46 protein-coding genes (2 of these 46 cut by a window edge) are annotated in these 57,671 nt (G+C 71.3%); 28 read left to right on the top strand and 18 right to left on the bottom strand.

Annotated features, from left to right (window positions below; translation table 11 throughout):
* The 3 genes from AA0Y20_RS05765 to AA0Y20_RS05755 form a co-directional block, all read right to left on the bottom strand.
* Positions 1 to 903, bottom strand: partial view of a hypothetical protein gene (locus AA0Y20_RS05765; RefSeq protein ID WP_412938005.1) — the 5' portion only. Its footprint begins 78 nt before the window's first position; 903 of the gene's 981 nt are visible here — the first part of the coding sequence; it begins with the start codon at positions 901 to 903; its stop codon lies beyond the left edge, outside the window.
* 128 nt (positions 904 to 1,031) lie between these two features.
* Positions 1,032 to 2,798 (bottom strand): ABC transporter ATP-binding protein, encoded by a 1,767-nt coding sequence (locus tag AA0Y20_RS05760; RefSeq protein WP_412938004.1) that lies wholly within the window; start codon positions 2,796 to 2,798, stop codon positions 1,032 to 1,034.
* 49 nt (positions 2,799 to 2,847) lie between these two features.
* Positions 2,848 to 3,594, bottom strand: a complete 747-nt coding sequence (locus tag AA0Y20_RS05755; protein ID WP_412938002.1) for a hypothetical protein — start codon at positions 3,592 to 3,594, stop codon at positions 2,848 to 2,850.
* A 226-nt stretch (positions 3,595 to 3,820) separates the two neighbouring features.
* Between AA0Y20_RS05755 and AA0Y20_RS05750 the strand changes: the two genes are divergently transcribed.
* Entirely contained in the window at positions 3,821 to 5,779 is a 1,959-nt protein-coding gene (locus tag AA0Y20_RS05750) for a DUF6807 family protein (RefSeq protein ID WP_412938000.1), read from the top strand.
* 37 nt (positions 5,780 to 5,816) lie between these two features.
* On the opposite strand, the gene AA0Y20_RS05745 is transcribed toward AA0Y20_RS05750, so the two are convergent.
* Together AA0Y20_RS05745 and AA0Y20_RS05740 are read right to left on the bottom strand one after the other, a co-directional pair.
* Positions 5,817 to 6,734: a carbohydrate ABC transporter permease gene (locus AA0Y20_RS05745; RefSeq protein WP_023952489.1), complete on the bottom strand. Its 918-nt coding sequence runs from the start codon at positions 6,732 to 6,734 to the stop codon at positions 5,817 to 5,819.
* On the bottom strand, positions 6,724 to 7,656 hold the full coding sequence (locus AA0Y20_RS05740; RefSeq protein WP_412937999.1) for a carbohydrate ABC transporter permease: 933 nt from the start codon (positions 7,654 to 7,656) through the stop codon (positions 6,724 to 6,726). Before AA0Y20_RS05740 ends, AA0Y20_RS05745 begins: the two co-directional genes overlap by 11 nt.
* Positions 7,657 to 7,777: 121 nt before the next feature.
* On the opposite strand from AA0Y20_RS05740, the gene AA0Y20_RS05735 reads away from it, so the two are divergent.
* Together AA0Y20_RS05735 and AA0Y20_RS05730 are read left to right on the top strand one after the other, a co-directional pair.
* Positions 7,778 to 8,935 carry an acetylxylan esterase gene (locus AA0Y20_RS05735; RefSeq protein WP_412937998.1) on the top strand — a complete coding sequence of 386 codons (1,158 nt, stop codon included), beginning with the start codon at positions 7,778 to 7,780 and terminating at the stop codon, positions 8,933 to 8,935.
* A gap of 161 nt (positions 8,936 to 9,096) precedes the next feature.
* On the top strand, positions 9,097 to 10,377 hold the full coding sequence (locus tag AA0Y20_RS05730; RefSeq protein ID WP_412937996.1) for an ABC transporter substrate-binding protein: 1,281 nt from the start codon (positions 9,097 to 9,099) through the stop codon (positions 10,375 to 10,377).
* A gap of 139 nt (positions 10,378 to 10,516) precedes the next feature.
* Here the strand turns inward: AA0Y20_RS05730 and AA0Y20_RS05725 are convergent, their stop codons facing one another.
* Positions 10,517 to 10,786, bottom strand: a complete 270-nt coding sequence (locus AA0Y20_RS05725; RefSeq protein WP_412937994.1) for a hypothetical protein — start codon at positions 10,784 to 10,786, stop codon at positions 10,517 to 10,519.
* A 139-nt stretch (positions 10,787 to 10,925) separates the two neighbouring features.
* Here AA0Y20_RS05725 and AA0Y20_RS05720 point away from each other — a divergent pair, with 139 nt between their 5' ends.
* Positions 10,926 to 12,362: a DUF222 domain-containing protein gene (locus AA0Y20_RS05720; RefSeq protein ID WP_412937992.1), complete on the top strand. Its 1,437-nt coding sequence runs from the start codon at positions 10,926 to 10,928 to the stop codon at positions 12,360 to 12,362.
* Between the two features lie 181 nt (positions 12,363 to 12,543).
* On the opposite strand, the gene AA0Y20_RS05715 is transcribed toward AA0Y20_RS05720, so the two are convergent.
* The gene (locus AA0Y20_RS05715; protein WP_412937991.1) at positions 12,544 to 13,938 is read right to left on the bottom strand and encodes a glycoside hydrolase family 30 protein; all 1,395 of its coding nucleotides are present in this window, start codon (positions 13,936 to 13,938) and stop codon (positions 12,544 to 12,546) included.
* Positions 13,939 to 14,057: 119 nt separating this feature from the next.
* Positions 14,058 to 15,155 (bottom strand): M24 family metallopeptidase, encoded by a 1,098-nt coding sequence (locus AA0Y20_RS05710; protein ID WP_412937989.1) that lies wholly within the window; start codon positions 15,153 to 15,155, stop codon positions 14,058 to 14,060.
* A gap of 65 nt (positions 15,156 to 15,220) precedes the next feature.
* Between AA0Y20_RS05710 and AA0Y20_RS05705 the strand changes: the two genes are divergently transcribed.
* The 9 genes from AA0Y20_RS05705 (at position 15,221) to AA0Y20_RS05665 (ending at position 31,088) form a co-directional block, all read left to right on the top strand.
* Positions 15,221 to 16,213 carry a LacI family DNA-binding transcriptional regulator gene (locus tag AA0Y20_RS05705; RefSeq protein ID WP_412937986.1) on the top strand — a complete coding sequence of 331 codons (993 nt, stop codon included), beginning with the start codon at positions 15,221 to 15,223 and terminating at the stop codon, positions 16,211 to 16,213.
* A gap of 107 nt (positions 16,214 to 16,320) precedes the next feature.
* Positions 16,321 to 17,655, top strand: coding sequence for a Gfo/Idh/MocA family protein (locus tag AA0Y20_RS05700; RefSeq protein WP_412937985.1), 1,335 nt, complete (start codon positions 16,321 to 16,323; stop codon positions 17,653 to 17,655).
* Positions 17,652 to 18,587, top strand: coding sequence for an NAD-dependent epimerase/dehydratase family protein (locus AA0Y20_RS05695; protein ID WP_412937983.1), 936 nt, complete (start codon positions 17,652 to 17,654; stop codon positions 18,585 to 18,587). The genes AA0Y20_RS05700 and AA0Y20_RS05695 overlap by 4 nt, the downstream gene beginning before the upstream one ends.
* A complete protein-coding gene (locus AA0Y20_RS05690; protein ID WP_412937981.1) occupies positions 18,584 to 19,483 on the top strand; it encodes a 5-dehydro-4-deoxyglucarate dehydratase in 900 nt (299 codons plus the stop codon). Before AA0Y20_RS05695 ends, AA0Y20_RS05690 begins: the two co-directional genes overlap by 4 nt.
* Complete coding sequence (locus tag AA0Y20_RS05685) at positions 19,480 to 20,565, top strand: mandelate racemase/muconate lactonizing enzyme family protein (RefSeq protein ID WP_412937980.1); 1,086 nt, start codon at positions 19,480 to 19,482, stop codon at positions 20,563 to 20,565. The genes AA0Y20_RS05690 and AA0Y20_RS05685 overlap by 4 nt, the downstream gene beginning before the upstream one ends.
* A 77-nt stretch (positions 20,566 to 20,642) precedes the next feature.
* Positions 20,643 to 22,082: an aldehyde dehydrogenase (NADP(+)) gene (locus AA0Y20_RS05680; protein ID WP_412937979.1), complete on the top strand. Its 1,440-nt coding sequence runs from the start codon at positions 20,643 to 20,645 to the stop codon at positions 22,080 to 22,082.
* A 48-nt stretch (positions 22,083 to 22,130) separates the two neighbouring features.
* Positions 22,131 to 23,102, top strand: coding sequence for a serine hydrolase domain-containing protein (locus AA0Y20_RS05675; protein ID WP_412937978.1), 972 nt, complete (start codon positions 22,131 to 22,133; stop codon positions 23,100 to 23,102).
* On the top strand, positions 23,099 to 25,381 hold the full coding sequence (locus tag AA0Y20_RS05670) for a beta-galactosidase (RefSeq protein ID WP_412937977.1): 2,283 nt from the start codon (positions 23,099 to 23,101) through the stop codon (positions 25,379 to 25,381). The genes AA0Y20_RS05675 and AA0Y20_RS05670 overlap by 4 nt, the downstream gene beginning before the upstream one ends.
* Positions 25,382 to 25,823: 442 nt before the next feature.
* A complete protein-coding gene (locus AA0Y20_RS05665) occupies positions 25,824 to 31,088 on the top strand; it encodes a GDSL-type esterase/lipase family protein (protein WP_412937976.1) in 5,265 nt (1,754 codons plus the stop codon).
* A 123-nt stretch (positions 31,089 to 31,211) separates the two neighbouring features.
* Here AA0Y20_RS05665 and AA0Y20_RS05660 read toward each other — a convergent pair whose 3' ends face one another.
* Positions 31,212 to 35,117: a glycoside hydrolase gene (locus AA0Y20_RS05660; RefSeq protein WP_412937975.1), complete on the bottom strand. Its 3,906-nt coding sequence runs from the start codon at positions 35,115 to 35,117 to the stop codon at positions 31,212 to 31,214.
* A 222-nt stretch (positions 35,118 to 35,339) separates the two neighbouring features.
* Positions 35,340 to 36,383: a LacI family DNA-binding transcriptional regulator gene (locus AA0Y20_RS05655; protein WP_412937974.1), complete on the bottom strand. Its 1,044-nt coding sequence runs from the start codon at positions 36,381 to 36,383 to the stop codon at positions 35,340 to 35,342.
* A gap of 111 nt (positions 36,384 to 36,494) precedes the next feature.
* Here AA0Y20_RS05655 and AA0Y20_RS05650 point away from each other — a divergent pair, with 111 nt between their 5' ends.
* The 6 genes from AA0Y20_RS05650 (at position 36,495) to galE (ending at position 44,114) form a co-directional block, all read left to right on the top strand.
* Complete coding sequence (locus AA0Y20_RS05650) at positions 36,495 to 37,418, top strand: carbohydrate ABC transporter permease (RefSeq protein ID WP_412937972.1); 924 nt, start codon at positions 36,495 to 36,497, stop codon at positions 37,416 to 37,418.
* A complete protein-coding gene (locus AA0Y20_RS05645) occupies positions 37,415 to 38,293 on the top strand; it encodes a carbohydrate ABC transporter permease (RefSeq protein WP_412937971.1) in 879 nt (292 codons plus the stop codon). The genes AA0Y20_RS05650 and AA0Y20_RS05645 overlap by 4 nt, the downstream gene beginning before the upstream one ends.
* 80 nt (positions 38,294 to 38,373) lie before the next feature.
* Complete coding sequence (locus AA0Y20_RS05640; protein ID WP_412937969.1) at positions 38,374 to 39,720, top strand: ABC transporter substrate-binding protein; 1,347 nt, start codon at positions 38,374 to 38,376, stop codon at positions 39,718 to 39,720.
* Positions 39,721 to 39,794: 74 nt separating this feature from the next.
* Positions 39,795 to 41,333 (top strand): alpha-N-arabinofuranosidase, encoded by a 1,539-nt coding sequence (locus AA0Y20_RS05635; RefSeq protein WP_412937968.1) that lies wholly within the window; start codon positions 39,795 to 39,797, stop codon positions 41,331 to 41,333.
* The gene (locus tag AA0Y20_RS05630) at positions 41,330 to 43,093 is read left to right on the top strand and encodes a glycoside hydrolase family 35 protein (protein ID WP_412937965.1); all 1,764 of its coding nucleotides are present in this window, start codon (positions 41,330 to 41,332) and stop codon (positions 43,091 to 43,093) included. Before AA0Y20_RS05635 ends, AA0Y20_RS05630 begins: the two co-directional genes overlap by 4 nt.
* A 40-nt stretch (positions 43,094 to 43,133) precedes the next feature.
* Positions 43,134 to 44,114, top strand: coding sequence for a UDP-glucose 4-epimerase GalE (gene galE, locus AA0Y20_RS05625; RefSeq protein ID WP_412937963.1), 981 nt, complete (start codon positions 43,134 to 43,136; stop codon positions 44,112 to 44,114).
* A gap of 109 nt (positions 44,115 to 44,223) precedes the next feature.
* Here the strand turns inward: galE and AA0Y20_RS05620 are convergent, their stop codons facing one another.
* Positions 44,224 to 45,183: a LacI family DNA-binding transcriptional regulator gene (locus tag AA0Y20_RS05620; protein ID WP_412939712.1), complete on the bottom strand. Its 960-nt coding sequence runs from the start codon at positions 45,181 to 45,183 to the stop codon at positions 44,224 to 44,226.
* Positions 45,184 to 45,259: 76 nt separating this feature from the next.
* On the opposite strand from AA0Y20_RS05620, the gene galT reads away from it, so the two are divergent.
* Both galT and galK read left to right on the top strand, forming a co-directional pair.
* Positions 45,260 to 46,420, top strand: coding sequence for a galactose-1-phosphate uridylyltransferase (galT, locus tag AA0Y20_RS05615; protein ID WP_412939711.1), 1,161 nt, complete (start codon positions 45,260 to 45,262; stop codon positions 46,418 to 46,420).
* A complete protein-coding gene (galK, locus tag AA0Y20_RS05610; protein ID WP_412937961.1) occupies positions 46,417 to 47,607 on the top strand; it encodes a galactokinase in 1,191 nt (396 codons plus the stop codon). The genes galT and galK overlap by 4 nt, the downstream gene beginning before the upstream one ends.
* Before the next feature lie 65 nt (positions 47,608 to 47,672).
* Here the strand turns inward: galK and AA0Y20_RS05605 are convergent, their stop codons facing one another.
* The 6 genes from AA0Y20_RS05605 to AA0Y20_RS05580 are packed head-to-tail and all read right to left on the bottom strand — an operon-like array spanning position 47,673 to position 50,178.
* Positions 47,673 to 47,843, bottom strand: coding sequence for a CsbD family protein (locus AA0Y20_RS05605; protein ID WP_412937960.1), 171 nt, complete (start codon positions 47,841 to 47,843; stop codon positions 47,673 to 47,675).
* 59 nt (positions 47,844 to 47,902) lie between these two features.
* Positions 47,903 to 48,517, bottom strand: a complete 615-nt coding sequence (locus tag AA0Y20_RS05600; RefSeq protein ID WP_412937959.1) for a hypothetical protein — start codon at positions 48,515 to 48,517, stop codon at positions 47,903 to 47,905.
* Positions 48,514 to 49,098, bottom strand: coding sequence for a DNA/RNA endonuclease G (locus AA0Y20_RS05595; RefSeq protein ID WP_412937958.1), 585 nt, complete (start codon positions 49,096 to 49,098; stop codon positions 48,514 to 48,516). The genes AA0Y20_RS05600 and AA0Y20_RS05595 overlap by 4 nt, the downstream gene beginning before the upstream one ends.
* The gene (locus AA0Y20_RS05590; RefSeq protein ID WP_412937957.1) at positions 49,095 to 49,490 is read right to left on the bottom strand and encodes a hypothetical protein; all 396 of its coding nucleotides are present in this window, start codon (positions 49,488 to 49,490) and stop codon (positions 49,095 to 49,097) included. Before AA0Y20_RS05590 ends, AA0Y20_RS05595 begins: the two co-directional genes overlap by 4 nt.
* Positions 49,487 to 49,678 (bottom strand): DUF2273 domain-containing protein, encoded by a 192-nt coding sequence (locus AA0Y20_RS05585; RefSeq protein ID WP_023952539.1) that lies wholly within the window; start codon positions 49,676 to 49,678, stop codon positions 49,487 to 49,489. Before AA0Y20_RS05585 ends, AA0Y20_RS05590 begins: the two co-directional genes overlap by 4 nt.
* Positions 49,675 to 50,178 (bottom strand): Asp23/Gls24 family envelope stress response protein, encoded by a 504-nt coding sequence (locus tag AA0Y20_RS05580; protein WP_412937956.1) that lies wholly within the window; start codon positions 50,176 to 50,178, stop codon positions 49,675 to 49,677. The genes AA0Y20_RS05585 and AA0Y20_RS05580 overlap by 4 nt, the downstream gene beginning before the upstream one ends.
* Before the next feature lie 139 nt (positions 50,179 to 50,317).
* Here AA0Y20_RS05580 and AA0Y20_RS05575 point away from each other — a divergent pair, with 139 nt between their 5' ends.
* The 5 genes from AA0Y20_RS05575 to AA0Y20_RS05555 are packed head-to-tail and all read left to right on the top strand — an operon-like array spanning position 50,318 to position 54,583.
* The gene (locus AA0Y20_RS05575; RefSeq protein ID WP_412937955.1) at positions 50,318 to 50,890 is read left to right on the top strand and encodes an RNA polymerase sigma factor; all 573 of its coding nucleotides are present in this window, start codon (positions 50,318 to 50,320) and stop codon (positions 50,888 to 50,890) included.
* Positions 50,890 to 51,477, top strand: a complete 588-nt coding sequence (locus AA0Y20_RS05570) for an Asp23/Gls24 family envelope stress response protein (protein ID WP_412939710.1) — start codon at positions 50,890 to 50,892, stop codon at positions 51,475 to 51,477. Before AA0Y20_RS05575 ends, AA0Y20_RS05570 begins: the two co-directional genes overlap by 1 nt.
* Positions 51,474 to 51,794 (top strand): hypothetical protein, encoded by a 321-nt coding sequence (locus tag AA0Y20_RS05565; RefSeq protein WP_412937954.1) that lies wholly within the window; start codon positions 51,474 to 51,476, stop codon positions 51,792 to 51,794. Before AA0Y20_RS05570 ends, AA0Y20_RS05565 begins: the two co-directional genes overlap by 4 nt.
* A gap of 45 nt (positions 51,795 to 51,839) precedes the next feature.
* Complete coding sequence (locus AA0Y20_RS05560) at positions 51,840 to 53,087, top strand: GNAT family N-acetyltransferase (protein WP_412937953.1); 1,248 nt, start codon at positions 51,840 to 51,842, stop codon at positions 53,085 to 53,087.
* On the top strand, positions 53,084 to 54,583 hold the full coding sequence (locus AA0Y20_RS05555; RefSeq protein WP_412937952.1) for a carboxylesterase/lipase family protein: 1,500 nt from the start codon (positions 53,084 to 53,086) through the stop codon (positions 54,581 to 54,583). Before AA0Y20_RS05560 ends, AA0Y20_RS05555 begins: the two co-directional genes overlap by 4 nt.
* Before the next feature lie 23 nt (positions 54,584 to 54,606).
* Here the strand turns inward: AA0Y20_RS05555 and AA0Y20_RS05550 are convergent, their stop codons facing one another.
* Positions 54,607 to 55,656: a biotin/lipoate A/B protein ligase family protein gene (locus AA0Y20_RS05550; RefSeq protein ID WP_412937951.1), complete on the bottom strand. Its 1,050-nt coding sequence runs from the start codon at positions 55,654 to 55,656 to the stop codon at positions 54,607 to 54,609.
* 101 nt (positions 55,657 to 55,757) lie between these two features.
* On the opposite strand from AA0Y20_RS05550, the gene AA0Y20_RS05545 reads away from it, so the two are divergent.
* Positions 55,758 to 56,504 carry an ABC transporter ATP-binding protein gene (locus AA0Y20_RS05545; RefSeq protein ID WP_412937949.1) on the top strand — a complete coding sequence of 249 codons (747 nt, stop codon included), beginning with the start codon at positions 55,758 to 55,760 and terminating at the stop codon, positions 56,502 to 56,504.
* A protein-coding gene (locus AA0Y20_RS05540) for an FtsX-like permease family protein (RefSeq protein ID WP_412937948.1) crosses the window boundary here: on the top strand, positions 56,501 to 57,671 show its 5' portion. Its footprint extends 257 nt past the window's final position; 1,171 of the gene's 1,428 nt are visible here — the first part of the coding sequence; it begins with the start codon at positions 56,501 to 56,503; its stop codon lies off the right edge, out of view. Before AA0Y20_RS05545 ends, AA0Y20_RS05540 begins: the two co-directional genes overlap by 4 nt.

The raw sequence follows: 57,671 nt of genomic DNA, 5'->3' as shown, positions 1-57,671 counted from the left end.
AGCCTCGACGTCGTCGGCCGCAGCCCCGTCGCCGCCGGCCTCGGGGGTCGTGGCCGGCTGCGCGAAGAAGTAGTACCAGAGCGTGTCGGCGTCGCGGACCGGGGCGCCGTGGTGTCCGAAACCCCGGCCGGGCACGGTCCCGGCGCCGAGCACGACATCGTCGGGACCACCCTGACGCACCCACCGAACCGTGTCGTCCGAGACGAACACCCCCATGCCCCGCCATTCGTCGACGATCATCCACCACCGCCCGTCGAGCTCGAAGGCGCTGGGGCCCTCGTGCGGACGCCCGTCGATCGCGACGCCGCCGTCGGCCCACGCCTCCAGGTCGTCCGAGACGGCGACGCGCGTGATCGAGTCGGCCGCCTCGTCCTTGTACCAGAGCCGCCACGCGCCGTCGGGGCCGTGGGCGACGCCGGCGTCGATGACGCGGTCGCTCGCGAGCTCGAGCGGCCCGAGCCGCTGCCAGGAGACGAGGTCGGTCGAACGGTATTCGACGATCGTGCGGGCGTGGCCCGGCCAGCGGTCGGGAACGCCGTCGATCTCGGTCAGGTACATCCGCCAGCCGGTGCCGTCGAACACGACCTCCGGCGCCCAGTGGGTGCGGTCGACGTCGACCGGGGGCCGTCCGGCGATGAGCTGGAGCCCGGCGGCATCCGGTTCGAGCGTGCCGGCGTAAGCCCAGTCGACGCCGTCGCGCGAGCGGGCGACCCCGATGCGCGAGCCGTGCACCCAGGCGACGCCCGGGCCGGGGTCGGGGTGCGTCGCGCGGCGCTGCGTGTAGAACATCCACCAGGCGCCCGAGCCCCCGGCCCCGCCATGCGCTCCGTCGCCCCGCGCGACGACGACGACCGGATCGGTCGCCCCGTCGTACACCGGATCCCGGTAGATCTCCCTGAACATCGTTCTCCTGTCTCCTGTCTCCTGTTTCCTCCCGTCGAGTCGCCAGGAATTGCGGATGCGGGGGTGCCGGCATCCGCAATTCCTGGCGAGTCGACGGGAAGGGGGTGGGGGGGGGTGGGGGTGGGGGGTTAGGACTGGGTGGCGTGGAGGTGGGCGTAGCGGCCGGCGGCGGCCAGCAGGTCGTCGTGCGAACCCTGCTCGACGATGCGGCCGCGCTCGAGCACGACGATGCGGTCGGCCTGGCGGATGGTCGAGAGGCGATGGGCGACGACGAGGGTGGTGCGACCCCTCATCAGCCGGCCCAGCGCCTCCTTGACGAGCTCCTCCGACTCGGGATCGAGCGCCGAGGTCGCCTCGTCGAGCAACAGGATGCGGGGGTCGCGGACGAGCGCACGGGCGATCGCGAGCCGCTGGCGCTGACCTCCCGACAGACGCGCTCCCCGCTCGCCGACCACGGTGTCCCAGCCGTCGGGCTGACCGCTGACGAACTCCCACGCGTTGGCATCGCGCAGCGCCTGCTCGATGCGGTCGTCGGTGACGTCGGGCAGCCCGTAGGCGATGTTCTCGCGGATCGTGCCCTCGAACAGCACCGACTCCTGCGGCACGACCGAGACCGATCGCCGCACGGTGCGCAGGTCGAGCTCCTGCACGTCGGCCCCGTCGATCGTGAGCCGCCCGCTCGTCGCTCGCACGAACCCGAGGACGAGGTTGAGCAGCGTGGACTTTCCCGATCCCGATGAGCCGACGAACGCGTAGGTGCGACCCGCGGGGATGTGCAGGTCGATCTCGTGAAGCGCGTCATCGCTCGCCCCCGCGTAGCGGTGGCTGGCCCGCTCGAGGCGGATGTCGCCGACGACGCGGTCGACGCGGCGCTTGCCCTCGTTCTGCTCGAGGTCGGGCTCCTGCAGGACCTCGGCGATCGAGCGCACCGATTCGAGCCCGCGGGCTCCCACCGGGATGAGCATCAGCAGCTGCGTGAGCCCCTGCGTGAGCAGCGTGAAGTAGGTCGAGAGCAGCACGACCTCGCCGGGTGAGATCGGCAGGATGCCGGTGAGCGAGAAGATCGCCGCGAGCACGAGGCATCCGACGCCGAGCAGCTGCATCGCCACCCACGAGATCGACGCGACGTGGCCGTTGAGCATGTCGAGGTGAAGGCCCGCACGCCGCACCCCTTCGGCGCCGTGCGAGACGCGCGTGACCGCCGTCTCCTCCAGGCCGTGGGCGCGGGTGACCGGCATGAGCGACGCCATCTCGCCCACCCGCGCCGAGAGCACCTCGACCTCACGGCGGAAGACGGCGTTGCGCTCGCGCGAGCGGTTGCGCATGCCGTACCGGATGCCGATCGCGATCGGCACCGCAAGGGCGTAGACCGGCAGGAACTGCGGCACCGCGATCGCCGTCATCGTGAGCGCACCGATCATCACCATCGTCGCCGAGAGCAGCGGGTGGGTGACCTGCTGCAGCATGAGCTCGACGTTCTCGACGTCGCGCACGACCTTCGTCTGCACGATCGACGAGCTCACCCGGGAGTGGTAGCCGATCGACAGGCTCTGGAGCCGGGCGGCGAGCGCGTTGCGCAGGTCGGCGCCGGTGTCGCGCACGACGGTCATGAAGCTGCGCGTGTAGAGGATGTGGTTCGGGTAGTTCTGGAGCAGCAGCGCGGCCGCGACGAGGAACCAGCCGACGACCGCGGTCACCTCTCCCCCGCCCGCGACGATGTCGATGATCGCCGCGGTGATGACCGGCAGGAACCACATCGGGATCTCTTTCAGCGCGAAGGCGCCGATCGCGATGCTCATACGCGCGGGTCGACGAGCGAGCAGCCGCAGGACGGATCGGGCCGGACGAGCGCCGTCGATCAGGTCTGCGGGACGGGAAAGCGGTTTCCGGGCCACGTCACCATGCTAGGCGCACACCCGGCGCCCGCACACCCCCCGACGCGAATCAGCCCGCAGCCGCGCGCGAGATGCGGTCGACGAAGAGCTGAGTCGCCTGCGGCACGTAGTCCTCGCTCGTCGCGGGATCCCAGCCGACGAGGGCGAGCGCGTTCTGACCCGAGCGGACCGTCGCGCCGACGAGAGTGAACGGCGAGCCGCCGACGTCGCCCGTCACCCGCCAGCCCCGAACGTCGTCCGCCCCCGTCACGGCGAGCTCGAACGGCTCGACCGAGGTCGTCACCGGAACGCCCTGCATGGCGAAGAGCTCCTGGCCGTCGGCACAGCGCGCTATCGCCGCCTCGGCTTGTGCGACGAGCTCCTCGGCAGCCGAGTCATCGGCCGCCGAGGCGACGACCGCGGTCATCGAGCGATCGTTGCTCGTGCCCCACTCGACGGCGTCGCCGCTCGACTCCCACCCCGCCCCGAAGGGCGCGAGGCACGCGGCATCCGACACCGTCAGCCCAGGGTAGATCGACTCCAGCATGGCCGCGGTCGAGTCGTACTCGGCGGGACGGAACTGGATGCCGCTGAACAGGTCCGCGAGCTCACCCCGGTCGAGGGCGCCGGACGCGCCCGCCGACGGCGACGAGATCGACGGCGATGAGGGCGCGGTCGTCGCGGGGGCGGCGCTCGGAGCGTCCCCACCCTGATCGCCGGACGGCGAGCAACCCGTCAAGGCGGCGAGACCGACGGCAGCGACGACCAGGCCGGCGTGCAGTCGTGCGCGCGGGATGCGGGATGCGGGTGATGCCATGACGGTTCTCCTCGGATCGGTGTGCCCTCGACGCTAACGCGGGCCCGCCCGACGCGCGGTGGGCAGCACTCCCCATCGCCCGCCCTCGCCGACTGCCGTATGGTGTCGCCTCGCCGCCTCCGCCGGAAGCGCCGTAACACGCACCGGGAACCACGCCGTCACCGCGCGGGGGATGCGCACGGGAAAGCGCTTGCTGGCATGATGGGAGCGACGTCAGGAGAATCGGATGCCACGCACCACCACCATCGCCCTCGTCGGCGTCCACGGCTACGGAACCGTCCACCTCGAGAACCTCCGCCGCCTGGGCGATCGGGTGCGGCTCGTCGCTGCGGCTGACCCGCGTCCGCCGGCACCGGGCGCCCTGCCCGAGCACACCCGCGTCTTCCCCGACCTGCCGGCCCTGCTCTCGGCGACCGACGACATCGACGTCGTCATCGTCGCCACGCCGCTGCACACCCACCTCGAGCTCGCGCGCACCGTGGTGAGCCGCGGCATCGACCTGTACCTCGAGAAGCCCCCCGTCCTGACGCTCGCCGACCTGCGCGTGCTCGAGGACGCCGCCGCACAGTCGGGGGCGCGCATCCAGGTGGGCTTCCAGAGCCTCGGATCACGGGCGCTCCGAGCCTTCGCCGAAGACCGCTTCGACCTCGGTCCGGTCCGCGCCATCGGGGCCGTGGGCCTCTGGGCGCGCGACCGCGCGTACTGGGAGCGCAGCCGGTGGGCCGGACGCCGCGAGCTCGATGGCATCGCCGTCGTGGACGGCGTCACGACCAACCCTCTCGCCCACGCCACCGCGACGGCGCTCGCGATCGCCGGGACGACGGCCGTCGCCGACGTCACCCAGGTCACCGCCGATCTGTACCGCGCGAACGCCATCGAGGGCGACGACACGAGCCTGCTGCGCGTGTCGACGACGCGCGGCATCCGGGTCACCGCCGGGCTGACGCTGTGCGCGGACGAGCAGGTCGACCCCTACGTCGAGGTGCACGGGCGCCGCGGCTCCGCACGCTTCTTCTACACCGAGGACGTCGTCGAGGTCGACGGGCGGACCGAGCGCTTCGAGCGCGACGACCTCTTCGAGAACCTCCTCGACCACCGCGATGAAGGCGTCGCCCTGCTGTCGCCGCTGTCGGCGTCCGGCGCCTTCGTCGCCGTCATCGACGCCGTGGGACGCACGGCGCCACTCGAGATCGATCCCGCGTTCGTCACCCCCCGGGGCGAGGGCCCCGCGCGCCGGCTCGTCGTGGCCGGCATCGAGGACGCGATCGTCCGAGCCGTCGACGCCGAGGCGACCTTCGGCGAGCTGCACCTCCCCTGGGCGCGGCGCGCGACCCCCGAGGTCGTCCTCGCCCTGCCCCGTACCGGATCGCCGCTGGCCGAGCTCGTCGACGGCGCGGACACCGCACGCTCGTCGAGCCCGCGGCCCTACCTGCATCCGATCCGCACCCCGGGTGGCGTGGTCGTCACCGATCACCACCCCGCCGATCACGACTGGCACCTCGGCGTCAGCGTCGCGCTGCAGGATGTCGACGGCACCAACTTCTGGGGCGGCCGTACCTACACGCCGGGTGAGGACTACATCTGGCGAGACGACCACGGCCGCATCGAGATCGCTCGCGTCGAGCATCTCGCCGAGGGCGCAGCGCTCGACATGCGCTGGATCGGCCCGGACGGCGGAGTCATGGTGCGCGAGCGACGCGAGCTGCGGGTGACGCACCGAGACGACCGATCCGCCGTGATCGCACTGTCGTTCGAGCTCGCGCCGGCGGGCGATCGCACCGTGATGCTCGGCGGCCCCGGGAGCAATGGGCGCCTCGGAGGCGGCTACGGCGGGCTCGCCTGGCGGCTTCCCGCCTGTGCCGACATCGACGTGCGCACGCCGTCGGCTCGCGGCGAGGAAGCAGTGCACGGGACGGTCGCGCCGTGGCTCGCGTGGTCGGCGGCCTTCACCGATCCGACCGATGGCCGCCCCGCAGAGGCCACCGTCGCGCTGGCCCCCGCCGACGACGCCTCGGCCGCCGATCCGTGGTTCGTCCGGGTGGCGGGGTACCCCGGCATCGGCGCGGCCCTCGCCTGGGACCGCGCGGTCGCGGCATCCCCCGACGCCCCGGTCCGTCGGGCGTACCGGCTGCTCGTGGCCGACGGCCGCCTGACCGACGCGGAGGTTGGAGCGCTCCTGGCCTGAGCCGGAGCGCTCCTCGCCCGGCCTCTGCCGCCGCCGTCTACTTGATGCCGGTCGTGGCGATGCCGCGGATGAGGAAGCGCTGACCGAAGAGGAAGGCCAGGAAGACCGGCACGAGCGAGACCACCGACATCGCGAACATGCCGCCGAAGTTCGAGGCCCCCTGCGCCGACATGAACTGGCGGAGCGCGAGCGGCACGGTGAAGAGGTCGGGGTTGTTCAGGTAGATCAGCGCCCCGAAGAAGTCGTTCCACACCCAGACGAAGGTGAAGATCGCGGTCGTCGCGAGGGCCGGGGTCATCATCGGCAGCAGGATCTGCAGGAAGATTCGGGCGTGCCCGGCGCCGTCGATGCGCGCCGCCTCGTCGAGCTCGCGCGGGATGCCGCGGATGAACTGCACCATCAAGAAGATGAAGAACGCGTCGGTCGCGAGCGCTTTCGGCAGGATGAGCGGCCAGAAGGTGTTCACGAGTCCGAGCTGACTGAACATGATGTACTGCGGCACGATGACGATGTGCACGGGCAGCATGATCGTCACGAGCATGATCGCGAAGAGCGTGCGCTTGAAGTGGAAGTTCAGGCGAGCGAAGGCGTAGGCGGCCATCGTGCACGACACGAGATTGCCGATGATCGACCCCGCGACGACGACGAGCGAGTTCCACAGGTAGGTGCCGAACGAGGGCGAGAGGGCGTTCCACCCCTCGATGTAGTTGTCGACCTCGAAGGACAGCGGCCACAGGCCCGGCAGCCGGAAGATCTCATCGTTGGGCCGCAGCGAGCTGACGATCATCCACAGCAGCGGGTAGAGCATCAGAAGCGAGGTCGCGATGAGGAAGACGTGCCGCGCGAGTGCGCCCGCCCGGCTCCGCCGTCCGAGGCCCAGCTCCTCGCGCCGCCGCGCCCGCTGGCGCTCGCGGGCGTCCTTGCGGTCGGCGGTCGTGATCAGTTCAGTCGTCATAGAACACCCACAGCTTGGAGAGAGCGAAGTTCACGGCGGTGAAGCCCGCGATGATGGCCACCAGCAGCCAGGCCATGGCCGAGGCGTAGCCCATGTCGAACGCCGTGAACCCCTTCTGGTAGAGGTACAGCGTGTAGAAGAGCGTCGAGTCGGACGGTCCGCCCGAGCCGTTCGAGATGATGAACGCCTGGGTGAAGGCCTGGAACGCTCCGATCATCGACAGCACGAGGTTGAAGAAGACGATCGGGCTCAGCAGCGGCAGCGTGATCGAGAAGAACTGGCGGACGGATCCCGCGCCGTCCATCGCGGCGGCCTCGTAGTACATCACCGGGATCTGTCTCAGGCCGGCGAGGAAGATGACCATCGGCGCACCGAAGCCCCACACGCTCAGCAGGATGATCGTCGACAGCGCCGTGTCGGGGTTCGAGATCCACCCGGGACCTTCGATGCCGAAGATCGCGAGGAACTGGTTGACGAGCCCGTCGACGCCGGAGATCTGCTTCCACAGGATCGCCACCGCGACCGACGAGCCGAGCAGGGAGGGCAGGTAGAACATCGAGCGGTAGAACGCCAGCCCCCGCAGTCCCTTGTCGAGCAGCAGGGCGATGCCGAGCGCCGCACCCATGGCGAGCGGGACGCCGACGAGGACGTACACGAACGTGACGCCCAGGGATGCCGCGAGGCGCGGGTCCTGAGCCATCCGGACGTAGTTGTCGATGCCGATGAACTCGGGGGCGTTGAAAAGGTCGTACTTCGTGAACGACAGGTACAGGGATGCCGCGATCGGCAGCACGGTGACGAGTACGAGCCCGAGCAGCCAGGGAGCGAGGAAGACCATCGCCGCCTTCGTGTCGCGCGGTTTCTCCCGCGCAGCCCGCCCGGCGGGACGCCGCAGCCGGGACAGCTCGCCGATGGCGCTCATCCGGTCCTCCTCGACACATCCATCGCTTCGTCATCGAGCGATGCGGAGCGCTCAGAAAGCGCTTTCTGTGAAGATACACTATCGACGTGGACGCACAAGCGTTCCCCCGATCGGAGCCACGATGACGTCGCCTGACACCTCGCCCGCCCTCGCCCGCGACGCCGGTGCGATCGATGCTCCCCACCCCTCCGGGCCCCTGGCCGGCTATGCCGACTGGCCCGCGTACCTCGAGCGCACGACACCACATCGGACGGGCGACGAGCGCGGCGACGCGCTCGCCCGCGCCCTCGGCGTGCGGAGGCCGTCGGCCGCCGACATCCGCGTCGAACGCACCTGGTCGAACGACGGCGTCGACGGCTCGGAGCTGAGCTGGCAGCTGCCGTACGGACCGCGGACGCGGGCGTGGCTGCTGCGCCCGGCCGGCATCCGCTCGGCCCTCCCGGGCCTGCTCGCACTGCACTGCCACGGCGGAGTCCGCTCGGTCGGCGCGGAGCAGCTCGTCGAGACCGACCGCCCCCCTCACCCGACCGCCGCCCGGCTGCGACGCGACATCTACGACGGTCGAGCCCCCGCGAACGACCTCGCGCGCGACGGATTCGCGGTGCTCGCGCACGACACGTTCTCGTGGGGCAGCCGCGCGTTCGACCTGACCCGGCCGACACCGCGCCTGGCCGAGCACATCGCGGCCCGCGAGGCGCTCTGGCGCGAACGCGGCGAGGACCCCGGCGACGCCGACCGGTTCGACGCGATCTCGACGCTGCACGAGGACTCGCTCGCCAAGGCCGCCGGGATGCTCGGGTCGAGCCTCGCCGGGGCCGTCGCGAGCGACGACCTCGCGGCCCTCGACGTCCTCGCCGAGCTGCCGGGCGTCGACCCCACTCGGCTCGGCACCTTCGGGCTGTCGGGCGGCGGCGGACGGGCGGTGCTCGCGTCCGCGTTGGAGCGACGCATCTCGGCGACCGTCGTCACCTGCATGATGGCGACGTTCGCCTCGCTCGTCCCCGCCGAGATCGACACCCATTCGTGGTTGCTGCACAGCCCCGGCATCCGGTCGGCAGGAGACTGGCCCGAGCTCGCTCGACCGGAGCACGGACAGTCGGTGCTCGTGCAGTACGGCCGGCACGATCCCCTCTTCCCCGCGGCGGGGATGCAGGCGGCCGACGCGGCTCTGGCCGGGTCGGCGGGGTACGCCGGGTCGTTCCACGACGCGGGGCACGTCTCTTCGGCGGCGATGCAGGACGAGGCGCGTGCTTTCCTGGCCGATCGCCTCGGTGCCTGACGCCGCTCGAGTGCGTCGTTGACATTGCGGTGGGCGAGCGTTAACGTCCGTCAGTAAGCGTTTTCTCACGGTCGAGTAACGCTATTGAGAAAACGCTTCCGCACTGGCCGACGTCGAAGCAGACGACGGCACCGCGACGCACCCGCCCGAGAGGACCTCCCATGAACAACCGACGACTCCTCGCCCTCGCCGCCGCCGGCGTCGCGATCGCCGTCTCGCTGTCCGGATGCGCCGCAGGCGCCGGCGGCGGCGACGACGAGAAGATCACCCTGCGCTTCGCCTGGTGGGGCAGCGACGAGCTCAACGCCATCAAGGACGAGCAGATCGCCCTCTTCGAGAAGGCCCACCCGAACATCACCGTCGCGGGCGAGCCCAGCGAGTACAACGGGTACTACGACAAGCTCGCCACGCAGGTCGCCGGCGGCGGTGCCCCGGACGCCCTGCAGATCACGTACGACGCCCTCCCCTTGTACGTGGCCAAGAACGCGATCGCCGACATCTCCAGCGACGTCGACCAGGACTCCTTCACGCCAGGCTCCCTCGATGCGGGCATCATCGAAGGCAAGCTCTACGCCCTGCCGACGGGTGTCGGCTCACGCGGCATCATCGTCAACCCCGCCGTGTTCGAGGCCGCAGGCGTGCCGCTGCCCGACGACACGACCTGGACCTGGGACGACTACATCGACATCGCCACCCAGATCTCCGAGAAGAGCGGCGATGGCGTGTACGGGTCGGCTCAGATCGCCAACGACCAGTCGCTCATGGCCTTCGCGCGCCAGAACGGCGAAGACCTCTACACCGCCGACGGCGAGTTCGGCGTGAGCGAGAAGACCGCGAACGAGTTCTTCACCTTCGCGAAGGAACTGCAGGCCAGCGGAGGATCGCCCGACGCCTCGACGGCGGCCGAGGACGCGTCGGCCTCCCTCGAGCAGAGCCTGATGGGGCAGGGGAAGATCGGCATGGCGTTCGCCCCGCTCAACTTCACGGGCATCTACGCCACGGCATCCGGTCAGGACCTCCAGATCCTCAATGTGCCCGGCGACAGCGCCGGCAAGGTCGGTCTCGTCATCCAGCCGACCGTGCAGTACGCCGTGTCGTCGAAGTCGAAGCACCCGCGCGAAGCCGCGATGCTCATCGACTTCCTCCTCAACAGCGACGAGGCCGGGCCCCTCAACAAGCTGACCCTCGGCATTCCCGCGGCGCCCGCGGTGCTCGAGGCGATCACGCCCGAGTTCACGGACTCTGAGAAGGCCCAGGTCGCCTTCATCGATCGGCTGTCCGCCGCGGGTGGGGCGCCCCAGAACCCGCTGGCGCTTCCCACGTCGCAGCTCGGACCGATCATCACCAAGCTGCTCGACGACGTCACGTTCGACAAGGCGACGCCGGCCGACGCCGCGTCCGAGCTCGTCTCGCAGGTGCAGACCGCGCTCGACGCGAGCTGACGAGCGACACTCCGGCAGGGCCGGATGCGGGAACCTCAGCCCCCGCATCCGGCCCTGTCTCGTGCGAGGCGCGACCCCGCCGGAGCGCGCAGCCTCGCGCACGTCAGGCTGCGTCGCTAGCGTCATCCGCGTCGTCGCGTCAGGATGCGTCGAGCCAGCGGCGCTCGAACTCTTCCGCGCTGATCGGCGTGACGGCATCGTCGTCGTCGAGTTCCCGGGTCGTGGACGGTTGGTCCGACAGCATCCCCTGATCGTCGACATCGACGGCGCCGAAGCCGTACTGCCGCGGGCCCGCCGGTCGATCATCGATCTGCCGCACGACCCGCCAGAGGCCATCCGGTCCGGCCTCGAGCTGTTGATACTGCGCGAAACCAGCGAGGTCGGCATCGACGACGAGATAGCGGGCCATACCTCCATCATCGCCGGAGGCGACGGGGGTGCGGGGGTCGGCGGGGCGGGGTGCGCGCGTCTCGGTCCGGAGTCCGCGGAGCCAAGCAGGCTGTGGACAGTCGCGGCGCAATGTCGGAGGCCAGTGACAATGTTAGAACATGCATTCGAATGACGGGTTCCGCGGCGCGATAGATGCCGGGATGGGCAGCGACGGTGACGTCGACGCCCTGGCGGCGCTCGTCGCGGATGCCGAGGGTGTTTCGGATGCCGCGCGAGCGGTGCAGATCCGTGAGGTTCGAGTGCTCGCCGCGGCCGGGGTGCTCGCGGAGAAGCAGGCTGCGGGGGCGTCGGAACGCGTGAAGGCGCGGGAGATGGCGTTGCGCGGGATCGCGGCGGAGCTGGCCGGGGTGTTCGTGGCGACCGACCGGACGTTGCAGCGGCGGATCGACGAAGCACGCGACCTCGTGGACAACTTCCCGTTGACGATGGCGGCGTGGGAGGACGGGCGCATCGTCCGCGGACACGTGCGGGTGATCCAAGAGGTGGGGTGCATCGTGCCCGCGGACGACCGCGAGGACTTCGAGCGGGCCGCGATCGAGCGATGCGAGGGCGAGACGCCCAACCGGGTGCGCGGGAGTTTGCAGATGCTCGCGGAGCGGATGCACCCGCGGACGTTCACCGAACGGCACGAGGAGGCCGCTGCGGGGCGGTGCGTGCAGGTGCGGACCGGGGCCGACGGCATGTCGGATCTCATCGCGACACTGCCCACCGTGATCACCGACGGCATCGTGGATCGACTGACCCGCCAGGCACGGGAGATCATCAACGCACGGGCGAAAGCCGACGCCGCGGCCGCCGCCGCCGCCGACGCGACCGGCGCCGACGGCCTGGTCGACCCCGCAGGCGCCGATGGGTCGTCGTTCGTCGGTGACACGCGCACGATCGATCAAGTTCGCGCCGACGTCTTCAGTGACCTCCTTCTCGCCGGAACACCCGCGCTCGACCCCACCGCAATCGGCGACGGGGACGGGACGCTCGGCGCAATCCGCGCACACGTGCAGGTCGCCGTGTCGGCATTGACACTGATCGGTCAGGACGAGGGGCCAGCAGACCTCGCGGGGCGCTCCCCCATCGACGCCACCACCGCACGCCAGCTCGCCGGTGACGCAACCTCCTGGGACCGACTGCTCACCCATCCCGTCACCGGAACCGTGCTCGAATGCGACACGTACCGGCCGACCGCAGCGATGATCCGGCTGCTACGGGCGAGGGACCGGCACTGCAGGTTCCCCGGATGCCGACAACCCGCCATCCGTTGTGAACTCGACCACACCATCGCAGCCTCCGACGGCGGGGCAACGCACGTCTGCAACCTCGCGAACCTCTGCAAACGACACCACGACGTCAAACACCACACGAGATGGCGAGTCCGACAACTCTCCGGCGGGCGCCTGATCTGGACATCACCGACCGGACGGATCTACCGCGAAGACGCAGCACCACCCCTCGTCGCTTTCACCACCGCCGAGCCGCCCGGCAGCCCAGCCCCATCGGCGGCGCCGCGAGGGCGCCGGGACGGATCGCCGCCATTCTGACGCGCCATCGTCACGCACCACTCTCATGTGCGGCCCCATCGCGTCGCGCATGCGGCCCCATCGCGTCGCACATGCAGCCCCGGTGCGCCGACCCCGCACGCCAGGGCCGCCAGCGCGTGCGCGGCGCGATCCCGCCCGGACCCTGGCCGTGCCGGGCTTCGACAGCGAGCGCGGGCGCGCGTCAGGCAGCGGCGATGTGGATCGTGCTGAACGAGTCCGCGGGCAGAACGACGTCGAACGCCGCGCCGTCGAGGGCGATGGTCACCGGCATCTCGTCCGCGAGGTCGTTCTGCATGACGATCACGATCGAGCCGTCGGGGTTCTCGAAAGCGAGCTGGTTCTCGTGACCCGTCCAGCTGAACGCGTCGATCCGGGTCGCGCCCGCCTGCACATGGTGTGCGAGATGCTTCATGACGAAGAACTCGTGGGTGTAGCGGTATCCATTGGTCTCGGGGTCGACGACGACGAGAGAGTTCTGCGCCCAGCCCCACCGGCTGACGCCACCCTCGTCGAGAGCGAGGTTCCAATAGGTGTACGCGTTGGCGCCGGCCTCGAAGAAGCGCCTCATGAGAGACCAGGTGTACCGCGCGAACCGCCAGTCGTTCCGGCCATCACCGCACTCCTGCTCGGTCTGGTACAGCGACAGGTGCGGTGCGATCCGGTGCGCATCGGCGATCGCCCCCTTGCCCGCCCACTGGAATCCCGCGCCCGAGATGAACGGGCCGGCATCCGGATCGGCGAGCACGGTGGCGAGATGCTCCGGCGCCGGACGCTCCTGCGTGCCGAAGAACACGTCGACGCCCAGCTCTCGCATCCGCGGCCCGAGGACGGCGATGAACCGGGCCAGCCCTTCGGGCGTCCACGTGCAGCTCGGGAACACCTGCGGCGAGTTGAACTCGTTCTGCGGCATGACCATCGAGATGTCGATGCCCTCCGCGCGGTACGCCTCGACGAACCGCGCGAAGTACTCGGCGTAAGCGGCGAGGTACCGCGGCTCCTGGATCATCATGTCCGTGCCCTCGGCACCGACCTGATCGGGCCGGAGCCCGTTGTCGATGTCGTTCCCGCGCCACGGCAGGGCGGCAGCGTAATGACCGTTCGTCTTCATCCACGACGGCGGGCTCCACGGCGATGCCCACAGCTTCAGGTCCGGGCGCCGACGCAGGGCCTCGTGGATGTACGGGATGAGCGACGCGCGGTCGTGCTCGATCGAGAAGCGCTCGAGGTCGAGATCACCGTCGACCTCGTCGTACGAGTACCAGTCGGTCGAGAAGTCGTTCGCGCCCACCGGCATCCGGCACACGGAGAAGCCCGTACCGCGCCCCGGCGCGAACAGCTCGTCGAAGATCTCGGCCCGGTCGGCGTCGTCCAGCCGGGACAGCGCGCGCCAGCCGAGCTCGTTGAAGCAGACACCGAACCCCTCGACGGTCTGGTGCCTGCGGTCCGTGCGCAGCAGCACGTTGGGCATCCCCGCCAACGGTGCGAACTTCGGCGCGGGCATCTCGACCCACGCCCGCTCGCGATCGGTGCTCACCCAGCTGATACGGCGATTCGGGACGACATCGGTGTCGGACATGCGGGCCTTTCGGATGTGCGGCGAACGGACCGCATCACGACGACGCGACGCTGCGTTCTCCCGTCATCATCGCAGAGCCGAACGCCGGGCCGAACCACCGGCCGCCTCCGCGCGACACGTCACGAGAACGGTCGCGCGACAGGCCGGGCGAGGCCGGCCACGGTGACGAAAGGCCAACGCGGATCGACCGTCAGCACCTCGACACCGGCATCGGTGACGACCACGGTGTCCTCGACCTTCGCGCCGGGCGCGCTCGGATTCCAGGCGAACGCGTGCGGCGATCGTACGAGGTCGCGCGTCTCGGAGGTCGCCCGCGGATCGCGCCCCGCATAGCCGGTCGGTCCGCCCTGATGGTGACGCTCCCACTCGTCCGGCGCGAAGCCGGCGTCGGCGTAGCCGCGACATCCCGCTGCGAAGACGTCGTCGAGGCGCGCACCCGGCCGGGTCGCCGCGAAGAACGCCACCTCGACCGCCAGGATGCGGTCGTCGTCGACCCCGGCTGCCCCGACCCAACGAGTCGCATTGGCGATGAGCCCGTGCCTCCGACCGCACACGACGAGCATCGCGCGTGCACCGAGCGGAGACTCCGTGGGCAGCGGATGCCGGTGACCCAGCCGCCCCTCCCCCGCCACCAGCACCACGAGCGGATCGATCCCGCGCGCGACGAGACCCGCCACGAGGGCGGAGGCGGCAGTACGCTCCGACGTCGCCTCGCCGAGCCCCGCGGCGACATCCGTCATCACCTCGGCCACCGCACGGCCGAGGCCCCGATATCGATCGACTTCCTCCGGCACCAGCGCGGCGCGCACCGCCCGCAGCTGCGGACCGAGCTCGGACTCCGCCACCACGCGCCCGTTCCCGGCAGCGGCGCGCGCCGCGACCGACTCGTACCAGGGCACCCGGACGACCCGTGCAGCATCGGCCGCGTCGAGCTCCTCTGCGATCAGCCGGTCGGCCTCGTTCGCCGAGACGAAGAGCGTGTCGCCGCCCTCAGCGACGCGGACGGCCAAGACGGGCGGACCCGCGAGCGAGACGTGCGTGCGAACGCCGCCCAGGTACCACGAGAGCGCCTCGTGAGACGTGAGCACGAGTGCCGCCGCGCCGGCATCCTCTCGGACGGATGCGAGGCGGCGGCGCTTGACGTCGCGCTCCGTCGGCGGCATCGCGGCGTTCGCCGACGCGGTGTCCGCGGCTCCCGCGGTCGTGATCGCAGACATCGTCGTCTCCTGTCATAAAACGTTTCCTCGCATAGTATGGCCGGACCGGAGAGGGCGGGGGCACGATGGCCGGAGCGAAACAGACCACGATCACCGACGTCGCCGCGCACGCCGGCGTCTCACTCGCCACCGTCTCGCGTGTCATGAACGGCAACGCCACCGTCGATCCGGCTCTCGCCGAACGCGTGCGCGCTTCGGCCGCCCAGCTCGGCTACTCGGCCAACCCGCTCGCTCGAAGCCTCGTGCTCGGACGCACCCAGACCATCTCGGTCGTCGTCCCCGACCTCGCGAACCCCACGTTCCAGGGGATGCTGCGCGGACTCAGCCGGGCAGCGGTCGCCGACGGCTATCACGTGCTCATCGCCGATTCCGACGAACACGTCGACGAGGAGCGCCTGCTCGCACTCGAGTCGCGGCGACGCTCGGACGGGCTGATCCTGTGCGCGCCCCGCATGAGCGACGAGCAGCTCGCCGAGGTCGTCGCCGATGTCGCGCCCGTCGTCCTGGTCAACCGCACCGGCGACGCCCCGAGCGTCGCCGCGGACTACCGCACGCCACTGCGGGCCATCATCGACCACCTCTACGCGCAGGGCCACCGCCGCTTCGCGTATCTCGCCGGCGCGGCACGCAGCGCCTCGAGCGGGCAGCGGCTCTCCGCGCTCGACGACGCGCGGCGCGAACTGCCGGACTGCTCGATCGCCGAGATCCCCGCCGGAGTCGATTTCGCCAGCGGCGCCGGAGCTCTCGACGACGTCCTGACATCCGGCGCGACGGCAACGCTGGCCTTCAACGACCTTTCGGCGATGGGCCTGCTGAGCGCGGCGACCGAGCGCGGCATCCCGGTGCCCGGCCGGCTCTCGATCGCGGGCTTCGACGACATCCCCTTCGCCCGCTACACCTCCCCCGCGCTCACGACCGCCGCCGTGCCGATGGGCGAGCTCGGTGCGCGAGCGTGGTCGGCGCTGCACGATCTGCTGGAGGGTCGCACACCCGAGCCCGCCGTGACGGTGTCACCCGAGGTCATCGTGCGAGGCAGCACCGGGGCACCCGCGGCCTGAGAATCGCCCCCTCGCGCCCGCGCCGCGGCTCGTGCTACGCTCAGAAAACGTTTACTGAGAGCGCTTTCCCATCGGAAGCCCCTCAGCTCTTGGCACGAAGGAGAGCCATGACCCGCACGCGCTACGCCCTGGTCGGCGCGGGACACCGCGCCCAGATGTACGTCGACGCCATCACCGGGACGCACGCCGATCGGGCGGAGCTCGTCGCGATCTGCGAGCCCAACCCGGTACGGGCCGAGCACTACCGCGATCAGCTGGTCGAGCGCGGCCTGCCCGCCCCGACCCTGTGGGCACCGGACGAGCTCGAACGGATGATCCGCGAGTCCGAGGCCGAGCGTGTCATCATCACGGCCCGCGACGACCTGCACGCGTCGCTCATCGTGCGCTCGCTCGATGCCGGTGCCGACGTGGTCGTCGAGAAGCCCCTGACGATCGATGCGCCGAGCGCCGCCGCGATCGAGGATGCCGTCGAACGCACGGGCCGCTCTGTCGTGCTGACGTTCAACTACCGCTACTCACCCCGCAACAGCGCACTCCGCCAGGTGATCCAGGACGGCCGGATCGGTCGGGTCACGTCGATCGACTTCTCGTGGATGCTCGACACGAAGCACGGCGCCGACTACTTCCGCCGCTGGCACCGCGAGAAGGCGCACTCGGGCGGTCTGCTCGTGCACAAGGCGAGTCACCACTTCGACCTCGTCAACTGGTGGATCCGCGACGAGCCCCGCCGCGTCTTCGCCTCCGGCGGCCTGCGCTTCTACGGGGCTGAGAACGCACGGACCCGCGAGCTCGGCGAGCGCCCCCTCCGCGGCACGCACGACGGCAGTCACGACCCGTTCGAGCTCGACCTGCGCGACGACGATCGCCTGCGCGCGCTGTATCTCGAGGCCGAGAGCCACGACGGCTACCTGCGCGATCGCGACGTCTTCGGCGAGGGCATCACGATCGAGGACAACCTCGCCCTCGTCGTCGACTACGCCGGCGGCGCGACGATGTCGTACTCGCTCAACGCCCACGCCCCGTGGGAGGGATACCGCGTCGCCGTGAACGGCACCGAGGGTCGCGCCGAGCTCGAGGTCGTCGAGCGCGGCGCCGTCCTCGAAGACGAAGGACTGCACCCCGTGCTCGATCCCTCGGCCGTCGAGGCGGGCGGGCCGGTCTCGCTGCGCCCGCAGGGCGAACGTCTGATCGTCCAGCGCCACTGGGAGGACGCCGTCGAGATCCCGATCGAGTCGGGCGAGGGCGGCCACGGCGGCGGCGACGAGCTGCTGCTCGCCGATGTCTTCGTCGGGCCCGGCGACGACCCGCTGGCTCGACCCGCCGGCTGGGCGGACGGCGTGCAGTCGATCGCCGTGGGCATCGCGGGCAACCTGTCGCTGGCGTCGGGGCTTCCCGTGCGCACGTCCGAGCTCGGCATCCGACTGCTCGACGGCCGGCGATGAGCCGGGTCGTCGTCACCGGAGGCGCGGGCCGCCTCGGCCGCAGCCTCGTCGGCGGGCTCGTCGCGGCGGGCCACCGCGTCGTATCCTTCGACCGCGCGGTGTCGGACGCCCCCGAGCTGCAGGGGGCCGATCAGCTCGCGATCGACCTGCTCGACGCCGAGGCGACCGTCACCGCGCTCCGCGCACAGCGGGCGACCGCGGTCATCCACCTCGCCGCGATCGCGGTCCCCTTCAGCGCCCCCGAAGACGTCATCATGCGCACGAATGCCGCGTTGGCCGTCTCGGTGCTGGGCGGGGCGGTCGCCGCCGGGGTATCCCGGGTCGTGGCCGCGTCCAGCCCCACCGTGCTGGGCTACGGAGCGCCCCGCGGCTGGGTGCCCGACCGGTTCCCGCTCGACGAGGACACTCCGCCACGACCGTGGAACAGTTACGCCCTCTCGAAACTCGTCATCGAGCAGACGGTGCGGATGCTGCATCGGCAGACCGGCGACGCCGTGCGCTTCGCCGCGTTCCGCCCCTGCTACGTCATCGCCCCCGAGGAATGGCGCGGGGCGCCGACGCAGCAGGGCCACACCGTCCGCGAACGACTCGACGACCCCGGCCTCGCCGCGCCTGCGCTGTTCAACTACGTCGACGCGCGTGACGTCGCCTCGTTCGCCGATGCGCTCCTGGCCGCCCTGCCGACGATCCCGAACGCCGAGACGTTCTTCGTCGGGGCGGACGACGCCCTCGCACGCCGCCCGCTCGCCGAGCTCATCCCCCGCTTCCACCCCGGCACGGAGGAGGTCGCCGCCGTCCTCACCGGCACGACCCCCGCCTTCTCCAACGAGAAGGCGCGACGCCTGCTCGATTGGGCGCCGCGTCATTCCTGGCGCGACGCCCTGACCGAAGAACACTCCCTCTCCGACACTCGAAAGGACGTGCCGGCATGAACTTCGACGGCATCCTCTTCTTCCCCGTCACCCCGTTCGACTCCTCCGGCTCGGTCGACCACGAACTGCTCGCATCGCACGTCGGCCGAGGCGTCGAACAGGGCGCCGGCGGCGTCTTCCCGGCCTGCGGGACGGGCGAGTTCCACGCGCTCTCGACCGCCGAGGCGGCTGCCGTCGTCCGGACCGCGGTCGCGAGCGTCGCGGGAGCCGTCCCTGTCGTCGCCGGCACCGGCGGCCCGCTCGGGCACGCCCTCGAGACCGCCCGCGCTGCCGCGGATGCCGGGGCCGACGCCCTGCTCGCCCTGCCGCCGTACCTCGTCGGCGGACCGCAGGCGGGACTCGTGGCATACGTCGAGGCGATCGCCGCGGCATCCGACCTGCCGGTGATCGTCTACCACCGCGCCAACGCGCAATTCACTCCCGAGTCGATGCGCCGCCTCGCCGACAACCCGCGGATCGTGGGGTTCAAGGACGGCACCGGCGACATCGGCACGACGCAGCTCATCGTCCGCACGATCGCCGACGCGGGCCGCGACGACTTCGCGTTCTTCAACGGTCTCCTCACCGCCGAGCTCACCCAGGCCGCGTACCGCGGCATCGGCGTGCCGCTGTACTCGTCCGCCGCCTTCGCGATGATCCCCGAGGTCGCGAACGCCTACTACCGGGCCTACGTCGAGCACGACGAGGAGCGCCGCCTGGCACTGCTCGACGCGTTCTACACCCCGCTGGTCGCCCTCCGCGACGAGACACCCGGGTTCGGCGTCTCGCTCATCAAGGCGGGCCTGCGCCTGAGCGGGCAGGCCGTCGGCCGCGTGCGTGCCCCGCTCGTCGACCCCACCGCCGATCAGGAACGCCGCCTCGCGGCGATCCTCGACGCCGGGCGCGCTCTGCTGTGACGACGATCGCCGCGCTCGACGCGCGCCTGATCCGGGTCCCGCTCACCCGCCCGTGGGCCGCCGACGTCACCTCGGTCGGCGTCATCGCGACGCACCTGCGCCGCCATGACGGTGCCGAAGGCTGGGGCTTCGCCTGGACTCCTCAGATCGGAGCCGAGGCGGTGCTCGCCCTCCTGCGCCACGACATCGCGCCCGCCGCGGTGGGGCGTTCCGCCGCCCCGGGCGACGCCTGGCAGGGCCTGTGGGAGCACGTGCACGAGGCGGGCGGCGGCGGTGTCACGACGATCGCGCTCGCGGGCCTCGACCTGGCGCTGTGGGATGCCGCGGCGCGCGCCGCGGGTTCATCGGCCTCGACCCTGATCGGACGACGGCGCGAGAGCGTCCGCGTGTACGGCAGCGGCGTGAACCTCCACTACTCGATCGACGAGCTCGTCGCCCAGGTCGAGCGATGGGTCGATCGCGGGTTCGGCGCGGTGAAGGTCAAGGTCGGCAAGGCGGACGTCGCCGAGGACCTCGACCGGCTGCGCGCCGTGCGCGCGGTCCTGGGGCCCGACCGCGGCCTGATGATCGACGCCAATCAGCGCTGGGACCTCGACCGCGCCACGCGGTCGCTCGACGTCCTCGCCGAGGTCCGACCCGGCTGGATCGAGGAGCCCCTGCGCGCCGACGACATCGACGGACACGCCGAGCTCGCGCGGCGCCTCGGCGGCGGGCCGCGCATTCCTATCGCCGTGGGCGAGAACCTGCACACCGCGTACCGCTTCGCCGAGATGCTGCGCCGCGGTGCCGCGCAGATCGTGCAGCCCAACATCGTCCGCGTCGGCGGGATCACGCCGCTGCAGCGCATCGCCACCGTGGCCGAGGACGCCGGGGCCGAGCTGCATCCGCACCTGCTGCCGGAGCTGTCGGGCCAGATCGCGCTGACCCTGCCCGGCGGCGCCGCCGAGCCCTGGGTCGAAGACGTCGAGGATGCCGGCTTCGCCGAGCTCGGCGCCCTCCGCGATCCGTCTCCCGTCGTGATCCGCGACGGACGGCTGCGCGAGACCGACCACGTCGGCCTGGGCCTGCGCTTCACCGGCTGACACGTCAGCACCGGCCGACTCCTCCCCACTCACCGTCACCACCGACGCTCGATCACCGACCACCGCGAGGACCAGCGATGACCACCACCCCCGATCGCATCGACGAACTGGCCGCCGCGGCAGCCGCAGCCGACCCCATCTGGCGCGACGCGGATGCGGCGACCCGCGCCGGCTGGCTGCGTGCCCTCGCCGACGCCCTCGACGCCGCCGCGGACGAGCTCGTCGAGATCGCCGACCGCGAGACGCGGCTCGGCACGACGCGCCTGCGCGGCGAGGTCGGGCGCACGACGGGACAGCTGCGGCTGTTCGCCGACGTCGTGACCGAGGGCTCGTTCCGCGAGATCACGATCGACGACGCCGACCCGGCCGCGGCGCCGCCGCGCCCCGAGCTGCGCCGTCTGCTCGTCGGGCTCGGGCCGGTCGCGGTGTTCTCGGCGTCCAACTTCCCCTTCGCGTTCTCGGTCTGCGGCGGCGACACCGCGTCGGCCCTCGCTGCCGGCAACCCGGTGATCGTCAAGGCGCACTCCGGGCACCCGGAGCTCTCGCGCCGCACGGCCGAGATCGCGGTCGAGGCCCTCCGCGGCGCCGGAGCGCCGGAGGGGTCGTTCGCGCTCGTCGAGGGGCGCGAGGCCGGCAACGCGCTCGTGCAGCACCCCCTCGTCCGCGCGGCAGGGTTCACCGGCTCGGTGTCGGGCGGGCGCGCCCTGTTCGACCTCGCGTCGGGGCGGCCCGATCCGATCCCGTTCTACGGCGAGCTGGGCAGCGTGAACCCCGTGGTCGTCACACCCGCCGCGGCCGCGGCCCGGGGCGATGAGCTCGCCCGCGGGCTCGTGGCCTCGTTCACGCTCGGCGCCGGCCAGTTCTGCACGAAGCCCGGCGTCGTGTTCGTTCCCGGCGGCAGCGGATTCGTCGACGCCGTCGCCGCTGCCGCCGTCGACGCGACCGGCGGCCCGCTGCTGACCGATCGCATCACCGACGCCTTCCCGGCCGGGATCTCGGCACTCGAGGCCGACGCATCCGTACGGGTGGCGGCGGAGGGCGTCGCGGGCGACGGCGCACGCCCCGTCGTCCTCGTGTCCGATGCGGCGGCGGTCGCGGCTCGCCCGGAGGTCCTGCTGGAGGAGTGCTTCGGTCCCGTCACCCTGCTCGTCGAGTACGCCGGCGAGGCAGACCTGCTGGCAGCCCTCGCCGCCGTGCCGGGGAGCCTCACCGCCACCTTGCACTCCGAGCCGGGCGACGACGTCGCCGCAACCCTCGCGCTGCTGCAGGAGCGGGCCGGTCGTGTGCTGTTCGCCGGCTGGCCGACCGGCGTCGCGGTGACCTGGTCGCAGCACCACGGCGGCCCGTGGCCCGCGACCACCTCGCTGCACACCTCCGTCGGGGCGACCGCCATCCGCCGCTTCCTGCGCCCGCTCGTCTTCCAGGATGCGCCGCCCGCCCTGTTGCCGCGCGAGCTGCGCGACGCGGCGCTGAGCAGCATCCCGCACCGGCGCAACGGCGTGCTCGTGCTGCCGTAGCCGAGCGGGCCGCTCGCAGACGGAAAACGCTTCCCGTAGGCTGGCGCGATGACCTCGAGCTTCACCGCCGCGTTCGACTGGGCCCGCCGGCACGTGGGAGACGGCCGTCTGCCGTCCGCCGTCGTCGGCATCGCGGACGCACGCGGCATCCTCGCCCTCGACGCCGTCGCCGCCGATGTCGACGATCGGTACGCGCTCTTCTCGATCACGAAGCCACTGCTGGGCATCTCCGCCGCGCGCGCGATCGAGCGCGGCGAGCTCACCTTGCAGACACCGCTGACGCGGGCGCTGCCGGAGTTCGGCCGCGACCGGGACGACATAGTCCGGCTCTCGCACCTCGTGAGCCACACGAGCGGCATCAGTGAACCACCGCTCGACACCCGGGTGCCGCTGCGCACCGAGCTCCTCACGCGCGGCCGCGACTTCGCCGCCGGAACCGTCTCGCGATACTCCACGCTCGCGTTCGAGGGCGTCGCGGCGCTCGTCGAGAGCGCGAGCGGCCGCACGTGGCACGACGACGTCGCCGGCTGGGCGTCGAGCATCGGCGCCGACGGCCTGTCGGTCGACCTCGACGGCACGGCGCCGATCGCGGATGCCGCCGCCGCGGGCGCCGATATGGCGGCCTTCGCCGCGCAGCGCAATCCCGGCGCGGGCCTCGCCGGGCGGGCGCGCGACCTGCTCGCCCTCGGCACCGAGCTGCTGCGGATCCACGGCGGCGCCCGCGACGGCATCCTCGCGCCCGCGACGCTCGCGATGATGCTGCGGCCCCTGACCGGCGACATCCCGCGGCTGGAGCCCTATCCTGCCGAGCGCGGCCAGGACTGGGGTCTCGCCTGGAACCTGCGCACCCGGGCCCCCGGGCTGATCGACCGCGACACGTACGGCCACGGCGGCTGGGCGGGGACGGAGTTCTGGGTCCACCCGGGCGCCGGCATCGCATGGGTGCTGCTGACCAACCGCGCCCTGCGTCCGGGCGTCGACATCGACGAGCTCGACAACGCGATCGTCGGGGCGCGGTGAGCGAGCCCGTGACCGAGCCGCTGACCGTCCATCACGTCGCCTGGCCCCACCCCGAGCGGCCCGCGCCGCTGCCCGCTCCCCACGAGCGCGCCCGTGGCATCTCGGTCACCGATCGCGCCCTGTACCGTCACGGCGAGGGCTGGGTGCCGGTGTCGGGCGAAGTGCACTACAGCAGGCTGCCGCGGCACCGCTGGCCCGAGCGGATGCGACAGCTGCGCGCCGCCGGCGTCTCGGTCGCCTCGACCTACGCCTTCTGGAACCACCACGTCTCCGAGCGCGGGCGCCCCCGCTTCGACGGGCACCTCGATCTCGGCGCCTTCGTCGACGACGCCGCCGCGGCCGGACTCGACGTCATGCTCCGGATCGGCCCCTGGGCGCACGGCGAGTCGCGCAACGGCGGCTTCCCGGACTGGGTGCAGGAGCTGCCGGTCGCCCACCGGAGCGACGACCCCGCCTATCTCGAACTCGTGCGCGAGTGGTTCGGTCAGCTCGCGACTGCCCTCGACGGCCGCGCACGGCCGGGCGGACCGGTCATCGGCATCCAGCTCGAGAACGAGCTCTACGACCGCCCCGAGCATCTCGTCACGCTCAAACGCCTCGCCCGCGAGGCGGGCATGTCGGCGCCCCTGTGGACCGCGACGGCATGGGGCGGGGCGATGCTCCCCGACGGAGACGTCCTGCCGGTCTTCGGCGGGTACGCCGACGGGTTCTGGGTCGACCCCGGCGCGCCCTGGGACCCGACGTTCCGCGCGCACTACTTCCCGTCGCACGACTGGGACGACCCGGGCGTGGGCGCTGACGTTCGCGCCAGCCAGGGCTTCGCCGCGGCGAGCGCGACGGCCGATCTGCACGGCTTCCCGCCGGCCACATGCGAGCTCGGCGGGGGCATGGCCACGGCGTACCACCGGCGTCCGGTCCTGGCCGGGCGCGACGTCGCCGCTCTCGCCCACGTGAAGATCGGCAACGGCTCCGCGTGGCAGGGGTACTACATGTTCGTGGGCGGCCGTAACCCCGGCCCCGACCTGCAGGAGACGATCGACACCGGATATCCGAACGACATGCCCGAGTTCGGATACGACTTCCACGCTCCCATCGGACAGTCGGGCGACCTGGCCGATTCTGCGCCGCTGCTGCGCGCGCAGCACGCCTTCCTCTCCGCGTTCGGCGCCCGCCTGTCGGCCATGTCTTCGTCCCTCCCCGATGTCAGCGCCACGTCGCTCGACGATCGCACCACCCTTCGATGGGCCCTCCGCTCGACGGCCGACGAGGGCATCGTCGTGATCTCGCATCACCAGCCGTTCGAGCAGGTCGCGGATGTGGCCGACGTGCAGCTGCGCGTGGTCCGGGGCGAGACCGAGACGGTCTTCCCCTCCCGGCCGATCACGGTGCCCGCCGGGACGCTCGCTCGATGGCCCGTCGGGCTCGTCGTCGGGCGGACGCGCGTCGCCTGGGCGACGGCATCCCTCCTCACGGTCGTCGCCGGCACGCCGCGTCCGACCCTCGTGCTCGTCGAGGATCGCGGCATCCCCGTCGAGATCGCGGTCGGCGACGCGGCGCCGCGGGCCGTCACGCCGGGCTTGCACCCCCTCGGATTCGATGACCTCGACGTCGTGGTGCTGCCCGCCGTCGATGCCGACCGCGTCTGGGTGCGGCCGGGCCCCCGCCCCGAGCTGTGGCTGACCGACGGCGAACTGACGTGGGACGTCGACGGCGCCCTCGTGCGCGGCGTCGGAGAGGCTCACCGTTACGACCCGGATACGGGCGGATGGCGGGCCGCGGCAGTCGTGACGGACGGGTCGGACCCCGCCCGCGCAGCCGCGCCCGCGCCCGCGCCCGACGGCGAACGCGTGTCGGTCGAACAGGAGCGCGCGCCGCACGCTGCGGCTGCGGACTACGGCTTCGGCGGCCCGCGCCACCGCGCGCCGTCGGAGAAGACCTTCAGCGAACGCGCCTCCCGATACCGCCTGCGCCTGCCCGTAACGTCGTTCGACCCCGAGGCCGACGCCGTGCTCGACCTCGACTGGGCGGGCGACGTCGGACGCGTCGTCGTCGACGGCCGCGTCGTCGACGATCGCTTCTGGGACGGCACGCGCTGGTCGCTCTCGCTGCGGGATGCCGGCGCGACACCGACGAGCGAGATCACCGTCGAGGTGCTGGCGTTGTCCCCGGCCTCGACGATCGCCCTCCCCCTGGGCGCGGAGTCACGGCGAGCCGACGCTGCGGCTCCGAGCCTCCGCGCCGCGGTGCGCCGTCGCGGCCCCTGGCAGCGCCTCGTGTGACGCGCGCCGCGCCGGTAGCGAAACTCGGAGAATGACGCGGAAACCGGATGCCGCGCGGGCTGAAGCTCCGAAAAGCGTGAGATTCTCCGAAAGTCGCGACGACCGAATCGGGCCCGTCGCCGCCACGGTCCGTAATCGCGACGACGACGGGGAAAGCCCGTCGAAACGGAATGCGCTTTCCGCGTCACCGTAGCGCCGATGTCGCGCGCCTCACAACCCTCGTCGGCCAGGCTGGGCACCTGGGCCGCAGCTGACCGTTGCGTCTTGATGACCGCCGTGTTTAAATCGTTTCACGTAAGGCGGAATGCGCTTTCCAACGACGGAAGCGCGCTCCTCTCGCGCCGTGGTCGAGTCCGTACGCCCCCGGATGCCGTTCATCCTCCCGCTCCGGCGGAGAGGCTGCGCGGCGTGCCCTTCTCGCCGATGCTGTCCAGGAGGAACCGTGGCTCCGAGCCGTCCCCCCGTCCCCGTCCACCACCGACCGGTCCGCGCCGGCGCCGCGGTCTCCGCCGCCGCCCTCGTGGTCACTCTCCTCGGCGCGGCACCCGCCGTCGCCGACGACACCGCCCTCCGCCCCCTCGATCCCGGCGAGAGCGTCACGTTCGACTTCGGCCCGGGAGCCATCGCGCCGGGTGCCATCGGAGTGACCGCCGAGACCGCCTTCGACACGGCCGCGGGTTACGGCTTCTCGACGACTCCCACCGCCGACCCGGCGAACGTCGATCGCGGCGGCGACGACCCGCTGCGCTCCGACTTCGTCGCCGCTCACGGCGGCACGTTCGAGATCGAACTCGGCGCCGGCGACTATTCGGTCGCCCTCGTCGCGGGTGACACCGCCGCCGCGACCGACATCTCGCTGACCGTCGAGGGCATCGTGAAGGTGCAGCCTACGGCGAAGCCGGCCGGCGAGTACCTGGAGATGTCGTTCCCGATCGCCCTCGTCGACGGCAGGCTCACCGTGCAGGTCGGCGGCACCGCGGCATCCCTCGCGGGTCTCACCGTCACCCGGCTGGCGGAACGTCCCGCCGGCGCGATCCCGACGACCTACCTGACCGGCGACTCGACGGTGCAGACCTACGACGCCACCGCCTACGCGCCGCAGGCCGGGTGGGGTCAGATGCTCGACCGTTTCCTCGCCGACGACGTCGCCGTGACCAACCGCGCCATCGGCGGACGCTCGTCGAAGAACTTCATCACGCAGGGGCGTCTCGACGAGGTCCTCCTCGGCATCCGTCCGGGCGACTACCTGTTCGTGCAGTTCGGCCACAACGACGCGACGCAGGGCGTCGACGACCGCTACGCGTCGCCCGCCGACTACAAGGAGTACCTCCGCGTCTACGTCGAGGGGGCGCGCCAGCGCGGAGCGACTCCGGTTCTCGTGACGCCGGTCTCACGCCGCGACTTCGACCCCGCGACGGGGCTGTTCCGCGTGAGCTTCCCCGCGTACGTCGAGAAGATGATCGAGCTGGCCGACGAGGAGGATGTCGCTCTGATCGACCTGTCGGCGTCGAGCCGGGCCTACCTCGATCAGATCGGACCGGATGCCGCGAAGGCGGTGTTCCTGCACGTCGACCCGGGTGTCTTCCCCAACCGCCCCGCGGGCACCGTCGACGACACCCACTTCCAGGAGTACGGCGCCATCCAGATGGCTCGTCTCGTCGCCCAGGGCATCGCGGCGCTCGACGACCCGCTCGCCGCGAAGGTCGTCGACGTCGAGCAGCCCGGTGAGCTACCCGCCGCCCCGCAGAACCTCGTCGCGGGCGGCATCAGCAACGCCGGGGCCACGCTGCGCTGGGATGCCGTGCAGACCGCCGACATCTACAAGGTGTTCCGCCAGCGAGCCGGTGACCCCGCCGACACCTGGACGCTCGTCGGGACCGTCACGCAGCCGACCACCATCGTCCAGGGCCTCGAGGAGGGCGCGACGTTCCGCTACCGCGTCGTGGCCGTCAACGGACGCGGCGAGTCCGAGCCGTCGGCATCCGTGGAGTTCACGACCAAGCAGGCGCAGTACCGCTTCGACTTCCAGCTGCCCGGCAACCCGCTCGCCGCGGGGTTCACCGAGGTCACCCCGGCGATGGGCTACACCGCCGAGCGCGGCTACGGCTTCACCAACGTCCTGCCGGCCAACGCCGGTCGCGACCGCGGCGCGGCCGACGGCGCCGACGACCTCTCGCGCGATTTCGTGCTGCCGGGCGACAGCTCGACCTTCGCCCTCGACGTGCCGAACGGCACCTATTCGGTCAAGACCTACTCCGGCGACTGGATCGGCTCGTCTCGGACGAGCTTCCGGGTCGAGGGTAAGGACGCCGGATCGGGAAACGCGGGACGCGCGTCGGTCGCGGCGGTCCTGCGCGGCCCCTTCCTGGTCACCGACGGACAGCTGAGCATCGAGGCCTACGGCGCGGCCGCCGGCACCCGGCTGAACGGACTGGAGATCACGCCGATCCTGCTCGGCCCCGTGGGCTTGCGCGTGACGGGAGTCGATGCCGATCCCGCGGCCCCGCGGATCGACCTCGCGTGGGATGCCGAGCCCGGAATGCGCTGGAACATCTACCGCGCCTCCGAGTTCGAGGGCGCGCCGGTGCTCGTCGGCACGGCGGATGAGCCGAGCTACACCGACCGCACCGCCCGCCTGGGTCTCGACTACAGCTACCACGTGACCGCCGTCGACCAGACGGGTCTCGAGTCGGTGCCCTCCGCCACGGTCGGCACGAGCCTCGTCGATCCCGAGGCGGCACCGCCGTCGGCACCGACCGCGCTCACCGCCGAGCGCGTCGACAAACGCGAGATCGAGCTGTCGTGGTCGGCACCGGATGGTGCCGTCTCGGCGCTCGTGTTCCGGTCGCAGACCGCCGGCGAGCGGGGCGACCTCGTGGGCATCGTCGACGTCTCGCGGTTCGTCGACACCGACGTGCTGACGACCGTGCCCTACTTCTACACCGTGGTGGGCCTCGGCGCGGGCGGTCCGGGTGCCGCGTCCGAACAGCTCGAGACGCCCGCCCCGACCGTGCTGCAGCGTCAGGCCGAGTACCTCGGCCGCGGCGTCGCAGCTGTCGCGACCGACGACGGGGTGCTCGTGTCGTGGCGGCTGCTCGGCACCGATCCGGCGGACGCCGCGTTCCACGTGTACCGAGACGGCGAGCGCATCACCGACGACCCGATCACCGCGACGACGAACCTCGTCGACACGACCGGCTCGACGGGATCGACCTACTTCGTCACGAGACTGAGCGCCGACGGAGCGACCGAGACCACAGAATCGGAGCCGGTCTCCGTGCAGACCGCGGCGTACCGGTCGGTCCCCCTGCAACGTCCTGCCGACGCCTACACCCGCGACGGCCAGCCCTACTCCTACTCGGCGAACGACACGACCGTCGGCGACGTGGACGGCGACGGCGAGTACGAGCTCATCGTCAAGTGGTACCCCTCGAACGCGAAGGACAACTCGCAGTCGGGCTATACCGGAAACGTCTACGTCGACGCCTACCGGATGAACGGGGAGCGCCTGTGGCGCATCGACCTCGGCGTGAACATCCGAGCCGGCGCGCACTACACCGACCTCATGGTGTACGACTTCGACGGCGACGGGCGGGCGGAGCTCATCACCCGTACCGCCGACGGCACGATCGACGGAGCCGGAACCCCCATCGGCACCGCCGGGGCCGATCATCGCAACAGCTCGGGCTACGTGCTGCAGGGCCCCGAGTTCCTGACCGTCTTCGACGGATTCACGGGCGCCGCCGTCGACACGATCGACTACGTGCCGCAGCGCGGCGACGTCGGATCGTGGGGCGACACCTACGGCAACCGGGTCGACCGGTTCCTCGCGTCGGTCGCCTACCTCGACGGCGAGCGACCGAGCGCGATCTTCAGCCGCGGGTACTACACCCGCGCGGTGATCGGAGCGTTCGACTTCGACGGCGAGCACCTGACGACGCGCTGGGTGCTCGACTCGAACGACAAGGGCTCGGAGTCGATCTACGGCCAGGGCTACCACTCGATGTCCGTCGCCGACGTCGACGGCGACAGCAAGGACGAGATCGTCTTCGGGTCGGCCACGATCGACGACGACGGCGCCGTGCTCTACTCCACGGGGCTCGGACACGGCGACGCGCTGCACGTCTCGGATCTCGACCCCTTCCGGCCGGGACTCGAGGTGTTCGCCGCGCACGAGAACATGGCCGCGTCGGGCAACCGCGGTGCGACCTTCCGCGATGCCCGCACCGGCGAGATCCTGTGGGACATCCCCGCGACCGTCGACACCGGCCGCGCGGCATCCGGCGACATCGATCCGCGGCATCCGGGGGCGGAGAGCTGGGCCGTGGGCGGCGACGCGGCCTGGAACTCGCGTACGGGCCACCTCATGACGGCGGCCGGCGAGCGCATCGGCGAGACGATCCCCGCGGCGAACTTCCTCGCCTGGTTCGACGGCGACCCGCTGCGAGAGATCGTCGACCACACGTGGGACGCCGCGACATCGCAGGGCACCCCCACGGTGTCGAAGTGGGACTTCGAGAACGAGACCGAGAATGTCATCCTCAGCGACACCGGCGCCCGGTCGAACAACGGCACGAAGGGCACGCCGAACCTGCAGGCCGATCTGTTCGGCGACTGGCGCGAAGAGATCGTCTGGCGCTCGGCCGACTCGTCGGAGCTGCGCATCTACTCGACCACGGACGAGACCGAGCTGCGCATCCCGACCCTCATGCACGACATGCAGTACCGGGTCGCCGTGGCCTGGCAGAACACCGGGTACAACCAGCCGCCGCACCCGAGCTTCTTCATCGGCGACGGGATGGCTCCCGCGCCGATGCCCTCGATCGCGGTGACCGGCGACCCCTCGGGGGCGACGGACGAGACGGCTCCGGTCATCTCGGGGCTGCCCGAGGACGGGGCGCTGCTGCCCGACACCGGCGAGCTGCAGCTGACGGTCACAGCCGACGACCCGGAGAGCGGTGTCCGCACCCTCGATGTCGCGCTCGACGGCACGCCGGTCGCCCCCGACGCCGCGATACCGCTCGCGGGGATGTCGGGCGAACGCGTCCTCACGGTGCGCGCGGTCAACCACGACGGTCTCGTGGCGACCGCCGAGGTGCGGCTCGTCGTGTTCAGCGACGACGGCGCCTCGGCGCCGCCCGCCCGAGCATCGCTTCACACCGACAGCGGCTGGAGAGACGGCCGGCACGACGGATCGTTCACCGTGACGATGAACCTGTGGTGGGGAACGAACGGCGGCGCGTACCGCCTCTACGAGAACGGCGAGCTCATCGCCACGCGCCTGCTCGCCCCGAACACGCCCATGGCGCAGGTCGCGTCGGTCGCGGTGGCGGGCCGGTCGAACGGCACATACGTCTACACCGGAGAGCTGGTCAACGCGGCCGGCGTCACGGCCACGACGCAGACGACCGTCGTGGTGACGGATGCCGCGCCGGCTCGTCCCGTCGTCTCGCACGACAACGGCGACGGCGACGGCGCGTTCACCCTGACCACGAACCTGTGGTGGGGCACGAACGGGTCGGAGTACACGCTGTTCGAGAACGGCGTGGAGATCGACCGGCAGCAGCTCACGGTCGCCTCCCCCGCAGCGCAGCGCGCCGTGACGTCGGTCGCCGGTCGCAGCCCCGGCACCTACGAGTACGTCGCCGAGTTCGCCAACGACGCCGGGGCCACCCGCTCCGCGCCGATCACCGTCGTCGTGCGCTAACCGCCGTCCGAGACAGCACGAAGGCCGTGCCGATCGTTTCATCGATCGGCACGGCCTTCGTCGTCAGGCGCTCCGTTGTCAGGGGCTCCGTCGTCAGGGGCTCCGTCGTCAGGGGCTCCGTCGTCAGGCGTCCCGGGCTCCGACGCGGCGTCGGCGGACGACGACCGCTCCGGCGCCGAGAACGAGCAGCGCGAGCGCGCCGAACAGCGTCGCGGCGATGCCGTCGGCATCCCCTCCCGTGCGCGCCAGGTCGCGCGCACCGGTCGAGCCGGCCGCGCCGTTCGCACCCGTGCCCGTCGACGCACCGCCCGAGCCCGAACCGGAGCCCGAGCCCGGCGTTCCCGCGCCGCCATCGGTGCCGCCGTCGGTGCCACCGCCCGTTCCCGGGTCGACGACCGCGGCGGTCGGGACGATCGCCGCCGAGCGAGCGCTGCCGCCGATGAAGCCGGCCGCTGCCGCGGTGACTTCGACCGAGATCTCCCGCCCTTCGTCAGCAGCGGTCAGCGCGTAGCTGTCGGCCGTGGCGCCGTCGATCGCGGCCCCGTTCCGCAGCCAGACGAACGCGGGCGTCGCGTCCTCCGGGTCGGTGACCGCCACCGCGCGAACGGTCGAGCCGACGCGCGGCTCTCCCGACACGACGGGCGTCTCGACGCCGACCGCCCGGTTCACCGCGACCGTGTACGTCTGCGAGGCGCCATCGGGAGCCGTGACCGTCACGGTCCCGACGCTGGTGATCACGTCATCCGCCGCGGCTGCGGCATCCGCCGCCATCCGCTGCGCCTCGCCCGTCTGGCTCTCCCCCGGCTGGGTCACGACGACGGTGGCGTCCTCGTCGACCGCGAGCGCGTGGAGCGCGGGCCACGCCGAGCCCGTCGTCGTGACGGTGTACTCCAGCGTGTCCGGCGCGAACCCGGCGACGAGGTCGTCGCCGACGGTGAGTCGCGCGAGATCGGCGATCCCTGCTGCGGCGGGGGCCGCGGCGAAGATCTCGACCTCCGACACGATCATGTGCGTGTCGGGGCGCGCGTTGAGGACGACCCGGACCTCGTCGGCGGCACCGGAGAGGGGCACCTCGACGCGCGGCGCACCCGTCGCGGGCTCGGGCACGGTGACGAGATCGCCCTCGAGCCATTCGCCGCCGCTCACCCGGTGGTCGACACGGATGGTCGCGGGCCAGCTCAGCGAGCTGCCGTCGCGGTAGAACTGCACGGCGACGCGCGTGAGGGTCTCGCGCTGCGCCAGGACGTAGCTCAGGGTGTCCTGCGTGTTCTTCGCCCCCGACCGCCAGTTCGACCAGCCTTTGTCCGTCGAGCTGCCGTTGATCGTGTTGCTCACGTCGTACTGCGTGCTCTCGGTGAAGGTCGCGCTCGGACGGCTCTCCGGGGCGACGTTCCGCTCCGACGCCGCCGTGACGATCACCGTCAGACGGGCATCCAGCTGCTCGCCGCTCGGGCCGGTCGCGACGCCGGGCACCGACACCATGCCGGGGTTCGCGAAGGCGCCATCGGCGATGCCGTCCCACATCCACTCGACGGGTACCGGGAAGCCGGCTCCCGAGGGGCGGAGCTCAGCCTGCACCGTGGTGGCGGCCTGGCTCGTGACGGCGGCGAGCGCGCTCCCGGCGGGTACGGTCACCGATGCCGGCCGCGTCGCGGTGTAGGCGCCGATCTCGACCGTAGCGGTGGCTTCGAACGAGCCGCCGAACAGCTCGGTGCCCGTGCCGCGAACCTCGACCGAACCGGCGCGCGAGAAGTCGACGCCGTCGAGCTGCCAGTTCACCGCAGCCTGCCGCACGGTCCCTCCGGTGTAGCGCACGGCGACACTCGCGGGCAGCGTGGGGACCACCCCGACCGCGGTCGCGACCGTCACGGGCTCCGTGCCCGCGACGCTCGTGCTCGCGATGCGCCACTGCTGGTTGCCGCCGCCGTTCGAGGTCCACAGGCCCACCGACGCGCCGGGGGTCGTGCTGCCGCCATTCACGTCGAGGACGCGCTCTGCGGCGACGTTCAGCACCGAGTAGTACGTGCCGTCCGTCGTGGAGGCCATCCATTGCAGTGCGGGATCGGCTGCGGCTGCCGCCGGATCCGCGTCCACGAGCGCGGTGGCCGTGCCCCGCGAAGCGAGGAACTGCCCCGAACCGTTCTGGAGCGTGAAGCGGTGACGGTTGGTGCCGGCTCCCTCGATCGTGCGGACCGTCCAGGCCTGGGCGCGGGCGGTCTCGGCCGTGGTGGCCGGCGAGCGGACCGCGAGCGTCGAGCCGCCGTCGAGGGCGAGCCCGCTCTGGAGGCCCGTGAGCTGCACCGTCTCGCCGTCGCGGAAGGCGGCGGCATCCGGAGAGACGCCCGAGACGCCGTCGATGACGAAGGTCACGACCGACTTCGCGGGCACCGTCAGCGTGGCGGTGCGGGATGCCGCGTCCACGGCGACCGCCTGACCCTGCTGGAGCGCGTTGATCGAGGGCTCCGCCGCGGTCGACTGCGTCGTGACGATCGGAGTCACGGTCGCCCCGGGGGCCACGGTGCCGAAGTCACTCAGGTCGATCTCGACGGTGCGGTCGGCAGCCTCGGCGTTGACGTGCACGATCGTGGCGCCCTCGCCGTCGGCGTCGATCGCCGCGGTCGACTGCGCGTTATCGGTGGCGATCAGCCGATCGCCGGGGGTGATGTAGTGCGTGAAGTTGCGGACCGTGTTGAACTTCTCGTTCGTCAGCACCTTGCAGGAGGGGTCGGCGTCACCGTCGCGGAGCCGACGCTCGGAGTTCCCGTCGGCGTTGCAGTCGAAGTCGATGAAGACACTGCCCCAGTTGAGCTTCTCGACCTTCTCCATGTTGTAGAGGTCTTCGACCGGCTGCCAGAACACCCACGCGTCGGGCTCGAGCTCACGCAGGTCGCCGACGATGTGCTGGGCCATGCCCAGGCCGTTCTCGATGTCGTCGGTGACGAAGCCCCTGCTGCGGTCGGTCCAGTTGCCCTCGACCTCGCTCATCCACAGCGGCTTGTCGGCGGCCTTCGCGATGTCGCGGACGACCTGGCGCCCGCCGGTGCCGTACGTGTGGACGTTGAGCTGATCGACGAGGTCCTTCGCCTGCGCCGACCACGTGTTCCAGTTGGTCGCGAAGATGCCGGGGTTGGTCTCGTCCATCGCGGAGATGACCGCGTCCGTGCTCGTCCCCGGCTGCGCGAGGCGCTCGGCGAGGGCCGCGATCATCGCATCCTGCGCCTCGGGGCCGATGTGCGCGCCCTCCTGGCGGCCGCCGGTGGGCCAGGTCGCACCGTCGGGGATCTGCGTCGACCAGTAGTTCGTGTTGGGCTCGTTGAACGGGTCGATCGTGTCGAACGAGATGCCGTGAACCCGCTCGAGCTCATCGACGACGTTCACGAGGTAGCCGGCGAACTTCTCCATGTCGGCGGGGGCGAGCTGCTCGCTCGTGGCGTTGTTGATCCCACCCGAGACGTAGCCGCTCTGCGTGAGGAAGTAGGGCGGCGAGTTGCTGAACGCCTCCCAGTGAGTGACCTTGTCCTTGAGCGCGTCGAGCCACCAGCGCTGCGCGGAATCCTGCGAGAAGTCGTAGGCGTCGGGATCGTCGGGGTCCCAGGCATCCCGGTACCGGTCGCGGTCGGCGAAGGTCGACGTGATCGCGCCCTCGTCGTCGGCGGCCTGGAGGTCGGGATTCCAGAAGCCGGGCACGGCGCCGCCCGGCCGCAGGTACGGCGGGACGTCGGTGGCGTTGCCGCCGCCGACGTTGTAGCGCGCGATGTTGAGGTTGAGGCCCTCGTCGCCGAATACCGCGTCGAACAGGTCCTGCCGGACGTCCTCGGGATAGTCGCCGGTCGCGTTGGCGAACCAGACGAGGCTCGTGCCCCATCCCTCGAAGGGCTTCTCCGAGGCGGTGGCGGGATTCGGGGTGATACGGACCGCGGCGGGGTCGGCCGCCCGCGCCGGCGGGGGCGCGGCGACGGCTGCGGCGGTGAGCCCACCGGCCGCGAGCGCCACGGCGCAGGTCATCGACATCAGTCGAGCTGACTTCATCGTCATTCCTATCCGGTCGCTCCGATGCGACCTCAGGGGGGTGATGTTGACGTCAACATGTTGACGTCAACACCGAGCCTATGGGAACGCTGTGCCGCGGCGCAACGGCACATTCCTCACCACGAAACTCGGACGATCGCGCGAAAGTCGGACCACATGCGGGGAGCGATCCGAGGAACGCGTGATTCTCCGAGCCTGGCCGCTCGGGCAGTCCGGTCCGCGCTATGCGCGCGGGCCGGAGCTCGCGCGGACGACGAGCTCGGTCGGCACGAGGGTGCGCTCGGCCGGCACCTCTCCCCCGTCGAGCTCGGTGAGTAGCGAGCGCACGGCGGCCGCGCCGATGCGGTCGAAGTGCTGGCGCACGGTCGTCAGCGGCGGCCAGAAGTTGGCCGATTCGGGGGCGTCGTCGTAACCGACCACGCTGATGCTCGCCGGCACGGCTCGGTCGGCCTCATGCATCGCCCGGAGCAGCCCGAGCGCCATGCGGTCGTTGGCGGCGAAGACCGCCGTGACCGCATCGTCGGCGGCGAGCGAGCGCCCGATCTCGTACCCCGATTCGGCGGTCCAGTCGCCGACGTGCACCTCGGGCACCGGGGCTCCGCGCGCGACGAGCGTGTCATGCCAGGCGACCCGCCGGCGCTCGGCGGCGAAAGACTCCCTCGGCCCGGAGATGTGGTTGACCGTCTCGTGCCCAAGGTCGAGCAGATGCTCCGTGGCGAGGCGAGCACCCAGCGCCTGGTCGTTGTCGACCACGGGATAGGGGTAATCGGCGCTCGAGTCGACCACGACGACGGGCAGTCCCGTCGGCAGCGCGAGCTCGCGCTCACCCAGGCGGTGGGTCTCGATCAGGATGATGACGCCGTCGACGGCGTGCTCGGCGAGGCGCACGAACGCGCCGGAGACGTCGGACTGCGTCGCCGATTGCACCGTGATGACGGTGAGCGAGTACCCCGCCTCGGCCGCGACGGATGCCACGGCGTCGAGCGTGCGCGTGTTGCCGTAGCTGGCCAGCGAGAACATGATCACGCCGATGCTGCGGAACCGCCCCGACCGAAGCGCGCGGGCCGCACTGTTGGGTCGATACCCCAGCTGCGTCATCGCGTCCTGGACCCGCGCCCGGGTGTCGGGGTCGACGTTGTCGCGGCCGTTCGCGACACGCGACACCGTCTGGCCCGACACGCCGGCCATCGCGGCGACGTCGGCCATCGATACCTCGCGACGCCGCGGCCGCGCGTCCGGGCCTGCGGCTGGCCGTCCTTCACCCATGCCCGGATCCTCCTCGATGTTGACGTTGACATGCTAGCGTGCCCGAGTTATGTTTACGTCAACATCCGCGCTCAATCGGCGAGCGCCTGCATCACAGAAGAGGCACGGACGATGACGACCACTACGGCACCCCCTCCGGCCGTGCGCACCGCACGGAAGCGGCGTCGGATCAGCGTCGAACAACGCGGATGGCTCTTCGTCGGCCCGTTCGCCGTCGTCTTCGCGCTCGTCTTCCTCGCGCCCCTCGCCTACGCCCTCTACCTCAGCTTCTTCCGCGAGCAGATCGTCGGCGGGAATGCGTTCGTCGGTTTCGAGAACTATCTGACGGCCTTCGCCGACCCGAAGCTGTGGGACGGCTTCCTCCGGGTGCTGCTGTTCCTGCTCATCCAGGTGCCGATCATGCTGGTGCTCGCGCTCGGCGCCGCGCTCGCGATCGACAGCGCACGCCTGCACGCATCGGGCTTCTACCGGATCGTCATCTTCCTGCCCTATGCCGTTCCCGCCGTCGTCGCCGTGCTCATGTGGGGTTACATCTACGGTGACCAGTTCGGCCTCGCCGGCAACATCAACGACCTCCTCGGCGCGCAGGTCCTGCGCCCCTTCCTGCCCGAGTGGATGATGGTCTCGATCGGCAACATCGTCACGTGGCAGTTCGTCGGCTACAACATGCTGATCTTCTACTCGTCGCTCAAGACCATCCCCGGTGAGCTGTACGAGGCGGCATCCCTCGACGGCGCCGGCGCCTGGCGCACGATCCTCTCGATCAAGATCCCGGCCCTGCGCGGCTCGATCGTCATCGCCACGATCTTCTCGATCATCGGCAGCTTCCAGCTCTTCAACGAGCCCAACATCCTCAAGCCCCTGGCCCCGAACACCATCACGACGTTCTTCACGCCGAACATGTACGCGTACAACCTCTCGTTCGCCGGCCAGCAGTACAACTACGCCGCAACCGTCGCGATCATCATGGGCGTCATCACGGCGGTCATCGCCTACGTCGTGCAGTTGCGCGGATCCCGTCAGGAGATGCGATGACCGCTCCCGCCCTCGCCCGCAGCACGCCGTTCGCCCGGCGGAAGTCGGTCGTGCTCACCATCGTGATGAGCCTGTTCATCCTCTACACGCTGCTGCCGCTGTTCTGGCTGATCATCAACGCGACCAAGACCCAGGGCGACCTGTTCACGACCTTCGGCCTCTGGTTCGGCGACAGCTTCAACCTGTGGAACAACATCGTCGAGACGTTCACCTATCGCGACGGCATCTTCCTGCGGTGGCTCGGCAACACCCTCCTCTACGTCGTCGTCGGCGCGGGCGGGGCCACGGTCCTCGCGACGATGGCGGGCTACGGCCTGGCCAAGTACAACTTCCGCGGTCGCAAGGCGGTCTTCGCGGTCGTCATCGGCGCCGTGGCCGTTCCCGGCACCGCCCTCGCGGTCCCCACGTTCCTCATGTTCAGCCAGCTGGGCCTGACCAACACCCCGTGGGCGATCATCATCCCCTCGCTCATCAGCCCCTTCGGCCTGTACCTGATGTGGGTGTTCGCGAGCGACGCGGTTCCCACCGAACTGCTCGAGGCGGCCCGCATGGACGGCGCCAGCGAGATGCGCACGTTCTTCACCATCTCGACGAAGCTCCTCATGCCCGGCATCGTCACGGTGCTGCTGTTCGCGGTCGTCGCGACCTGGAACAACTACTTCCTCCCGCTCATCATGCTCAGCGACCCGGCCTGGTACCCGCTCACCGTCGGGCTCAACCAGTGGAACGCTCAGGCCACCGGAGCGGCGGCGCAGCCGATCTACAACCTCGTGATCACCGGATCGCTCCTGTCGATCATCCCGATCGTCGTCGCCTTCCTCATGCTCCAGCGGTTCTGGCAGTCCGGCCTCAGCGCCGGCAGCGTCAAGCAGTGAGCACACCCCCGAACCCCGTATTCCGCACCACTTGAATCCACAACAACCCGAATCCACAACAACGAAGTGAAGGAACTCCCATGACACCCATGCGCAAGGGATCGGCGCTGCGTCGCGCCGCATCCGTCGTGGCCCTGACCGCAGCCGCCGGCCTCGTGCTGGCCGCCTGCTCGTCCTCCGGCCCCGCCGCGGGCAGCGGCAACCCCGATGACCTCGACGCGGCCCTGAAGGCCGGCGGCGAGATCACGTACTGGTCGTGGACCCCGTCCGCCGAAGCGCAGGCCGAGGCGTTCATGAAGAAGTACCCCGAGGTCAAGGTCAACGTCGTCAACGCGGGCACCAACACCGAGGAGTACACCAAGCTCCAGAACGCGATCAAGGCCGGCTCGGGCGCCCCCGACGTCGTCCAGATCGAGTACTACGCCTTCCCGCAGTTCGCCCTGACCGACGGTCTCCTCGATCTCGCGCCGTACGGCTTCGGCGATCTCGAGGACGACTACACCGCCTCGACGTGGAACTCCGTCGACTTCGACGGCAAGATCTACGGCCTGCCGCAGGACTCCGGCCCCATGGCGCTGTTCTACAACAAGGCGGTCTTCGACCAGTACGGCCTCACGGTGCCGACGACGTGGGACGAGTACATCGCCACCGCGCGTCAGCTCACCGCCGCCGACCCGACGAAGAAGATCACGAACGACACCGGCGACGCCGGCTTCGCCACCAGCATGATCTGGCAGGCGGGCGGCCAGCCGTTCTCGGCCGAGGGCACCGACGTGACGATCAACGTGGCCGACGAGGGCTCGAAGAAGTGGGCCGACACGTGGAACACGCTCGTCGAGGACGACCTGATCGCCAGCACCCCGAGCTGGAGCGACGAGTGGTTCAAGGGCCTCGGCGACGGCTCGATCGCGACGCTCGTCATCGGCGCGTGGATGCCCGGCAACCTCGAGTCGTCGGTGGCCGACGCGGCGGGCGACTGGCGCGTGGCTCCGATGCCGACCTACGACGGCACCCCGGTCTCGGCTGCGAACGGCGGCGGCGGCCAGGCGGTCACCAAGCAGAGCGAGAACCCGGCTCTCGCGGCGGCGTTCCTCAAGTGGCTGAACAACGACGAGGAGAGCCTGACGATCTTCGCCGAGAGCGGCGGCTTCCCCTCGACGACCGCGCAGCTCGAGTCGGACGAGTTCCTGAACAAGGCACCCGAGTACTTCGGCGGGCAGAAGATCAACGAGGTGCTCGTGCAGGCGGCCAAGGACGTGCGTCCCGGCTGGCAGTACCTGCCCTTCCAGGTGTACGCGAACAGCATCTTCAGCGACACCGTCGGACAGTCCTACGCCTCGAAGTCCGACCTGAACGAGGGCCTGGCCACCTGGCAGGACCAGCTCGTGCAGTACGGCAACGACCAGGGCTTCACCGTCAACAAGTGACGCCCGACGAGGGGCGGGTCGCATCGAGCTTCGATCCGGCCCGCCCCTCGCCATGTCCCCCCAGGAGAAGAGCAATGACCTCCCCCACCCGCATCTCGCTCGACACGGCCGCGCCCGGGCCGGTCGTCCCGCGCCGTCTCTTCGGCACCTTCGTCGAGCACATGGGCCGCTGCGTCTACGACGGCATCTTCGAGCCCGGTAACGCGACCGCCGACGAGGCCGGATTCCGCGGCGACGTGCTCGAGCTCGTGCGCGAGCTGGGCGCAACGGTCGTGCGCTACCCCGGGGGCAACTTCGTCTCGGGATACCGGTGGGAGGACGGCGTCGGCCCGCGCGACCAGCGTCCCGTGCGCCTGGATGCCGCATGGCACAGCACCGAGACCAATCAGGTCGGTCTGCACGAGTTCGCCGCGTGGGCCGAGCAGGCCGGGCTCGAGCTCATGGAGGCCGTGAATCTCGGCACCCGGGGCGTCGCCGAGGCCGCCGACCTGCTCGAGTACGCCAACCACCCGGGCGGCACCACGCTGTCGGAGCGCCGCCGCGAGAACGGTCGCGCCGAGCCCTTCGGCATCCGCCTCTGGTGCCTGGGCAACGAGATGGACGGCCCCTGGCAGATCGGGCACAAGACCGCCGACGAGTACGGACGCCTCGCCGCCGAGAGCGCGCGCCTCATGCGCTTCATCGACCCCGACGTCGAGCTCGTCGCCGCGGGCAGCTCGAACCACGAGATGCCGACGTTCGGCGATTGGGAGCGCACCGTGCTCCGACACACGGCCGGACTCGTCGACCACATCTCCGTGCACGCCTACTACGAGGAGACGCCCGGCGACCCCGCCAGCTTCCTCGCTTCCGGCGCCGCGCTCGACGCCTACATCGGCGAGGTCGCCGACATCATCGACGAGGTGCGTTCCGAGCGCGGCATCACCGACCCCATCGGCATCAGCGTCGACGAGTGGAACGTCTGGAACCAGACCCGCTGGAACGAGGTCGACAAGCCCGAGGTGTTCACGGGCGACTGGCCCGTCGCCCCGCGTCTCATCGAGGACGACTACACCGTGACGGATGCCGTCGTCGTGGGGTCGCTCCTCATCACGATGCTCCGCCGCGCCGACCGCGTCTCGATGGCAAACCTCGCCCAGCTCGTCAACGTCATTGCACCGATCCGCACCGAGCCGGGCGGCGCGGCCTGGCGGCAGACCACCTTCTTCCCGTTCCAGCTGACCGCGGCTGCGGCATCCGGGCATGTCCTCGTCCCGGCCATCGACACCGGCGTCATCCCGACCGCGCGCTACGGAGACGTGGGAGCCGTCGACGCGGTCGCGACGATCGAGGGCGACGAGCTGACGGTCTTCCTCGTGCACCGAGGGCTCGACGCCGAGACGCCCGTCACGATCGACCTCGACCGCTCGGCCGCGGGCGCCGAGGCGCTCGTGCTGACCGTCCCCGCCGGCGGCGACCGGCACACCGTCAACAGCGCGTCGTCGCAGCCCGTCGCCCCGGCGTCCCTCGCCGTCGACATAAGCGACAGCACTGTGACCCTGACCCTTCCCCCGCTCTCCTGGGCGCGCGTGAGCGTGCGTCTCAACCCCGGAACGAATCGAGTGACCGCGTGACGACCTTCAGCATCGGCGAGACCGACTTCCTCCTCGACGGCCGCCCCCACCGGGTCATCGCGGGAGCCCTGCACTACTTCCGCATCCACCCGGACCACTGGGCCGACCGCATCCGCAAGGCGCGACTCATGGGACTCAACACGATCGAGACGTACGTCGCCTGGAACGCCCACGAGCCGGTGCGCGGCGAATGGGATGCCTCGGGCTGGAACGACCTCGGGCGCTTCCTCGACCTCGTCGCGGCGGAGGGCATGCACGCGATCGTCCGCCCCGGCCCGTACATCTGCGCCGAGTGGCACAACGGCGGCCTGCCGGTCTGGCTCACGAGCACGCCCGGTATCGGGCTGCGCCGCTCCGAGCCGCAGTACGTCGAGGCGGTCAGCGCCTACCTGCGCCGCGTCTACGAGATCGTGGCGCCGCGTCAGATCGATCGCGGCGGCAACGTCGTGCTCGTGCAGATCGAGAACGAGTACGGCGCATACGGCTCCGACCACGACTACCTCCGCACGCTGACCGAGCTCACCCGCGCCTGCGACATCACCGTGCCGCTGACGACGGTCGACCAGCCCGAGCCCCACATGCTCGCGGCCGGCACGCTGCCCGACCTGCACACGACCGGATCGTTCGGCTCGCGCGCGACCGAGCGCCTCGCGACCCTGCGCGAGCACCAGCCGACCGGACCGCTCATGTGCTCGGAGTTCTGGGACGGCTGGTTCGACTGGTGGGGTGGCGTGCACCACACCACGGATGCCGCGGCCTCGGCATCCGAGCTCGACGCCCTGCTCGCCGCGGGAGCGTCGGTGAACATCTACATGCTCCACGGCGGCACGAACTTCGGCACCACGAACGGCGCGAACGACAAGGGCCGCTACGCCCCGATCGTCACCTCGTACGACTACGACGCCCCGCTCGACGAATCGGGTCACCCGACCGACAAGTATCACGCGTTCCGCGAGGTCATCGCCCGGTACGCCCCGGTCCCCGACGAGGTTCCGCCGGCTCGGCCCGAGGCTCCCGTCCTGTCGGTTCCGCTGCGGGCGACGGGCGATTGGCTTCCCGCGGCGGATGCTGCCGCGGGTGCCGGCGCGGACGCGGCGGTCACTCCACCCACGTTCGAGCAGCTCGGGCAGCTCGGACCCCTCGTGCGCTACGAGGTCACGCTGCCCGCCGAGGCGTTCGCCGACGCCGACAGCGCGGTGCTCGCCTTCGCGGAGGTCCGCGATCTCGCTTGGGTCGCGGTCGACGGCGCCCCGGTCGGCCGCCTCCAGCGCGCGCTGCACGAGCGCTCGCTGCCGATCCCCCGCGGGTCGCAGCTGACCGTGCTCGTCGAAGACCAGGGCCGCGTGAACTACGACGTCCGTCTCGGCGAGAACAAGGGCCTCGTCGGCCCCGTGACCCTCGGCGGACACGAGCTCTCCGGCTGGTCGGCGCAGCCCGTCGACCTCGCGGGCGTCGCCGCCGGCATCCCCGCTGCTTCCGAGCAGACGACGGTGGGCCGCACCGGCCTCGTGGGCACGTTCGACCTCGACGAGCCCGCCGACCTCTTCCTCGACACGGATGCCTGGAGCAAGGGCTACGCGTTCGTGAACGGGTTCTTCCTCGGCCGGTACTGGCGCAACGGCCCGCAGCGCACGCTGTACGTGCCCGCACCCGCCACCCGCGCCGGGGCGAACGAGATCGTCGTCGTCGAGCTCGAGCACGTCGTCGAGCCCGTCGCCGCGTTCGTCGCCGCGCCCGACCTCGGCCACCGCGAGGAGTGAGCGTGAGGGAGCCCCGCCGCGATCGGGCAGGATGGATGTCATGAGCTGGATGGTCACCGGTGGTGCTGGATACATCGGCGCGCATGTCGTGCGCGCCCTCGCCGCGGCGGGTCTCGACCCCGTCGTCCTCGACGACCTGTCGAGCGGGCACGCGGGGTTCGTCCCCAAGGGCGTGCCGTTCGTCCGCGGCTCGATCCTCGACCGCCCGCTCGTCGAGGGTGCGCTGCGCGAGCACGGCGTCGAGGGCGTCATCCACGTCGCCGGCTACAAGTACGCCGGCGTCTCGGTGACCCGCCCCCTGCACACCTACGCGCAGAACGTCGAGGGCACGCGGATCGTGCTCGAGGCGATGGAGACCGCGGGCGTCGACAAGATCGTCTTCTCCTCCAGCGCCGCCGTCTACGGCACCCCCGACGTGCCGCTCGTCACGGAGGACCTGCCCAAACGTCCCGCGTCGCCCTACGGCGAGTCGAAGCTCATCGGCGAGTGGCTCCTGCGCGATCAGGCCGTCGCGACCGCGGGCTCCCCCGCACCCCTGCGCCACACCTCGCTGCGCTACTTCAACGTCGTGGGCTCGGGCGACCCGTCCGTCTACGACACGAGCCCGCACAACCTCTTCCCCATCGTCTTCGAGAAGCTGATCGCCGGCGAGACCCCGCAGATCAACGGCGACGACTACGACACCGAAGACGGCACGAACGTACGCGACTACGTCCACGTCGCCGACATCGCCGCGGCCCACGTCGTCGCCGCCCAGCGCCTCGCGGCCGGCGAGAGCGTCGAGCCGGCCTACAACCTCGGGTCGCAGAACGGGCTGTCGGTGCGCGAGATCATGGACGCGATGGCCCGCGTGACGGGCATCGACTTCGCCCCGAGGATCGGCCCGCGTCGCCCCGGCGACCCCGACCGCATCGTGGCGACCGGCGAGCTCGCCGCCCGCGATCTCGAGTGGGCCAACCGCTACTCGGTCGACGAGATGGTGCGCACCGGCTGGGAAGCCCGCCGCGCGGCATCCGTCTGACCGGGCTCACGTCCCGCGCTGAGCTCGCGCGGGAGTCAGGCGCAGTTCCGGGGATGAGGCGCGGAGAGAACCGCGCCCGACGCCCCGAGCTGCGCCTTATCTCTGCGCTTTACGACAGCGCAGAGCTCGCGCGGACGACGAGCTCGGTGGGTACGGTGTACGCCGGGGCCGTCGAGCCGGACTCGATGACCTCGACGAGAGCCTCGACGGCGCGCGCGCCGAGGGCGTCGAAGTCCTGGCGGACGGTCGTCAGCGGCGGACGGTACTCCGCGGCATCCACCACGTCGTCGAATCCGACGACCGCGACGTCGTCCGGCACCGCACGCCCCGCGTCGCTGAAGGCGCGGAGCAGGCCGAGCGCCATCTGGTCGTTCGCGGCGAACACCGCGGTGGCATCCGCGAGCGCTGCCCCCGTCGCGTAACCGCCGCGTGAGGTCCAATCGCCGCGCACGATCTCGGGCACGGCGACGCCCGCGGCGAGCAGCGCCTCACGCCAGCCGCGCTCGCGCTCCTGCGCCGCGAACGAGGCCTCGGGCCCCGCGAGATGGTGCACCGTCGCATGCCCCAGATCGAGCAGGTGCCGCGTCGCCTGCCGCGCACCGCCGGCGTGATCGGTCTGCACGATCGCGAAGCGGTCGTCGGGGGGCGAGTCGACGACGACGAGGCGCAGGTCGGCGGGCGGTGCCGTGTCGCGCGCGAGCCGCGTCGCCTCGTTGAGCACGATCGCTCCGTCGACGCCCTGGTCGCGCAGCTGCGCGAAGGCCTCTTCGATGCCACGCGCGCCGGCGACCGTCACCACGGCCAGGGCATAGTCGCGCTCACCCGCCGCGTCGGCGATGGCCTGCAGCATGCGCGAGTTGCCGACCGAGGCGAGGGTCGAGACGACGAGCCCGATCGTGCGGGTCTGGCCGGTGCGCAGCGCCCGGGCGGCGCGATGCATGCGGTAGCCGAGCGTCGCCATGGATGCCTCGACCCGGGCCCGCGTCGTGGGATCGACGCGCGGGCTGCCATTGGCCACACGCGAGACGGTCTGCGCCGAGACGCCCGCGTGGGCCGCCACCTGGGCCATCGACACCCGCATGCCGGTCCTCTCGTCGGGGTGTGTTGACGATATCACGCCTGGAATGTAGCGTGTTATCGTGAACATCAGCGCTCCTCCCGCCGTGCCGCTCGGCGCGGGCGTCGTCAAACGCTCCACGCGACTCGACGACGGCCGCGAGCTCATCTACTACGACGACCCCGACACGACGCTCGGCCCCGAGCGCGCCGTCGACGCCCGCAGGCTCGACCCGCGCCCCGAGACCGCGACGATGCGGCAGGACATCCTGACCGGCGACTGGATCTCGATCGCCGCGTCACGCCAGAACCGCGCCTTCCTCCCCCCGGCCGAGCTCGATCCGCTCGCCCCGCAGACGCCGACCAATCCCTCCGAGATCCCGTCGCGCTACGACGTCGCCGTCTTCGAGAACAGATCGCCGTCGTTCGGCCCTGCCCTCGCCGAGGCTTTCGACGGCGCACCCGCGGCATCCGATCCGCCCCGCGGTATCGATGATCTCGCGCACCTCGGGCTCGGCCGCACGCGCACGAGCGTCGGACGCACGGAGGTCGTGTGCTTCTCCCCCGAGCACGCCGGATCGTTCGGCACCCAGACGGTCACCCGCGCCCGTACCGTCATCGAGGCGTGGGCCGATCGCACGGCCGCGCTCTCGGCGCTTCCCGGCATCGAGCAGGTCTTCCCGTTCGAGAACCGCGGTGAGGCGATCGGTGTCACCCTGCCTCACCCTCACGGGCAGATCTACGCCTACCCGTACATCACGCCGCGCACGACGCGTCTGCTCGACTCGATCGACCGCACGGCTCCCGATCTGTTCCAGCGCATCCTCGAGTTCGAGCAGGCGGGCCCCCGGGTCGTGCTCCGCGGCGAGCACTGGACGGCGTTCGTCCCGTTCGCCGCGCGCTGGCCGATCGAGGTGCACCTCATGCCCCACCGGCACGTCGCCGACTTCGCCGAGACGAACGAGGCGGAGCGCGACGAGCTCGCCCCGCTCTATCTGCGGCTGCTGCGCGGCATCGACGCGCTGTACGAGACCCCGACGCCGTACATCGCGGCGTGGCACCAGGCACCGGTCCGCCACGCACGCGACACCGCGCGCCTGCACCTGCAGCTGACGAGCCCGCGCCGCGCGGCCGACAAGCTCAAGTTCCTCGCCGGGTCCGAGGCCGCCATGGGCGCCTGGATCGGCGACATCCCGCCCGAGACCGCGGCTGCGCGTATCCGCGAAGCCGGAGAAGGAGTGACCCTGTGACCGACACCGATCCGCGCACCGACGCGCGCGACCTGCTGGCCTCCCTCGGCGCGACCGCGACGAGCGAATGGTCGGCCCCGGGCCGCGTCAACCTCATCGGCGAGCACACCGACTACAACGACGGCTTCGTGTTCCCGTTCGCGACGCCCCACCGCACGCACGTCGCGCTCGCCCCCCGCGCGGACGGTCGTCTGCGCGTCATCTCGACCTTCGACACCGTGCCGGTCGAGGTCGCGATCGCCGATCTCGACGCGATCTTCCCGACCGTCGGCGGCGAGCACGCCGTGCCCGAATGGTCGGCGTACCCGCTCGGCGTCGCGTGGGCACTCCTCCAGGCCGCCGGCGCAGATCCGACCACGCTGACCGGTGCCGACCTCGCGTTCGCGTCGAACGTCCCGGTCGGCGCGGGCCTGTCGTCGTCCGCCGCGATCGAAGGCGCCACCGCCTCGGCGCTCAACGAGCTGTGGAGCCTCGGACTCGACCGCGTCTCGCTCGCGCAGGTCGGCCGTCGCGCCGAGAACGAAGCCGTCGGCGCTCCCACCGGAATCATGGACCAGATGGCGTCGATGCTCGGTGAGTCGGATGCCGCGACGTTCCTCGACTGCCGTTCGCTCGAGACCGACGAGGTCGAGCTCGGCTTCGCCGCCGCGGGGCTGACGCTGCTCGTGATGGACACCAACGTCAAGCACGCGCACTCCACGGGCGGCTACGGCGAGCGCCGTGCCTCGTGCGAGAAGGGCGCGCAGCTCATGGGCGTGCCCATGCTGCGTGATCTGTCCGTCGCCGATCTCGACCGTGCCGCCGATGTCCTCGACGACGTGACCTTCCGTCGCGTGCGCCACATCGTCACCGAGAACCAGCGCGTGCTCGACACGGTGCGGACGCTGCGCGAGGAGGGGCCGCGCGCGATCGGCGCGCTTCTCGACGCATCGCACGTGTCGATGCGCGACGACTTCGAGATCTCGGTTCCCGAACTCGACCTCGCCGTCGAGACGGCCCGCGATGCGGGCGCCATCGGGGCCCGGATGACCGGCGGCGGCTTCGGCGGCGCGGCGATCGCGCTCGTCGAGACCGGTGCCGTCGACGCGGTGACCGACGCCGTCGAGAAGGCGTTCGCGGATGCCGGGTACGCGGCTCCGACGATCTTCCCGGTCAGCCCGTCGGCGGGCGCACGCCGCGACGGCTGACGTCGCGCACGAGGACGACGAGAGGGGGATGCCGGCACGGCATCCCCCTCTCGTCGTAGCGGGGCTTACTTGAAGGTGTCCTTGACGTCTTCGCCCGTCTTCTTCGCCTCGGCCTTGACCTGGTCGGCCTTGCCCTCGGCTTCGAGCTTCTCGTTGTCGGTCGCCTTGCCGATGGCCTCCTTCGCCTTGCCGGCGATGTCCTGGGCGGCGTTCTTGATCTTGTCGTCGAGACCCATGATGGGGCTCCTCTCTTTCGGTGGTGGCGCCCCGCGGACGGGGCTGTGGATGTGTGCGATCAGGACAGGCGGCGCTGGTCGTGCGCCAGCTTCGCGCGCAGTCCGGTGTGGATGGAGATGTAGGCCGTGAGCTGCTCACCGGTCAGGGTGCCGAGGTTGCCGACCAGACGCTCGACGGTCTCGGCCACGTGCAGCGGCGAGGTGTTCTGCCGCGGGGTCACGCTGACGTGCAGCACCGGCTGCTTCTTGATGTCGTTCGCGGTGACCCGGGCGCTGAGGATCTCGTCTCGGTCGGCGAGCGCGTTCTTCAGCGCGTCCGCAGCGAATCCCTCCGTGACCGTGATCCGGCCGAGCTCGCTCTCCGCTCCGGTCGCCCGCAGGGCGGTGCGACGGCGGCCGTGGATGCTGCGGACGACCAGCACGATCAGCAGGACGACCAGCAGCGCGAGGGCGGCGAGGACGCCGACGGCGACCCAGGTGAGGCTCGTTCCCGCGATGACGGTGGCATCCCACGCCTGCTTCGTCCACTCCTGGGCCCCGGAACCGACCGAGGTCCAGGCGTCGGCGGCCGCCGGCCATACGGCACCGGCGATGATCCCGGCCCCGACGACCACGAGCACCAGTCCCAGGATCAGGAGGACCGTGCGGTTGACCGCGCGATTGGTGTTGTTCATGCCTTGTCCTCCTGTTCGCGGGGCCGTTCGATCCGCACCGCTGTGCGGAGCTTCGACGCGAGCCGATACGACTCCAGCTCCGTGTCGACGATGCTGCGGACCTGGGCCTCGTCGACGGGGACTCCCACCGCGGGAGTCAGGGTGACGTCGGCCGAGCGGTGGCCGACGCCGACCCGCACCTGATCGCGGGGCAATCCGCTCTCGTCGCTGACCCGCTGCGCGATCGCCGAGGCGATCACGCCGTTGTCCGCGACGACGGCGCTCTCGCCGACGACGAGCTGATGCTTCGACAGCCGACCCGGCGCGACCGCGAGCACCACGAGGACCACCCCGAGCACCGCGATGACGGCGCCGATCGTGATGCTGACGCCGACGGGCACCTCCGTGGGAAGGCCGACGACCCATCCGAAGGCCGCGGCGGGGCCGAGCAGCAGAGCGGGCTGACCGGCGAGGTTCAGCACGATCTCCGTGCCGACGTACACCAGCGCGAGGATGACGAGCACGACGGCGACGATCATCGCGACGGTGCGCGGCGAGTGCGTCTCGCGTCGCACGACGCGACGCAGCACGGGACTGCTCATCGGACTCTCCTCTTCACGGGGGTGGTGGCGCCGTTCACGGTGATGTCGACGCGGGTGACGGGCTTGCCGAGCACGCGGCTCAGCTCCTCCTGCATCCGGTGCTGCATCTCGCGGGCGGCGTCGACGACGGCACCCGCCGCACGCACGGCTTCGGTGTCGTCGAGCGACGGGACGGGCAGTGGGGCGGTGATGCGGACGGCCACCCCACCCCGGTGATCGGATGCCGTGACCGACACGCGGTCGACGTCCACTCCGATGACCTGGGATGCGATCTGTTCCGAGACCTTCCGCACCACGCGCTCGCGCACATCGACCCGTCCGGCGAGACCGGACGTCCCGCCGGTGGCGGCCGTGACGCCGCCACCGGGACGGATGGCCTCTGCGACGGTCATGACGAGGTGCGCCGACCTGTCAGCACGTCAGCCAGCCCGCGGACGTCGAGCTTGCCGGACGCGATGCGGCCGACCGCCGCGCCGATCGCCATGAAGAGGGCGACGAGGAGGAATCCCCAGAAGCCGAACAACAGGGCGGCGGCGGCGAGGATGGCGCCGATCAGCGCACCCGAGACGGTGGCACTCATGCGACGCGCGACTCGGACTCGTTGTCGTCGTCGTCAGCGCCCGCGATGTGCACGTCGTTGACCTCGACGTTGACCTCGACGACCTCGAGACCCACGAGGCGACTGATGGCTCCGGCGACGGCGGCGCGGACGTTCTCGGCGACCTCCTGAATGGGGGCCGGGTACTCGACCACGATCGTGAGGTCGGCTGCGGCCTGCGTCTCGCCGACCTCGACCTTGACACCCTGCGAGAGGTCGGTGGCGTTGATCGCGTCGCGGATCGCACCGAAGGCGCGGGCTCCGCCGCCACCGAGCGCGTAGACGCCGGCGACCTCGCGAGCCGCGATGCCGGCGACCTTCGCCACGACGCCGTCAGCGATCGTGGTCTTGCCCGCAGCGTTGGTGTCGGTCGGGACACGCGACGACGAGAACGAGCGGTCGACACGCGATGCCTGCGGCGCGGCGGCCTGCGACTTCGTGGTCTCAGCAGCGGGGGCGGTGTTCTTCTGGTCCTCAGCCATGACGTTTCCTTATCTGTCTGCGTTGTCCGATGCAAGCTCTCGGCTCGTCATTCGGTGAGCGTTACGTTCGCTCTACAGATAAGAGGGCGGCTCATCCGGATTCGTCACAAAAAAGTTCGAGAAGTTTTCTGGGGGGACGATGCGAGCCGATGACAGCGGGGCGGACACCGACCTGCACGCCGCGCCCGACGGCATCCTCGCAGCCCGCGCGGCCTCCGGCGACGCCGACGCGTTCGATGTCCTCCTCCACCGTCACTCCCGCATCGTGCGCGCCTACGTGTATCGCATCGTCGGCACGCTCTCCGAGACCGATGACGTCGTGCAGGAGGCCTTCCTCACCGCCTGGCGGCAGTTGTCCACCTTGCGCGACCCGAACGCGGTGAAGGCGTGGCTCATGAAGATCGCGAGCCGCGAGGCGTACGCGCATCTCAGGAAACGCCCCGACCATGACACACTGGACGGATTCGACAGAGCCGCGGAGGCGGGTCTCCTCCCCGAGGCCGCTGCCATCCGCAACGCACAGTTGCAAGCGCTCTCCCTTGCACTCGACGCGCTGCCGGAAGCCCAACGCCGCTGCTGGTTGCTCCGAGAAGTCGGGTCGCTCAGCTATACCGAGATCGCAGAAGAGATGAACCTCCCTCTCAGCACCGTTCGAGGAAATCTGTCCCGTGCCCGCGCCAGCATCACCATCCAGATGGCGGGGTGGCGCTGATGGATGCCGACGGCATGGCCCTCGACTGCGGCAAGACGATCGACGAGATCAGCGAGTATCTCGACAGCGGTCGGTCGCCGTACGACCCCGAGATCGAGACCTGTCCCGACTGTCTCAACGCCCTCGATGCGCTCGAGCGCGCGGGCCGGTTGTCGCGTGATCTCATCGCCGCGGATGCCGCGACCCTGCCGGAGCCCTCCGAGAGCTGGTTCGACGGGGTGATGACGGCGGTGCGCGCAGAGCTCCGGGCCGGACGGTCCATCCCCCTCTCGCACCCCGACCCGCGGGTGTCGATGAGCGTCACCGAAGGGGCGGTGCAGGCACTCATCCGGGCGAGCGGCGACGCGATCGACGGCGTCTTCATCGGCCACTCGAGGATCGTCGGCGACGTCGAGGTGCCCGATGCCCCGATCGCCGTCGACGTCACCGCCTCCGTGGCCTGGGGCGAGTCGCTGCCCGCCGCGGCGGGAGCCGTGCGCCGAGCGGTGTCGGATGCGCTGGCGCAGCACACCGAGCTGAACATCACCGCCGTCGACGTGACCGTCGAGGATCTCCACCGCCCCTTCCCGTCCAAGGACACCGCATGATCGAGCCCGCCTCCCTCGTCGACCCGTCGGCGCCGCGCCCCATCGCCGCGATCACCGGGGTCAGCGCCGTGCACGATCCGCGCCCGCCGCTGACCCGCGCCCTGGGAGCGGCCGCGTCCGCGCTCCACCTCGACTCCGCGGCGCCGGCCGACGGGGTCATCGTCTCGGCCGGAGCCGACGGGACGACCGCCGCGGCCGCCATCTCCGTCGCCGCATCCGCGCGCACTCCCGAGGTGGCCCGCGCCGTCGCCGACGAGCTGCGCGCGCAGCATCCGACGGCCGACCGCATCACGGTGCAGGTCCGCCGCATCGCCTGAAGGATCCGTCCCACCGGGTGCCGCGGAGTCCGCTAGCTTCGGACTGTGTCTGCGACCGTCTCCGTCTCCCTCCGCCCCGCGGGTCCCGATGATCTGCCCGACGTTCGGGAGCTCGACAGGCTGTGCTTCCCGCCCGGCCGCGACGACGTCGAGCCGGCTCACCCCGACGAGCTCGAGAACGCGCTGGCGGACGGGCAGATCACGCTCGCGGTCATCGGCGAGTCCGTCGTGGGGATGCTGCAGACCGAACGCCTCGGCCCCGAGCACGTCTACCTCGCTGCGCTGGCCGTTCACCCCGAGCACCAGCGCTCAGGGATCGGCGCGCGGCTCGTACGCCATTTCTCCGACACGGTGAAGGGGATGTCGCCGCGACCGTCGGCCACGACGGTGACGAGTCCCATGAACGTCGCGATGATCGATCTGCTCACCCGGAGCGGCTTCGTCGGATCGCGCGGCATCCACGCCTACTTCGGGCCGCGCAAGGATCGTCTGTACTTCCAGCTGAAGAGCCGACAGCTCGTCGCCGACCCCGACGACCGCGTCCTCGTGCCCGTGGCGGCGACCGATCACCTGTTCGATCTTCTGAACGCCGACGCCAACGCCGTCACCAGCGTGATCAAGAGCGTGCAGGGGACGTTCTTCGAGGTCTCGACCTTCGAGGTCGAGGACCGCCCGGGCCTGCGCGCCGACGAGACGTCCGTCAGCACGGGCGAGGCGGGCGCCGTCCTGGCGGCGCTCACCTTCCTGCTCGGCTTCTCGCTGACGATCACCGGCTTCTCGGAGGCGCTGCGGATCTTCCTGCTGGTCGCCACGATCCTGACCCTCGGAGCGACGCAGGTCTACGCGAACGCGTCGGGCTCGTTGTCCCGGCTCCAGGACGATCAGTTCGGCCTCCATATGAAGTGGGGCAACCTGCTGCTCGAGTTCGGCGGGGTGTACCCCCTCGTCCTGGTGCTGCCGGCGGTGTTCGCCGACGCCTCCGACAATGCCGGGCTCTCGCTCGCGACCGCGATCGTCGTCGCGATCCTCGTCCTCGCTTACGAGGTGTCGCCGTTCTCGATCAGCGGCCGGTACCGGCGCAACGTCGTCTTCTACGTGCTCGCGGTGATCACGGCCGCGACCCCGGTCGCTGCCGCACCGCTGCAGGCCCTGACCGGGCGCGACACCACGTGGGTCGTCCTGACGGCAGTGATCCTCATCGCGCGTCTCGCTTACCTGATCCCCGCCGGCCGGCAGGAGCTCGGGGCCCGGACGCGACCCCGGCTGATGCGCCGCGCCCGGGTGTCGCGATGAGCACCCCCGCCGGCGACGGCGCTCCCGAAGACCCTGTGCGCGACACCGCGACGGGCCGCGTGCGCGGCATCCGCCGCCCCGACGGAACCCTCGCCTTCCTCGGCATCCCGTACGCGCAGCCGCCCACCGGCGCGCTGCGGTTCGGCGAGCCCGTGCCCGTCGAGCCGTGGGACGGCGTCCGCGACGCGACGGCGTTCGGGCCGACGCCGCAGCGCGGCGACTACGGCGACACCCTCATCCCGGAGCCGTCCATCCCGGGCGACGACACCCTCTCGGTCAACGTCTTCGCACCGGGATCGCCCGCCGCAGGCGGCGCCCACCCGGTGCTCGTCTACATCCACGGCGGCGGTTTCGTGCAGGGCTCCCCCGCGAGCCCCTGGTACGACGGCGGCTCGTTCGCGCGGGCGGGCATCGTCGTGGTCACGGTCTCGTACCGGCTCGGCTTCGACGGCTTCGGCCTCCTCCCCGGCGCCCCGACCAACCGCGCGGTGCGCGACTGGCTCGCCGCCCTCGAGTGGGTGCGGACGAACGTGTCCGGCTTCGGCGGCGACCCCGACGACGTCACGATCGCCGGGCAGTCCGCCGGGGGCGGCGCGGTCCTCACCCTGCTCGGGATGCCGGACGCTCAGCACCTGTTCCATCGTGTGCTCGCCATCTCCGCGGCCCTGACGAACGTGCCGCCCGCCCGGGCCGCGACGGCGACCGGCCGGCTCGCCGCGCACCTCGGCATCGCTCCGGCACGCGACGCGTTCGCGGCCGTCGACGAGCTGAGGATCCTCGACGCTCAGCAGGCCATCGAGTCGGAACGGCACGGCAGCGTCGTCGCGTCGGTGCGCTCGCGCCTCGCGGACGGGCTCACGTGGGGTCCGGTCGTCGACGGCGTCCTCATCCCCCGCCCCACCCTCGACGCGCTCGCGGCGGGCGTCGGCGCGGACAAGCCGCTCGTGCTCGGAACGACCGACGACGAGTTCACGATGATCACCGACGGTCTCGCCACGAGCCCGTTGCGGTTCGTCCCGCCCGCGCTGGCCCTGGCCGCGCTCGGAGTCGGCCACGCGATGCGCTGGCGCTACATTCACGACAACCGCGCGCAGCGACGCCTCGGCACCGCCGCGTTCCTCGGCCGGTACGCGACCGACCGCGTCTTCCGCGACACCGTGCCGCTCGTCGCCCGGGCACGAGGCGGCTCTGCGACGTGGACGTACCGTTTCAGCTGGCCCTCGCCGACCAAGCGTTGGGCGCTGCACTGCCTCGATGTGCCGTTCTGGTGGGACGCCCTCGAAGCCGACGGCGTCGCGAAGCTCGCGGGGCCCCATCCGCCGCAGGAGCTGGCCGACGCCATGCACGGCGCCGCCGCATCGTTCGTGCGGACCGGCGACCCGGGCTGGCCGCGATGGACGCCCGACGAGCGGGCGACGCGGATGTTCGGCGCCTCACCGTCGGTGCCGACGGTCGTGGCCGACGGCTACGCATCGGTGCGGGCGCTCGTCGGCTGACGGAGCGTCGACGATCCGGAGGCTCAGGGGACGCGCTTGAGCCAGGCGTCCGTCGCGAACTTCGACGCGACGAGGGCCTCGGCCTCGGCGTACTCCTCGTCGGAGATCGAGCCGGGCACGGCGCCGTAGCGCTTCGAGAACACCTCGATGAACCGCTCGATGATCGCGTCGCGGGGCAGACCCGTCTGGCTGCGCAGCGGGTCGACGCGCTTGGCGGCCGACACGGTGCCCTTGTCGCTGAGCTTCTCGCGGCCGATGCGCAGCACCTCGGTGAGAACCTGACCGTCCATGTCATACGACAGGGTGGCGTGGTGGAGCACGCCGCCGTTGGCGAGACGCTTCTGTGCGGCGCCGCCGATCTTGCCCGAGGGCGAGGCGATGTCGTTGAGCGGCTGATAGGTGGCCTCGATGCCGAGAGAACGCAGCGCCTCGAGCACCCAGTCGTCGAGGAACGCATACGAGTCGGCGAAGGTCAGACCCGCCACGAGCGACGCCGGCACGTACAGCGAGTACGTCACGATCGAGTTCGCCGCCATCATCATCGCGCCGCCACCGGAGATGCGCCGCACGACGTCGAAGCCGTGCCGCGCGGCACCTTCGGGGTCGACCTCGTTGCGATACGACTGGAACGACCCGATCACGACGGCCGACTCGTTCCACTCCCAGATGCGCAGGGTCGGGTTGCGGCGACCGTCGCCGACGCGGGTGGTGAGCACCTCGTCGAGCGCGAGGTTCATGCTCGGCGACACGGCCCGGTCGTGCACCACCTCCCAGTCGAACTCGCGCCAGCCCGGAGCGGTGATCATCGCGCGCCGGACCGCGGTGCCGACCGACTCGGGCGTGAACCCCAGCAGCTGCGCTCCGTCGGGCAGCGCCGACCGGACGGCGGCCGCGATCGTGGCGACATCCGACTCCTCGGGCAGACCCGTCACGGCCGCGTCGATGTCGGCGAGCGCGTCGTCGGGCTCGAGGAAGAAGTCGCCGGCCAGGTGGAAGTCCGCGATGCGTCCGTCGCGCACCTCGAGGTCGACGACGACCAGCTTTCCCCCGGGGACCTTGTATTCGCCGTGCATGCGTCCAGCCTAGGACCGGGGCGGAGGATCGGTCGCGCGGCGGATGCCGTTACACCTCGCGACGGACGACGGCGAAGGCTCCGATCGGAAGAGTGGATGACATGAACCCCACCATCGATTCCGCCCCCGTCCTCGAAGCCCGCGGGCTCGTGAAGCGATACGGATCGCTCACCGCGCTCGACCGCGTCGATCTGACCGTGCGCGCCGGTGAAGCCGTCGCGATCATGGGCGCCTCGGGGTCGGGGAAGACGACGCTCCTGCACTGCCTCGCGGCCATCATCGGGCCCGATGCCGGCTCCGTCCGCCTCACCGCTCCCGGTACGGCACCGCGAGAGCTCGTCGGGATGCCCGACGCCGACCGCTCCGCCGTCCGGCGCAGCAGCCTCGGCTTCGTCTTCCAGGACCACCTGCTGCTGCCCGAGCTCACCGCCGTCGAGAACGCGGCGCTGCCCCTGCTCCTCGTAGGCACGGCCCGCGCGGCCGCCGAGGCCCACGCCGCCGCGTGGCTCGGCGCGCTCGGCCTGGCGGGCATGGAGAACCGTCGCATCGGCGAGCTGTCGGGCGGGCAGGCGCAGCGGGTCGCCATCGCCCGCGCGCAGGTGACCGGGGCTCCCGTGGTGTTCGCGGACGAGCCGACCGGCGCCCTCGACTCGACGACCTCCACGGAAGTCCTCGACGCTCTGCTGCACGCCACCACGGGTCAAGGACGCAGCCTCGTCGTCGTCACGCACGACGAGGAGGTCGCGCGTCGATGCGACCGCGTTCTCCGGATGCGCGACGGGCGCATCGTCGCCTCGTCCGTCTCGGCCGCACGTACGACCGGCGCCCCCGTCGAGGCGACCCGATGAGCGTGGCCGACGTGGCCGGCGCCGCGACGACCTCGCCCTCGCAGCCTCCCGTGCCGCTCGCACGAGCGTCCGAGGCGCCGGGCAGCATTCGCCGAGTCGCGGCCCTGACCGTCCTCCTCTCCCGCCCGGCCCGGCAGGGGTCCGCAGCGATCGTCCTGCCGCTGACGGCGTTCGCGGTGACGACGCTGCTCATGCTGATCGTCGCGGGCGGCACGCGCATGTTCCTGACGGACCCGCGCGCCGGCGACCTCGCGTTCATGTACGGCGTGCTCAGCGTCCTGGCGCTGATCCTCCTCGCCGTACCGACGGCCACGCTCGGGGCCGCGGCTGCTCGGCTGTCGAGCCGGCGCCGCAACGACCGGCTGTCGACGCTCCGGCTGCTCGGCGCCACCAACACCGAAGTCGGCGCGATGGCTGTCGGCGAGGCATCCGTCGTCGCCTTCGCAGGAGCCGTCGTCGGTGCCGTCGCCTACGGCGTCGCGCTGCCGCTCGTCGGTCTGCTCCCCTTCTTCGGCGGCCCCGTGGGCGCCGCGGCCGTCTGGGCGGGCTGGCCGATCGTCGCGGGCGTCATCGTCGGCGTCGGGCTGATCGCCACGGTGAGCGCGGCGGCAAGCCTGCGCCGCGTCCGGCTGACACCTCTCGGAGTGCGCCGCCGGACGGAGGCTCCGCCGCGACGCACCCGCACCCTCGTGTTCTCCGCCATCGCGATCATCGTCGTAGGCGCGGCCGTGGGGCAGTTCAGCAGCGTGGCCTCGATCCTCGCCCCCGCGGCGTCGATCGCGCTCCTGCTGGCTCTGTTCGCCGGCGCCCTGGCCCTGGTCAACCTCATCGGAACGCCCATCGTCGCCGCCCGCGGGCGGTCGATGGCACGGCGCGCGCGGACCGCTGCGCAGCTCATCGCCGGCCGAGAGCTCGCCGCCCACGCCGCCACCGCGTGGCGTCGGGTCTCGAGCATCGCGATGATCTCGTTCATCGCCGTCGTCGGCGGCAGCGGGATCGCGATCACGGAGCTCGCCGGCGACGAGACCGGCACGACGCTGTTCGCCGACATCCGCACCGGTGTCCTCGTCACCCTCGGCGCGGGCTTCATCCTGCTCGCCGCATCGGTCGGGGTCAGTCAGGCCGCGTCCGTGCTCGACGACCGCGAGCTGATCGTGGGCCTCGATC

Source organism: Microbacterium pratiae, assembly GCF_047302165.1.
Taxonomy (GTDB): Bacteria; Actinomycetota; Actinomycetes; order Actinomycetales; family Microbacteriaceae; genus Microbacterium.
Note: the sequence above shows the minus strand (reverse complement) of the source record. Positions and strands in the feature narration are given on the sequence as shown.

Excerpts from the sequence above, each read along its gene's own strand:
- AA0Y20_RS05755 (WP_412938002.1), bottom strand. The coding sequence starts at position 3,594 with ATGGCATCACCCGCATCCCGCATCCCGCGCGCACGACTGCACGCCGGC.
- AA0Y20_RS05750 (WP_412938000.1), top strand. The coding sequence starts at position 3,821 with ATGCCACGCACCACCACCATCGCCCTCGTCGGCGTCCACGGCTACGGA.
- AA0Y20_RS05745 (WP_023952489.1), bottom strand. The coding sequence starts at position 6,734 with ATGACGACTGAACTGATCACGACCGCCGACCGCAAGGACGCCCGCGAG.
- AA0Y20_RS05740 (WP_412937999.1), bottom strand. The coding sequence starts at position 7,656 with ATGAGCGCCATCGGCGAGCTGTCCCGGCTGCGGCGTCCCGCCGGGCGG.
- AA0Y20_RS05735 (WP_412937998.1), top strand. The coding sequence starts at position 7,778 with ATGACGTCGCCTGACACCTCGCCCGCCCTCGCCCGCGACGCCGGTGCG.
- AA0Y20_RS05730 (WP_412937996.1), top strand. The coding sequence starts at position 9,097 with ATGAACAACCGACGACTCCTCGCCCTCGCCGCCGCCGGCGTCGCGATC.
- AA0Y20_RS05725 (WP_412937994.1), bottom strand. The coding sequence starts at position 10,786 with ATGGCCCGCTATCTCGTCGTCGATGCCGACCTCGCTGGTTTCGCGCAG.
- AA0Y20_RS05720 (WP_412937992.1), top strand. The coding sequence starts at position 10,926 with ATGCATTCGAATGACGGGTTCCGCGGCGCGATAGATGCCGGGATGGGC.
- AA0Y20_RS05715 (WP_412937991.1), bottom strand. The coding sequence starts at position 13,938 with ATGTCCGACACCGATGTCGTCCCGAATCGCCGTATCAGCTGGGTGAGC.
- AA0Y20_RS05710 (WP_412937989.1), bottom strand. The coding sequence starts at position 15,155 with ATGTCTGCGATCACGACCGCGGGAGCCGCGGACACCGCGTCGGCGAAC.
- AA0Y20_RS05705 (WP_412937986.1), top strand. The coding sequence starts at position 15,221 with ATGGCCGGAGCGAAACAGACCACGATCACCGACGTCGCCGCGCACGCC.
- AA0Y20_RS05700 (WP_412937985.1), top strand. The coding sequence starts at position 16,321 with ATGACCCGCACGCGCTACGCCCTGGTCGGCGCGGGACACCGCGCCCAG.
- AA0Y20_RS05695 (WP_412937983.1), top strand. The coding sequence starts at position 17,652 with ATGAGCCGGGTCGTCGTCACCGGAGGCGCGGGCCGCCTCGGCCGCAGC.
- AA0Y20_RS05690 (WP_412937981.1), top strand. The coding sequence starts at position 18,584 with ATGAACTTCGACGGCATCCTCTTCTTCCCCGTCACCCCGTTCGACTCC.
- AA0Y20_RS05680 (WP_412937979.1), top strand. The coding sequence starts at position 20,643 with ATGACCACCACCCCCGATCGCATCGACGAACTGGCCGCCGCGGCAGCC.
- AA0Y20_RS05675 (WP_412937978.1), top strand. The coding sequence starts at position 22,131 with ATGACCTCGAGCTTCACCGCCGCGTTCGACTGGGCCCGCCGGCACGTG.
- AA0Y20_RS05660 (WP_412937975.1), bottom strand. The coding sequence starts at position 35,117 with ATGAAGTCAGCTCGACTGATGTCGATGACCTGCGCCGTGGCGCTCGCG.
- AA0Y20_RS05655 (WP_412937974.1), bottom strand. The coding sequence starts at position 36,383 with ATGGGTGAAGGACGGCCAGCCGCAGGCCCGGACGCGCGGCCGCGGCGT.
- AA0Y20_RS05650 (WP_412937972.1), top strand. The coding sequence starts at position 36,495 with ATGACGACCACTACGGCACCCCCTCCGGCCGTGCGCACCGCACGGAAG.
- AA0Y20_RS05645 (WP_412937971.1), top strand. The coding sequence starts at position 37,415 with ATGACCGCTCCCGCCCTCGCCCGCAGCACGCCGTTCGCCCGGCGGAAG.
- AA0Y20_RS05640 (WP_412937969.1), top strand. The coding sequence starts at position 38,374 with ATGACACCCATGCGCAAGGGATCGGCGCTGCGTCGCGCCGCATCCGTC.
- AA0Y20_RS05635 (WP_412937968.1), top strand. The coding sequence starts at position 39,795 with ATGACCTCCCCCACCCGCATCTCGCTCGACACGGCCGCGCCCGGGCCG.
- galE (WP_412937963.1), top strand. The coding sequence starts at position 43,134 with ATGAGCTGGATGGTCACCGGTGGTGCTGGATACATCGGCGCGCATGTC.
- AA0Y20_RS05620 (WP_412939712.1), bottom strand. The coding sequence starts at position 45,183 with ATGGCCCAGGTGGCGGCCCACGCGGGCGTCTCGGCGCAGACCGTCTCG.
- AA0Y20_RS05605 (WP_412937960.1), bottom strand. The coding sequence starts at position 47,843 with ATGGGTCTCGACGACAAGATCAAGAACGCCGCCCAGGACATCGCCGGC.
- AA0Y20_RS05600 (WP_412937959.1), bottom strand. The coding sequence starts at position 48,517 with ATGAACAACACCAATCGCGCGGTCAACCGCACGGTCCTCCTGATCCTG.
- AA0Y20_RS05595 (WP_412937958.1), bottom strand. The coding sequence starts at position 49,098 with ATGAGCAGTCCCGTGCTGCGTCGCGTCGTGCGACGCGAGACGCACTCG.
- AA0Y20_RS05590 (WP_412937957.1), bottom strand. The coding sequence starts at position 49,490 with ATGACCGTCGCAGAGGCCATCCGTCCCGGTGGCGGCGTCACGGCCGCC.
- AA0Y20_RS05585 (WP_023952539.1), bottom strand. The coding sequence starts at position 49,678 with ATGAGTGCCACCGTCTCGGGTGCGCTGATCGGCGCCATCCTCGCCGCC.
- AA0Y20_RS05580 (WP_412937956.1), bottom strand. The coding sequence starts at position 50,178 with ATGGCTGAGGACCAGAAGAACACCGCCCCCGCTGCTGAGACCACGAAG.
- AA0Y20_RS05575 (WP_412937955.1), top strand. The coding sequence starts at position 50,318 with ATGCGAGCCGATGACAGCGGGGCGGACACCGACCTGCACGCCGCGCCC.
- AA0Y20_RS05570 (WP_412939710.1), top strand. The coding sequence starts at position 50,890 with ATGGATGCCGACGGCATGGCCCTCGACTGCGGCAAGACGATCGACGAG.
- AA0Y20_RS05565 (WP_412937954.1), top strand. The coding sequence starts at position 51,474 with ATGATCGAGCCCGCCTCCCTCGTCGACCCGTCGGCGCCGCGCCCCATC.
- AA0Y20_RS05555 (WP_412937952.1), top strand. The coding sequence starts at position 53,084 with ATGAGCACCCCCGCCGGCGACGGCGCTCCCGAAGACCCTGTGCGCGAC.
- AA0Y20_RS05550 (WP_412937951.1), bottom strand. The coding sequence starts at position 55,656 with ATGCACGGCGAATACAAGGTCCCCGGGGGAAAGCTGGTCGTCGTCGAC.
- AA0Y20_RS05545 (WP_412937949.1), top strand. The coding sequence starts at position 55,758 with ATGAACCCCACCATCGATTCCGCCCCCGTCCTCGAAGCCCGCGGGCTC.